General features: G+C 70.8%; 56 protein-coding genes and 3 tRNA genes (2 of these 59 running past the window's edge). 40 read left to right on the top strand and 19 right to left on the bottom strand.

Annotated features, from left to right (window positions below):
• The 4 genes in view from E4K62_RS09730 to rsfS are tightly spaced (at most 9 nt apart) and all read left to right on the top strand, a layout consistent with a single transcriptional unit that may run on beyond the window.
• Positions 1-166, top strand: the 3' portion of a protein-coding gene (locus tag E4K62_RS09730; protein ID WP_135066827.1) for a hypothetical protein. The gene continues 56 nt to the left of window position 1, outside the view; the window shows 166 of its 222 coding nt (coding positions 57-222); the start codon falls outside the window, past its left edge; its stop codon occupies positions 164-166.
• 9 nt (positions 167-175) lie between these two features.
• On the top strand, positions 176-772 hold the full coding sequence (gene nadD / locus E4K62_RS09725) for a nicotinate-nucleotide adenylyltransferase (RefSeq protein ID WP_135066824.1): 597 nt from the start codon (positions 176-178) through the stop codon (positions 770-772).
• Positions 769-1,857, top strand: a complete 1,089-nt coding sequence (locus E4K62_RS09720; RefSeq protein WP_135066821.1) for a hypothetical protein — start codon at positions 769-771, stop codon at positions 1,855-1,857. The genes nadD and E4K62_RS09720 overlap by 4 nt, the downstream gene beginning before the upstream one ends.
• Positions 1,857-2,228, top strand: coding sequence for a ribosome silencing factor (gene rsfS / locus E4K62_RS09715; protein ID WP_135066818.1), 372 nt, complete (start codon positions 1,857-1,859; stop codon positions 2,226-2,228). Before E4K62_RS09720 ends, rsfS begins: the two co-directional genes overlap by 1 nt.
• Positions 2,229-2,241: 13 nt before the next feature.
• Here rsfS and E4K62_RS09710 read toward each other — a convergent pair whose 3' ends face one another.
• Entirely contained in the window at positions 2,242-2,676 is a 435-nt protein-coding gene (locus E4K62_RS09710) for a VOC family protein (protein WP_135066815.1), read from the bottom strand.
• Positions 2,677-2,788: 112 nt separating this feature from the next.
• On the opposite strand from E4K62_RS09710, the gene E4K62_RS09705 reads away from it, so the two are divergent.
• Positions 2,789-2,861 (top strand) — tRNA-Ala (locus E4K62_RS09705).
• 88 nt (positions 2,862-2,949) lie between these two features.
• Here E4K62_RS09705 and E4K62_RS09700 read toward each other — a convergent pair.
• Complete coding sequence (locus E4K62_RS09700; RefSeq protein WP_135066812.1) at positions 2,950-3,480, bottom strand: TetR/AcrR family transcriptional regulator; 531 nt, start codon at positions 3,478-3,480, stop codon at positions 2,950-2,952.
• 78 nt (positions 3,481-3,558) lie between these two features.
• On the opposite strand from E4K62_RS09700, the gene E4K62_RS09695 reads away from it, so the two are divergent.
• From E4K62_RS09695 to E4K62_RS09685, 4 genes are all read left to right on the top strand, one after another.
• The gene (locus E4K62_RS09695) at positions 3,559-4,074 is read left to right on the top strand and encodes a hypothetical protein (RefSeq protein ID WP_135066809.1); all 516 of its coding nucleotides are present in this window, start codon (positions 3,559-3,561) and stop codon (positions 4,072-4,074) included.
• 141 nt (positions 4,075-4,215) lie between these two features.
• Positions 4,216-5,121, top strand: a complete 906-nt coding sequence (locus E4K62_RS09690; protein ID WP_135066806.1) for a DUF5996 family protein — start codon at positions 4,216-4,218, stop codon at positions 5,119-5,121.
• Positions 5,118-5,273 (top strand): hypothetical protein, encoded by a 156-nt coding sequence (locus tag E4K62_RS18685; RefSeq protein ID WP_167747769.1) that lies wholly within the window; start codon positions 5,118-5,120, stop codon positions 5,271-5,273. Before E4K62_RS09690 ends, E4K62_RS18685 begins: the two co-directional genes overlap by 4 nt.
• A 35-nt stretch (positions 5,274-5,308) precedes the next feature.
• Positions 5,309-6,508: a glycoside hydrolase family 3 N-terminal domain-containing protein gene (locus tag E4K62_RS09685; protein WP_240742651.1), complete on the top strand. Its 1,200-nt coding sequence runs from the start codon at positions 5,309-5,311 to the stop codon at positions 6,506-6,508.
• A 632-nt stretch (positions 6,509-7,140) separates the two neighbouring features.
• Here E4K62_RS09685 and E4K62_RS09680 read toward each other — a convergent pair.
• Complete coding sequence (locus tag E4K62_RS09680) at positions 7,141-8,049, bottom strand: 3-methyladenine DNA glycosylase (protein WP_240742650.1); 909 nt, start codon at positions 8,047-8,049, stop codon at positions 7,141-7,143.
• Between the two features lie 174 nt (positions 8,050-8,223).
• Between E4K62_RS09680 and E4K62_RS09675 the strand changes: the two genes are divergently transcribed.
• Entirely contained in the window at positions 8,224-9,654 is a 1,431-nt protein-coding gene (locus tag E4K62_RS09675) for an FAD-dependent monooxygenase (protein ID WP_135066803.1), read from the top strand.
• 3 nt (positions 9,655-9,657) lie between these two features.
• Here E4K62_RS09675 and E4K62_RS09670 read toward each other — a convergent pair whose 3' ends face one another.
• The 4 genes from E4K62_RS09670 to E4K62_RS09655 are packed head-to-tail and all read right to left on the bottom strand — an operon-like array spanning position 9,658 to position 12,930.
• Positions 9,658-10,467 (bottom strand): alpha/beta fold hydrolase, encoded by an 810-nt coding sequence (locus tag E4K62_RS09670; protein ID WP_135066800.1) that lies wholly within the window; start codon positions 10,465-10,467, stop codon positions 9,658-9,660.
• A gap of 9 nt (positions 10,468-10,476) precedes the next feature.
• On the bottom strand, positions 10,477-11,190 hold the full coding sequence (locus tag E4K62_RS09665) for an SOS response-associated peptidase (protein WP_135066797.1): 714 nt from the start codon (positions 11,188-11,190) through the stop codon (positions 10,477-10,479).
• A gap of 28 nt (positions 11,191-11,218) precedes the next feature.
• Positions 11,219-12,262, bottom strand: a complete 1,044-nt coding sequence (locus tag E4K62_RS09660; protein WP_135066794.1) for an App1 family protein — start codon at positions 12,260-12,262, stop codon at positions 11,219-11,221.
• 5 nt (positions 12,263-12,267) lie between these two features.
• The gene (locus tag E4K62_RS09655) at positions 12,268-12,930 is read right to left on the bottom strand and encodes a DedA family protein (protein ID WP_135066791.1); all 663 of its coding nucleotides are present in this window, start codon (positions 12,928-12,930) and stop codon (positions 12,268-12,270) included.
• Positions 12,931-12,972: 42 nt separating this feature from the next.
• Between E4K62_RS09655 and pabB the strand changes: the two genes are divergently transcribed.
• Complete coding sequence (gene pabB / locus E4K62_RS09650; RefSeq protein ID WP_135066788.1) at positions 12,973-14,271, top strand: aminodeoxychorismate synthase component I; 1,299 nt, start codon at positions 12,973-12,975, stop codon at positions 14,269-14,271.
• A 69-nt stretch (positions 14,272-14,340) separates the two neighbouring features.
• Positions 14,341-16,920: a leucine--tRNA ligase gene (gene leuS / locus E4K62_RS09645; RefSeq protein WP_135066785.1), complete on the top strand. Its 2,580-nt coding sequence runs from the start codon at positions 14,341-14,343 to the stop codon at positions 16,918-16,920.
• Positions 16,921-16,955: 35 nt separating this feature from the next.
• On the opposite strand, the gene E4K62_RS09640 is transcribed toward leuS, so the two are convergent.
• A complete protein-coding gene (locus E4K62_RS09640) occupies positions 16,956-17,444 on the bottom strand; it encodes a peptidase M23 (RefSeq protein ID WP_240742649.1) in 489 nt (162 codons plus the stop codon).
• Positions 17,445-17,822: 378 nt separating this feature from the next.
• Between E4K62_RS09640 and E4K62_RS09635 the strand changes: the two genes are divergently transcribed.
• The 3 genes from E4K62_RS09635 to holA are packed head-to-tail and all read left to right on the top strand — an operon-like array spanning position 17,823 to position 21,778.
• Positions 17,823-18,413, top strand: coding sequence for a ComEA family DNA-binding protein (locus E4K62_RS09635; protein WP_240742648.1), 591 nt, complete (start codon positions 17,823-17,825; stop codon positions 18,411-18,413).
• Positions 18,410-20,731: a ComEC/Rec2 family competence protein gene (locus E4K62_RS09630; RefSeq protein WP_240742647.1), complete on the top strand. Its 2,322-nt coding sequence runs from the start codon at positions 18,410-18,412 to the stop codon at positions 20,729-20,731. Before E4K62_RS09635 ends, E4K62_RS09630 begins: the two co-directional genes overlap by 4 nt.
• A 9-nt stretch (positions 20,732-20,740) precedes the next feature.
• On the top strand, positions 20,741-21,778 hold the full coding sequence (gene holA, locus E4K62_RS09625) for a DNA polymerase III subunit delta (RefSeq protein WP_135066782.1): 1,038 nt from the start codon (positions 20,741-20,743) through the stop codon (positions 21,776-21,778).
• Positions 21,779-21,875: 97 nt separating this feature from the next.
• On the opposite strand, the gene rpsT is transcribed toward holA, so the two are convergent.
• The 3 genes from rpsT to E4K62_RS09610 all read right to left on the bottom strand — a co-directional run bounded on the left by rpsT (position 21,876) and on the right by E4K62_RS09610 (position 27,152).
• Entirely contained in the window at positions 21,876-22,136 is a 261-nt protein-coding gene (gene rpsT, locus E4K62_RS09620; protein ID WP_135066779.1) for a 30S ribosomal protein S20, read from the bottom strand.
• 112 nt (positions 22,137-22,248) lie between these two features.
• Positions 22,249-22,968 (bottom strand): alpha/beta fold hydrolase, encoded by a 720-nt coding sequence (locus E4K62_RS09615; RefSeq protein ID WP_135066776.1) that lies wholly within the window; start codon positions 22,966-22,968, stop codon positions 22,249-22,251.
• A 110-nt stretch (positions 22,969-23,078) separates the two neighbouring features.
• Positions 23,079-27,152 carry an ExeM/NucH family extracellular endonuclease gene (locus E4K62_RS09610; RefSeq protein WP_240742646.1) on the bottom strand — a complete coding sequence of 1,358 codons (4,074 nt, stop codon included), beginning with the start codon at positions 27,150-27,152 and terminating at the stop codon, positions 23,079-23,081.
• 293 nt (positions 27,153-27,445) lie between these two features.
• On the opposite strand from E4K62_RS09610, the gene lepA reads away from it, so the two are divergent.
• The gene (gene lepA / locus E4K62_RS09605; protein ID WP_135066770.1) at positions 27,446-29,293 is read left to right on the top strand and encodes a translation elongation factor 4; all 1,848 of its coding nucleotides are present in this window, start codon (positions 27,446-27,448) and stop codon (positions 29,291-29,293) included.
• A gap of 6 nt (positions 29,294-29,299) precedes the next feature.
• Here the strand turns inward: lepA and E4K62_RS09600 are convergent, their stop codons facing one another.
• Positions 29,300-29,977, bottom strand: coding sequence for a winged helix-turn-helix transcriptional regulator (locus tag E4K62_RS09600; RefSeq protein ID WP_135066767.1), 678 nt, complete (start codon positions 29,975-29,977; stop codon positions 29,300-29,302).
• Between the two features lie 69 nt (positions 29,978-30,046).
• Between E4K62_RS09600 and E4K62_RS09595 the strand changes: the two genes are divergently transcribed.
• From E4K62_RS09595 to era, 12 genes are all read left to right on the top strand, one after another.
• The gene (locus tag E4K62_RS09595) at positions 30,047-30,769 is read left to right on the top strand and encodes a DUF899 family protein (RefSeq protein WP_135066764.1); all 723 of its coding nucleotides are present in this window, start codon (positions 30,047-30,049) and stop codon (positions 30,767-30,769) included.
• A 57-nt stretch (positions 30,770-30,826) separates the two neighbouring features.
• On the top strand, positions 30,827-31,477 hold the full coding sequence (locus E4K62_RS09590; protein WP_135066761.1) for a DUF1990 family protein: 651 nt from the start codon (positions 30,827-30,829) through the stop codon (positions 31,475-31,477).
• Positions 31,477-32,694, top strand: a complete 1,218-nt coding sequence (gene hemW, locus E4K62_RS09585) for a radical SAM family heme chaperone HemW (protein ID WP_135066758.1) — start codon at positions 31,477-31,479, stop codon at positions 32,692-32,694. The genes E4K62_RS09590 and hemW overlap by 1 nt, the downstream gene beginning before the upstream one ends.
• A gap of 78 nt (positions 32,695-32,772) precedes the next feature.
• Complete coding sequence (gene hrcA, locus E4K62_RS09580; protein WP_135066755.1) at positions 32,773-33,813, top strand: heat-inducible transcriptional repressor HrcA; 1,041 nt, start codon at positions 32,773-32,775, stop codon at positions 33,811-33,813.
• A gap of 51 nt (positions 33,814-33,864) precedes the next feature.
• Complete coding sequence (gene dnaJ, locus E4K62_RS09575; RefSeq protein ID WP_135066752.1) at positions 33,865-34,989, top strand: molecular chaperone DnaJ; 1,125 nt, start codon at positions 33,865-33,867, stop codon at positions 34,987-34,989.
• Between the two features lie 3 nt (positions 34,990-34,992).
• Complete coding sequence (locus tag E4K62_RS09570) at positions 34,993-35,724, top strand: 16S rRNA (uracil(1498)-N(3))-methyltransferase (RefSeq protein WP_135066749.1); 732 nt, start codon at positions 34,993-34,995, stop codon at positions 35,722-35,724.
• A gap of 79 nt (positions 35,725-35,803) precedes the next feature.
• The gene (locus E4K62_RS09565) at positions 35,804-36,151 is read left to right on the top strand and encodes an HIT domain-containing protein (RefSeq protein WP_135066747.1); all 348 of its coding nucleotides are present in this window, start codon (positions 35,804-35,806) and stop codon (positions 36,149-36,151) included.
• Positions 36,108-37,235 (top strand): PhoH family protein, encoded by a 1,128-nt coding sequence (locus tag E4K62_RS09560; RefSeq protein ID WP_135066745.1) that lies wholly within the window; start codon positions 36,108-36,110, stop codon positions 37,233-37,235. Before E4K62_RS09565 ends, E4K62_RS09560 begins: the two co-directional genes overlap by 44 nt.
• Positions 37,232-37,699 (top strand): rRNA maturation RNase YbeY, encoded by a 468-nt coding sequence (gene ybeY, locus E4K62_RS09555; protein WP_135066743.1) that lies wholly within the window; start codon positions 37,232-37,234, stop codon positions 37,697-37,699. Before E4K62_RS09560 ends, ybeY begins: the two co-directional genes overlap by 4 nt.
• Positions 37,696-39,033 (top strand): hemolysin family protein, encoded by a 1,338-nt coding sequence (locus E4K62_RS09550; RefSeq protein ID WP_135066736.1) that lies wholly within the window; start codon positions 37,696-37,698, stop codon positions 39,031-39,033. Before ybeY ends, E4K62_RS09550 begins: the two co-directional genes overlap by 4 nt.
• A gap of 62 nt (positions 39,034-39,095) precedes the next feature.
• The gene (gene bsh, locus E4K62_RS09545; RefSeq protein WP_135066733.1) at positions 39,096-40,067 is read left to right on the top strand and encodes a choloylglycine hydrolase; all 972 of its coding nucleotides are present in this window, start codon (positions 39,096-39,098) and stop codon (positions 40,065-40,067) included.
• A complete protein-coding gene (era, locus tag E4K62_RS09540; RefSeq protein ID WP_135066731.1) occupies positions 40,067-40,975 on the top strand; it encodes a GTPase Era in 909 nt (302 codons plus the stop codon). Before bsh ends, era begins: the two co-directional genes overlap by 1 nt.
• Here era and E4K62_RS09535 read toward each other — a convergent pair.
• Complete coding sequence (locus tag E4K62_RS09535) at positions 40,972-41,574, bottom strand: hypothetical protein (RefSeq protein ID WP_135066728.1); 603 nt, start codon at positions 41,572-41,574, stop codon at positions 40,972-40,974. The two genes, era and E4K62_RS09535, sit on opposite strands and share 4 nt — an antisense overlap.
• Before the next feature lie 192 nt (positions 41,575-41,766).
• On the opposite strand from E4K62_RS09535, the gene leuA reads away from it, so the two are divergent.
• Complete coding sequence (leuA, locus tag E4K62_RS09530; protein ID WP_135066725.1) at positions 41,767-43,527, top strand: 2-isopropylmalate synthase; 1,761 nt, start codon at positions 41,767-41,769, stop codon at positions 43,525-43,527.
• A gap of 162 nt (positions 43,528-43,689) precedes the next feature.
• Here the strand turns inward: leuA and E4K62_RS09525 are convergent, their stop codons facing one another.
• Positions 43,690-44,388 (bottom strand): trimeric intracellular cation channel family protein, encoded by a 699-nt coding sequence (locus E4K62_RS09525; RefSeq protein ID WP_135066722.1) that lies wholly within the window; start codon positions 44,386-44,388, stop codon positions 43,690-43,692.
• Positions 44,389-44,448: 60 nt separating this feature from the next.
• On the opposite strand from E4K62_RS09525, the gene recO reads away from it, so the two are divergent.
• From recO to E4K62_RS09510, 3 genes are all read left to right on the top strand, one after another.
• Positions 44,449-45,174, top strand: a complete 726-nt coding sequence (gene recO / locus E4K62_RS09520; protein WP_135066719.1) for a DNA repair protein RecO — start codon at positions 44,449-44,451, stop codon at positions 45,172-45,174.
• Positions 45,174-45,980 (top strand): isoprenyl transferase, encoded by an 807-nt coding sequence (locus E4K62_RS09515; RefSeq protein WP_135071185.1) that lies wholly within the window; start codon positions 45,174-45,176, stop codon positions 45,978-45,980. Before recO ends, E4K62_RS09515 begins: the two co-directional genes overlap by 1 nt.
• A 66-nt stretch (positions 45,981-46,046) precedes the next feature.
• Entirely contained in the window at positions 46,047-46,733 is a 687-nt protein-coding gene (locus E4K62_RS09510) for a DsbA family oxidoreductase (protein WP_135066716.1), read from the top strand.
• A 7-nt stretch (positions 46,734-46,740) separates the two neighbouring features.
• Here the strand turns inward: E4K62_RS09510 and E4K62_RS09505 are convergent, their stop codons facing one another.
• Entirely contained in the window at positions 46,741-47,241 is a 501-nt protein-coding gene (locus E4K62_RS09505) for a glutathione peroxidase (RefSeq protein ID WP_135066713.1), read from the bottom strand.
• A gap of 53 nt (positions 47,242-47,294) precedes the next feature.
• Between E4K62_RS09505 and dusB the strand changes: the two genes are divergently transcribed.
• The 6 genes from dusB to E4K62_RS09475 all read left to right on the top strand — a co-directional run bounded on the left by dusB (position 47,295) and on the right by E4K62_RS09475 (position 52,993).
• Positions 47,295-48,467: a tRNA dihydrouridine synthase DusB gene (gene dusB / locus E4K62_RS18885; RefSeq protein WP_135066711.1), complete on the top strand. Its 1,173-nt coding sequence runs from the start codon at positions 47,295-47,297 to the stop codon at positions 48,465-48,467.
• Complete coding sequence (locus E4K62_RS09495; protein ID WP_240742645.1) at positions 48,457-49,794, top strand: deoxyguanosinetriphosphate triphosphohydrolase; 1,338 nt, start codon at positions 48,457-48,459, stop codon at positions 49,792-49,794. The genes dusB and E4K62_RS09495 overlap by 11 nt, the downstream gene beginning before the upstream one ends.
• Positions 49,794-51,659 (top strand): DNA primase, encoded by a 1,866-nt coding sequence (dnaG, locus tag E4K62_RS09490; protein ID WP_135066705.1) that lies wholly within the window; start codon positions 49,794-49,796, stop codon positions 51,657-51,659. Before E4K62_RS09495 ends, dnaG begins: the two co-directional genes overlap by 1 nt.
• 32 nt (positions 51,660-51,691) lie before the next feature.
• Positions 51,692-52,465 carry an ATP-binding cassette domain-containing protein gene (locus E4K62_RS09485; RefSeq protein WP_135066702.1) on the top strand — a complete coding sequence of 258 codons (774 nt, stop codon included), beginning with the start codon at positions 51,692-51,694 and terminating at the stop codon, positions 52,463-52,465.
• Between the two features lie 62 nt (positions 52,466-52,527).
• A tRNA-Asn gene (locus E4K62_RS09480) sits at positions 52,528-52,600 on the top strand.
• Positions 52,601-52,798: 198 nt separating this feature from the next.
• Positions 52,799-52,993, top strand: coding sequence for a hypothetical protein (locus tag E4K62_RS09475; protein ID WP_135066699.1), 195 nt, complete (start codon positions 52,799-52,801; stop codon positions 52,991-52,993).
• Between the two features lie 15 nt (positions 52,994-53,008).
• Here E4K62_RS09475 and E4K62_RS09470 read toward each other — a convergent pair whose 3' ends face one another.
• From E4K62_RS09470 to def, 3 genes are all read right to left on the bottom strand, one after another.
• Positions 53,009-53,272, bottom strand: coding sequence for a hypothetical protein (locus E4K62_RS09470; RefSeq protein WP_135066696.1), 264 nt, complete (start codon positions 53,270-53,272; stop codon positions 53,009-53,011).
• 40 nt (positions 53,273-53,312) lie between these two features.
• Complete coding sequence (locus E4K62_RS09465; protein ID WP_135066693.1) at positions 53,313-53,999, bottom strand: HAD family hydrolase; 687 nt, start codon at positions 53,997-53,999, stop codon at positions 53,313-53,315.
• A 77-nt stretch (positions 54,000-54,076) separates the two neighbouring features.
• Complete coding sequence (def, locus tag E4K62_RS09460) at positions 54,077-54,643, bottom strand: peptide deformylase (protein ID WP_135066690.1); 567 nt, start codon at positions 54,641-54,643, stop codon at positions 54,077-54,079.
• 42 nt (positions 54,644-54,685) lie between these two features.
• Between def and E4K62_RS09455 the strand changes: the two genes are divergently transcribed.
• Positions 54,686-55,678 carry a DMT family transporter gene (locus E4K62_RS09455; RefSeq protein WP_135066687.1) on the top strand — a complete coding sequence of 331 codons (993 nt, stop codon included), beginning with the start codon at positions 54,686-54,688 and terminating at the stop codon, positions 55,676-55,678.
• Positions 55,679-55,721: 43 nt separating this feature from the next.
• Positions 55,722-55,795, top strand: a tRNA-Ile gene (locus E4K62_RS09450).
• Here E4K62_RS09450 and E4K62_RS09445 read toward each other — a convergent pair.
• On the bottom strand, positions 55,793-55,959 hold the 3' portion of the coding sequence (locus tag E4K62_RS09445) for an alpha/beta fold hydrolase (RefSeq protein ID WP_135066684.1). It continues 757 nt past the right edge of the window; 167 of the gene's 924 nt are visible here — the last part of the coding sequence; its start codon lies beyond the right edge, outside the window; the stop codon is at positions 55,793-55,795. The two genes, E4K62_RS09450 and E4K62_RS09445, sit on opposite strands and share 3 nt — an antisense overlap.

Below are 55,959 nucleotides of genomic sequence, written 5' to 3'. Positions count from 1 at the left end.
CGTCGCTCTCGAGACGTTCTGGTACGGAGCGGTGGCGCTGGTCGTGTTCGCCTTCCTCGGGATCGTCACGCTGTCCTACCGCAACGTCGCGAACCGCCACGCGCCGAAGGCGGAGGCCTACGCGCGCACTCATCCCGCGCCCACCCGAGAGGGACACGGCCACTAGGCCCACTGGATGTCGGGGGAGCGCGCGCCGCGGATCGGGGTCATGGGTGGGACGTTCGATCCCATCCACCATGGCCACCTGGTGGCGGCCAGTGAGGTCGCCCAGAGCTTCGACCTCGACGAGGTCGTGTTCGTCCCCACCGGAATGCCGTGGCACAAGGAGCATGTGACCTCCAGCGAGCACCGGTACCTCATGACGGTGGTCGCGACGGCGTCGAACCCGCAGTTCACGGTCAGCCGCGTCGACATCGATCGCGGGGGAGTCACCTACACGATCGACACCCTCCGCGACCTGAAGGCCCAGCGGCCCGACGCCGAGCTGTTCTTCATCTCCGGTGCCGACGCGGTGGCGCAGATTCTCAGTTGGAGGGACCATGATGAGTTGTGGGACCTCGCGCACTTCGTCGCAGTCTCACGACCCGGCCACGTACTGAGCACGGAAGGCTTGCCCACCGAAGACGTCAGCCAACTCGAGATCCCCGCGCTCTCCATCTCGTCGACCGACTGTCGTGATCGGGTGCGTCAAGGACATCCCGTGTGGTACCTCGTCCCCGACGGGGTCGTTCAGTACATCGCAAAGCACCACCTCTATCGGAGCAAGGCATGAGCACACCAGATCAGCCCGAATCCACCCCACTGACCCGTCGCCGTCTGCGCGAGATCCGCGCCACGGGGGCGACCCCGATCATCACGCCGGCCGACGCAGAGGTCGACGCCGACGCCCGCGAGAGCTCCGCCCCGGAGCCAGTGGCGCCCGCCGCCCCGACTCCGCTTCCTCGCGCTGCCGCCCCCGCTCCCGTCCCTCCGGCGCCGCTGCCCGATGCCGCCGTTGATCTGGGTGTATCTCCCCTGACGCGGCGCCAGGCCCGCACGCAGGAGCGCATCCGCACCGCATCCGTTCCCGTCATCCAGGTCGACGCCATCCCCCTGCAGGCGGCGACGGTCGTCCCGCCGGCCACGCAACCGGCGACGGCACCGGATCCGGCCGACGAGGACGACCGGCCCGAAGAGGCCGAGGCCGCAGCTGCGCCCGTGTCGGCGGTGGCGACCGCCGCTGTCACCGACGACGAACCCGCGCAGGACCTCGCTGAGCCCGAGCCGGAGCCGGAGCCTGCGGCAGCGTCCGAGGTTCAGACCGCCGTCGAGAGTGATGATGCCGTCGAGAGCGATGAAGAGGACGCACCCGTCTCCTCTGTGGTCAATCCGGCGCTCGGATCGGGGCTCCTCGCGGGCGACCAGCCGGCGGTCTCCATCCCGCCGTCCTTCGATCAGCTGATCGCCCGCAGTGGCTCGGGATCGGGTTCGACGTCCACGCCCAACGCCCTGATCCTCTCGCAGACCCCCACCGCCACGCCGCTGGCTCCCATCTCGTCCACCGGCGAAGTGCTCATCACCGGTTCGTTCGACCTGCCCGCCGGGCTCGGATCCAACGGCCACGCGCATGGCACCACCGACGGCAAGGATGTCGATGCGACCCTCATCGACGGAGAACTGCCGGCCTCGTCGTCCCCGACGCCCATCGCCGCGAGCGCCGCGATCAGCACAGCCCGCCACTCCGGAGAAGAGATCATCCGGCCGCCGGCGCCGGAGAAGGGCAACAAGCTCATGCTGGCGCTGGTCGTGACCGCCGGCGTGCTCGCCCTCGCCCTCGTGGGCGTGCTCATCCTCGCCGTGACGACCGGAGTATTCTGATGGCCGCCACCGACTCCTCTCGCACCATGCTCGACATCGCCGCGCATGCCGCCGACTCCAAGGGAGCCGAAGACCTCATCGCGCTGGATGTGTCACAGCCGCTCCCGCTCGTCGACATCTTCCTGCTGGCCACGGGGCGCAACGAGCGCAACGTCGCCGCCATCGCGGACGAGGTCGAGGCCAAGCTGCTCGAAGCCGGTCACAAGCGGCTGCGCCGCGAGGGCCGCGCCGAGTCCCGGTGGATCCTCTTGGACTTCGGCGACCTGGTGGTGCACGTGTTCCACGAACAGGAGCGCGTGTACTACGGGCTCGAGCGGCTCTGGAAGGACTGCCCGCTCGTCCCGATCGACCTGCCGACGCCGGCGGAATAGCCCCGGCTCGCATTCACTGCAGGCAGAACTCGTTCCCCTCCGGGTCGCGCATCTGCCAGTAGCGTTCGGGCCACGGACCCCAGTTCTGCTCCACGAGGCGCACGACCTGCGCGCCGAGTCCCACGAGCCGGTCCTTCTCCGCATCCAGCAGCTCCGGCGAGATCTGCAACTGTCCGTCGGGCCGGTCGGCGGTGACGTCGATGTGGATGCGGTTGCGTTCGGTCTTCGGCCCGTCGGCGTGATGGAAGAACAGGCGCGGTCCGCGGCCGGTGGGATCCTCGGCCAGCCCCCGATGGGCGAGGTCGTCTTCGGTCAGACCGCTGGCCAGCAGTGTCTCCCGAAGCTCGCCCTCGAACGTCGAATGCGGATACCCGAAGACGTCGGACCAGAACCGCGCGAGCGCGGGCGGGTCGTCGGCGTAGAAGACGATGTTGCCGAGAGAGGGCATGGGCGTTCCCTTCGTTGAAAGCACGATATCGGGCCGCGCAGACACCCGCCTTGGTTCGAGCGGGGGTCAGGAATGTAGTAACCTTGGGGGGTTGCCACGTGAGGCAACATCCGGGCCTGTGGCGCAGCTGGTAGCGCACCTGCATGGCATGCAGGGGGTCAGGGGTTCGAGTCCCCTCAGGTCCACAACAAGAGCCCCCGCGATCGCGGGGGCTCTTCTCGTCGGGGTGCCGGCGTCACGCATCCGGGCGCGTGGAGAGGCAGCCATCCGGTCTCAGCGGAGCAGTTCGGCGACCACGAGATCGACGGACTCCTCGTCCGGAAGGAAATGCGTCGACAGGCGCACCGACATCGCCACCACTGTGCGGTAGCGTGCCTCGCGCTCGGTGCAGTACTGGCGGAAGAGTGCGTGCAGGAACGCCGCCTGCGCAACCTGGACCCGTTGGACGGCGGCCTGGACGCCCGGATCCCGCCGTGCCCAGTCCCGGATCGCCACCTCGGTCTGCACGCTCAGGATGGAGGGCTCCTCAGACCGCAGCGCCCGGGCCAGCTCCCGTACGCGCTCGCGAGGGTCGCCGTCGACGCCGACGCGGGTCACGATCCCGTCGGTGGCGGCGTGCTCCCACGTCGAGAGCAGCTCGGCGAGGAATCGCGCCCGATCGCCGAAGTAGCCGTAGAAGCCGCCCTTGCTCACCCCCAGGCGACGCGCGAGCGCTTCGGCCCCGACGGCCTCGACGCCCTCGTCGGTGAGGAGGGCGACGGCGGCGTCGATCCATGCGGACCTCGTCGTCTTCAGGTTCACCATGCCGACTCCCGCCCCTTGTCGCCCCCGCCCGTGGCGGATACAGTCTCAACTGTACGCCCGCGAATAGTTGGAGGTGCGATGACCCGCACGACCCCCGCCGCTTCGGGAGGGCACGTCCACGGCGGGATCCTGCGGGTCGCGGACACACCCGATCTCCTGGACATCACCCCGACGTATGCGGATCGATTCACCCTCGTCACCGACGTTCGCGCCGATGCCCGACGGTGGGCGGAGGCGACGTTCGAAAAGGGCATCGACCGGGCCAGCCGCATGCTGATCTTCCACACGGTGCTCGGACTGGAGGTGGGACCCGACGACCGCCCGGATGCGGTGGCCGGATGGCGGATCCACGCGTCACACGCGACGCACGTCCTCCTCGGTGCCGTCGGCCCCGGTTCGGTCGGTCGGCTCCTGATCGAAACATCCGCCGGGTCGGTGAGTCTGACGACCGCCTTCGCGTTCCACTCCCGTCGCCGCCGGTTCGTGTGGGCGCAGGTATCCCGCATCCACCGGCGCCTGGCCGCGCCCACGCTGCGCACCGGCGCGAGGCTCCTGCAGGCCTCCGGTGCAGGCGGGGCGCGGGAAGCCGTCTGACGCAGGCCCAGAAGGAGCGGGATGTGGTTCTGTCGGCCGTTCTCGAGAACCGATGACGAAGTCGCCTCTCGCTATGCGGCGGTGATGCGGTCATCCTGGACGTGAGCGGCGCACCGTGCCGCGAGAGAGGGACGGATGCCCATGCCCAGCACCGAGAACGCGTGGCCCGCACTGCCGGTGCAGGAGTGGGATGGCACCCGGGACACGCTGCATCTGTGGACGCAGATGGCGGGCAAGGTGCGCCTCGCTCTCACACCCCTGGTCAACCACTGGTGGAACGTGCCGCTGTACGTCGACAGCCGCGGGCTGACCACGTCGCTCATGCCGCTGGAAGCCGGAGGGCTGGAGATCCGGTTCGACTTCGTCGACCACCGGCTGCGGATGCTGCACACCGACGGGGGCGAGGGTGACATCGCGCTGCGCCCGGGAACGATCGCGGAGTTCTACGCCGAGTTCACCGGCCTCCTCGCCGAGCTCGGGGCCGACGTCGAGCTGCACTCCGTGCCCGTCGAGCTGCCCGACGTGGTGCCGTTCGATCAGGACACCCGGCCGGCCCCGTACGACCCGGAGGCAGCGCACCGGTTCTGGGTGTCGCTGGTCTCCGCGTCGCGCGTGCTGAACGGGTTCCGCGCGGCCTACCGCGGAAAGGCGAGCCCCGTGCACTTCTTCTGGGGCGCCTTCGACCTCGCCACCTCCCGGTTCTCCGGGCGACCGGCTCCCCAGCATCCGGGCGGCGCGCCCAACTGCCCCGATCGTGTCATGCACGAGGCCTACGACTCCGAGGTCTCCAGCGCCGGATACTGGCCCGGCGGGGCGGCCGAGGGGGCCTTCTACTCGTACGCCTACCCCGAACCGCCCGGATACCGGGACCGGGCCCTGGACGTCGACGGTGCGTACTTCGACGGCGACCTGGGGGAGTTCGTGCTGCCGTACGAGCGGGTGCGCGCGGCCGACGATCCGGACGCCGCGCTGCGCGGATTCCTCGACGCCACCTATCGGCGCGCGTCCGCCTCCGGCACGTGGCCCCGCGAGACCGGTCGCGCATGACCGCCGCAGAGGACCGGCGGCCGGCGGGTGCCCGGAGCGACGCCGAGCCGGGCGGCGCGGAGGAGATCGCGGTCGCCCGCGACGCGCTGCGCACCGGCGCGTGGATGCCGGTCTCGCACTCCGAGCGTGAGGACGGCGGCCCCGCGGACTGAGGAGACCGCCAGGCACGCCGCGTAGGCTCGCGCGTATGATCCGGCTCCCGCGCGCACTGCTCGGGACCGCCGCGGTCCTCCTCTTAGCCGTGGCCGTCCCGCCGTTGCCCGTGCACGCTGACAGCGAGGAAACCACCCCCGAGGTGCGTGTCGTCGCGGCGCCGGAGGGTGCGCAGGAGCGGCTCGCGCGCGCCGCCGAGCTCACCGCCGAGATGTCGCTGGGGGAGAAGGCGGCGAGCGTCGTGATGGGGCACATCCCGACGGTCGACCCAGGCACAGCGTCCGCGTACGTGTCCGGCAACGGGCTGGGAGGGTTCATCCTGATGGGGTCGAACGTCCCCGGCGATGAGGAGTCGCTGCGCGCCTTCACCGATGCCCTCACCGCGAACCCCTCGTTCCCGCCGCTCATCGCGATCGATCAGGAGGGCGGCGATGTCTCCCGCCTCCCGTGGGACGGCTTCCCCGGCGCACGTACTCTGCGCGATGCCGGCGCCGATGCCGCGCGGGACGCGTTCGCCGCTCGCGCGGCGCTGGTGGATCGTGCCGGCCTGAACGTGAACTTCGGCGTCGTGGCCGACGTCACCGGCGATCGGTCGATGTTCATCTTCGGCCGGAGTCTCGGGGCCGACCCCGCAGCAACCGCGGAGCGTGTCACGGCCGCCGTGGCGGGGGAGGGCGTGCAGGCAGCATCCACCCTCAAGCACTTCCCCGGGCATGGTGCGGCGCCCGGCGACTCTCACGCGGGCATCCCGGAGAGCGGGATGACACTCGCGCAGTGGCGATCGACCGATGCGGTGCCCTTCGCCGCGGGCATCGAGGCCGGTGCTCCGTTGCTGATGTTCGGACACCTCCGGTACCCCGCCGTGGACGAGCTGCCGGCGTCCCTGTCGCCGGAGTGGCATCGCATCGCGCGCGAGGAGCTGGGTTTCACGGGGGTCGCAGTGACCGACGATCTCGGGATGCTGCAGGCCTCCGGTGATCCGGCCTACGCCGATCCCGTCGCCAACGCCGTCGCCGCCCTGGCCGCGGGGAGCGACCTCGTGCTCTCGGTCATGTTCAGCACGGCCGACTCCGCTCCCCGCATGGTGGACGGCATCGTCGCTGCCGTCGAGTCGGGTGCGCTGCCCGCCGCCCGGCTCGAGGAGGCCGCCACCCGTGTGGCGGCGCTGCGGCTCGCCCGCGCCGACGCCGGTGCGGGCTTCGTCCCGTGCCCGGAGTGCACCCCCGCGGGCTGAGACACCCCGCCCCGCAAGACGGCGACCGACCCGGGGCGCGGCCGGTGCCCGAGTGGCGCCCGTCCTGCCCCAACTCCGCGCCGGTGCCCGAACTCCTCAAATCCGCCCGCCACAGTGGCGGAGGTCCGCGGGATTCTGGGGTTCGGCTGTGCCGCGTACCGAGAACTTGCGGAGTTCGGGCAGAGCGGGTGGCGGGTAGGTCGGGGCGCCCCCCCCGACGCGGTCGACGCCGCGACGCCGTCGACGCCGCGACGACGCCGCGGGCTCGACGGGCCGCGTGCCCGAACTCCTCAAATCCGGCCGCCGGACGGGCGCGGGGTCGCGGGATTCCGAGGGTGGGCTGCGCTTGGAGCTGGGTTTTTGAGGAGTTGAGGCGGTGCGGGTGGCGGGTAGGTCGGGGCCCCCCGCGCCGACACCGACGCCGACGCCGACGACGGGGCGGACGACGCCGACGCGGGCTTCGCGCGGTGCCCGGGGAGCGGTGCGCCATCGTGCCCGAACTCCTCAAATCCGGCCGCCGGACGGGCGCGGGGCCGCCGGATTCCGGGGTGCGGCTGACCCTCGCCCGGCGCTTTTGCGGAGTTCGGGTACGGGCCGGGTCGGGCGGGGCGCGGCGGGCCTGCGCGGGCCGGTCAGGCCACGAGAGCCAGGAGCCGAGCGCGGAGGACACCCGCACGCTCGGCGAAGCCGCGCTGCTGTCGTACGTACTCGGCCTTGCCGTCGGGGGTCTCGATGGCGACGGGGGCGTAGCCCCACTCGCTGAGGTCGTACGGGGAGGCGCGCATGTCGAGTTCGCGGATGTCGCGGGCCAGCGTGAAGCAGTCCAGCAGCAGCTCGCCGGGCACCAGCGGACCGAGCTTCATGGCCCACCGATACACGTCCATCCCCGCGTGCAGGCACCCGGGCTGCTCGAAGGCGATCTGCCGTTCGCGGGAGAGGGCGTCGCGGTTGCGCGGGACGGCGTCCGGGGTGAAGAAACGGAACGCATCGAAGTGCGTGCACTTCAGGTCGTGCGCCTCCACGACGGCGTCGGTGCCCGCTTGCCCCAGGCGCAGCGGAGCACTGTGACGGGTATCCGGGCTTCGGTACAGCATCGCCCACTCGTGCAGTCCGAAGCATCCGAACACCGCGGTGCGTCCTGCGGTCGCCGACAGCACCCCGCGGATGCTGCGGACCAGGTCGCCGCGTTCGGCACCGTGGCGTTCGACGTCGACCCGGGCGCTGCCGGGCGCGGCGCCCGGACGGTACCACCGCCACGCGATGCGCTCGCCTGCGTCGGCCAGCTCGACCCCGGCCCCGGGGTGCCACCGGCGCAACAGTGCGGGGCGGTAGGAGTAGTACGTGAAGAGGAAGTCCTCGACGGGATGCGTCTGCCCCCGCGCGGCGCGAGCCCGGCGGCCCGCGGTCAGCGCGTCGGCCCGCTCGGCATGGGCCTCGGCCCGTGCTCGCCAGTCCGCGGCATCCAGCACCACGGCATCGCGCACCACGGCGTCCCGCGTCACGGGCTCGGTCAGCACGGGGTCGGAGACGTCGACGGGCATCCTTCGAGGATAGGCGCCGCGCCGGAAAGCCATCCCCGGCCCGGAGACGCGAAAGGCAGGGGATCACCCTGCCAGGTCCAGGATATCGCCCGGACGGGGGCTTGCGGCAAGACCCCGGTGCGGGGGCAGGATGGGCGGTCGCGCCCGGATCCCGGGCGGGGGAGAGGACACGGGATGACTGATGTGATCATCGTCGGCGGGGGGCCGACGGGGATGATGCTGGCCGCCGAGCTGCGGCTGCACGGCGTGGAGGTGCTCGTCCTGGAGCGGGACCTGGAACCGACGCGGCAGGTGCGGGCGCTGGGATTGCACGTGCGGAGCATCGAGCTGATGGATCAGCGCGGACTCTTGGAGGAGTTCCTGGCGCACGGCACCCAGCACCGGATGGCGGGGTTCATCGCGGGCATCGACGCGCCGTGGCCCGATGACCTGGACACGGCGCACGGCTACGTGCTGGGCATTCCGCAGCCCGTCACCGACCGGCTGCTGACGGAGCACGCGCTGAGGCTCGGCGCGCGGGTGCAGCGAGGCGCGGAGGTGGCGGCTCTCGCACCGGATGCGACGGGGGTGGACGTGACGCTCGGGGACGGGTCGGTGCTGCGCGCCCGCTTCGTGGTCGGATGCGACGGCGGGCGCAGCACCGTGCGCCGGCTGCTGGGGATCGCCTTCGACGGTGAGGCGGCCACCGCGGAGTGGCTGCTGGGCGAGATGCGGGTGACCGCCTCGGCGGAGGACATCGCCGCGACCATGGCGGAGGTGCGCCGCGTCCACCACGACTTCGGGCTGGGGTCGTCGGGTGACGGGTTCTACCGGGTGCTCGTCCGCGCCGCCGCCGTCGCCGAGGACCGCGCCGCGCCGCCCACCCTGGCGGAGGTGACGCAGCAGCTGCAGGCCTACGCCGGCACCGATTTCGGGGTGCACGACCCGCGCTCGCTGTCGCGCTTCACGAATGCCACCCGGCTGGCCGACCGGTACCGCGTGGGGCGCGTGCTGCTGGCAGGCGATGCCGCGCACGTGCATCCGCCGCAGGGCGGGCAGGGACTGAACCTCGGCATCCAGGATGCCGTCAACCTGGGCTGGAAGCTCGCCGCCGAGGTGACCGGCCGCGCGTCGGTGGGGCTGCTGGACAGCTATGAGAGCGAACGCCGTCCGGTCGCCGCCGACGTGCTGGCCACCACCCGCGCACTGGGGGAGCTGCAGTCCGCCGACCCCGGTCCCCGGGCCGTGCGAGGGCTGCTCACCGAACTCATGAGCGTCGACGGGGTCAACCGTCATCTCGTGGAGAAGATCACCGGGATCGGCATCCGGTACGACCTCGGGCCCGGACCCGACCTCGTCGGTCGCCGCATGCGCGACGTACCGCTGGGGCGGGGACGCCTGTACGAGCACATGCGCCGCGGGCGCGGCCTGCTGCTGGATCGCACCGGCAGGCTCACCGCCGTCGCGGGGTGGGCCGACCGCGTCGATCACGTGCGGCAGCACAGCGACGGGGTGGATGCGGCCGCCGTGCTGCTGCGGCCGGACGGCTACATCGCGTGGGCCGGCGAGGACGAAGCCGGTCTCACGTCTGCGCTCGAACGGTGGTTCGGCGCTCCGCTCTCCTGATGCTCACGGGCCGTCGAGGAACTCCCGGACGTCCCGGTAGTACCGCCGCCGCAGCGTCGTGCCCAGGTGGCCCGTGCGCGGATACAGCACCAGTTGCGCGTCCGGGATGCCTTCGGCCGTGCGGCGGAACAGCTCCGCGGAGTAGTACCGATCGCGTTCGGCTCCCACGATCAGCGTGCGGGCGGTGATCTCGCCCAACCGGTCGGTGACGTCGAACGTGTCCTCGGCGTCGACGACGGCGAGGAGGTCGGGACCGGAGCGGCCGAAGACGGTGTGCCCCATGAGCCAGCCCACCGCGCCGAACACGGCGGCACCCCACGATCCGGCGGCCATCGCGCCGATGCCGGCGGCGCCCGCCTGCCGCGGCCTGCCGGCGCGCACGGCGGCTCCGAGGCGGCGTTGCACACGGCGCCCCTCATCGCTCAGCCGGCACGCCGAGGCGGCCACGACGAGACGCCGGACCAGCTCGGGATGGTCCACGGCGAGCTGCAGCGCGACGCTGCCGCCGGTGGACAGCCCGATGACGTCCACCGGAGGCGACAGCTGGGCGCGGATCACGTCGGCGCCGTCCTGCGCGATGCGGGCGATCGTGGTGGGAGGGGTGAGGTCCCTGCGCCGGTTCATCCAGATCAGCTCGCGGCCCCGGGTCAGTGGCGCCAGCAGCTGCCGCTGCATCCACATGTCCGCACCTGAGGGGAGGTCAGGCGTTCCGGAGAGCCCGGGGAAGAACACCGTCTGCGCGCCGGCGCCGAGGCGGAAGTACGCCAGTCCCGGCGGCCATTCGCCCCGCGCGGTGAGGGCGGGTCTCGTCACGGGTGCGGGTCACTCCTCGACAGGCTCGATCAGCTCAGGGCCGTTGTTGCGGACGTTTCCCACGGCCTTCGACACGACGTGGTCCTCGAGGGTCTCGGCGATCGCCGGGGCGGCGTCGATGGCGGCGTCCAGCACGTCACGCACGTTCTCGGTGGAGGGGTCGAGCCACGCGTCGGCATGGTCGGGGTCCATGAACAGCGGCATCCGGTCGTGGATCGAACCCAGGCGCCCGATGGAGTCGCGGGTGAGGATCGTGAAGCTCAGCAGCCAGCGGTCCGGGTCGTCGTCCGGGACGGCGGGGTTCTTCCACCACTCGTACAGCCCGGCGAAGAACATGGGGCTGCCCGCGGCGGGGTGGATGAAGTGCGGGACCTTCCCCGAATCGGTCGCCTTCCATTCGTAATAGCCGGTCGCAGGGATCACGGCCCGGCGCTTGTGCAGCGCGCGGCGGAACATCGACTTGTCTTCGAGCTCTTCGCTGCGCGCGTTGAACGCCCGCGCGCCGATCTTGGGATCTTTTGCCCAGCTCGGCACGAGCCCCCACCGTGCCGGCTCCAGGCGACGAGTGGGCGGGTCGGTCTTGGCCGAGTCGAGGACGATCGCCACGGAAGCGGTGGGGGCGATGTTGTACGAGGGCTCGGGCAGATCCTCCGCCGCCGCATCCACGCGCAGCACGCCCACGAGCTCGGAACCGACGTTGGCAACGAAGAATCGACCGCACATGCGTCAACGGTACGCGAGACCGCCGACCTCAGGCGTGCGGGTCGGTGGAGACGATCCCCACGGCCTCCAGCCGCTCCAGCAGACCTGCCCCGTCGGACTCCGTGACCCACGGAACGTTGGCGGCGGAGTGGTCGTCGACCACCGTCCGGCCACCGGCGAGCACCGCCTCCGTCGGCGAGAGCCGGCGGATCGCCACCGCGGCGACGTGGCCGGGATGCTCGATGGCGAACTTCGTGTAGATCTGATCGTCGTGCTGGCCGTCGTCGCCGACCAGGAGCCAGCGGATGCGGGGGAATTCTGCCGCCAGGCGCTGGAGGTTGCTCGCCTTGTGGTCCTGTCCGCTGCGGAACCAGCGGTCGTGCGTGGGCCCCCAGTCGGTGAGCAGGATGGACCCGGGCGGGAAGAGGTGTCGGCGGAGGAAGCGGATGAGGGTGGGCGCGACGTTCCATGCCCCCGTCGAGAGGTACAGGACGGGTGTGCCGGGGTTCTCGCGCGTGAGCCGCTCCAGCAGGACCGCCATTCCCGGCACCGGCTGGCGGGCGTGCTCGTCGACGACGAAGGAGTTCCACGCCGCCAGCAGCGGCCGGGGCAGAGCGGTGACCATGACGGTGTCGTCGACGTCGGAGACGACACCGAAACGCACGTCGGAGGCGACGATGAACACGCGCGTCTCGACGGGCTCGCTGCCCTCCACCGACATGGTCACGGTCTGCCAGCCGGGATCGAGGCGCGCAGGGATCACCGTGTCGATGACGCCGCCGCGATCGGCGACCACGTCGTGAACGGCGCCCTCCACAGCGATCCGCACCTGCGCATACCCGACCGGGACGGCGACGAAGCTGCGCCATCCGCGCACGCTGGCGTACTCCCCGGAGGCGTCCTTGCGCATCGGCGGGGCGATGAGGACCCGCCCGACCACGCGCACCCAGTCCTCCCCGCCGTAGCCCGGGAAGCCGGTCACCTGGGGTCGGAGGCCCCTCGCGCGCGCTCGGCGTTCGCGCCAGGAGTGCACGCGCCGTTCGAGACGGGCGAGCCAGAGGACCTTGGTGCGTTCGGGCGGGGAGGAGGACATCCCCCCTAGCTTTCCACGTCCTCGGACTCCGACGCGTCCAGGTGTCGTCGCTCGAGGCGTTCGATGACCTTCTTCCCGACGTAGACGAGCACGAGGAAGGCCACGAGCACGCCGACGAAGATGTAGCCCGCGGAGTGCAGCGTGTCGGCGAGCTCGCGGTACGTTCCGGCAGCCAGAGCGGCGACGGAGATGTACAGCGACGACCAGATCAGGCATGCCGGGGCGGTCCACGCGAGGAATCGCCGGTAGCTGTAGCCGCTCATCCCCACCGTGAGCGGCACGAGGGAATGCAGCACCGGCAGGAACCGCGACAGGAAGATCGCGGGGCCGCCGCGGCGCCGCAGATAGCGCTCCGACCGCTCCCAATTGCGTTCCCCGATGCGCCTGCCCAGCCGGGAGCTCCGAATGCGGGGACCGAGGAACCGGCCGAGGGCGAAGCCGATGCTCTCGCCGATGAGCGCTCCCACGAGGACGGCCACACCCAGCGCGACGGCCTCGACGACCGACGACACCGCCGTCGCGGCGACGATGACGATCGTGTCGCCGGGGACGACCAGGCCCACCAGGACGCTGGTCTCCAGCAGGATCGCCAGGCCGGCGACGAGCGTGCGCAGGACGGGGTCCACCGATTGCACCACGTCGAGCACGCCGGTGAGGATCTCGTTCACGGGAGAGAGCCTAGAGCTGCTCACCCCCTCTAGCCTGAGAGCGTGCTTCCGCCGACTTCCGCCGCGCCCCTCCCACGGTGGGTCGACCCCGCGGCCGCGTTCGCCGCTCTCGCCGCCGGCCGCTCCCACGTGTTCTGGCTCGATGCCGGTCCGGACGCGCAAGCGGGGTGGAGCTGGGTGGGTGCCGGTGAGCCCGAAGACGATCCGGCCAGGGTGCGAGCGGTGGACGCGACGCAGCATCCGGAGCAGTCGCCGGCCGGCCCGTTCCTCGGCGGCTGGGTCGGCTGGGTGGGATATGAGGCCGGAGCAGGGGCGGCCGGCGCCCCCGTCCGCGGCCGCGGTGACGGGATCCCCGACGAGATGTGGGTTCGGACGGACGAGCTGATCGCGTTCGACCACGCTGCCCGGCAGGTGTGGGTCGTGTCGGAATCGGGCCGCGGGCACGAGGTGGCAGAGCGGCTGCTGGCGGCGCCGCCGGTCGCGGCGCCCGGGGCGGCGGATGAGGCGCGCGCCACCGCGCGGCATGCCCCGGCGGAGTACGCCGCGCTGATCGAGCGCTGCCGCGACGCCATCCGCGAAGGCGACGCCTACCAGCTGTGCCTGACGACGCGTTTCGAGATCGCGGGGGAGTTCGACCCGCTCACCGTCTACGACCGCCTGCGCCGGGCGGCGCCCTCCCACCACGGCGGCCTCCTCCGGTTCGGGGACGTCGCGCTGGTCAGCGCGACCCCGGAGCGGTTCCTGGAACTGGCGGAGGGGACACTGCGCACGCATCCGATCAAGGGGACACGGCGGCGGGGCGCGGATGCATCGGCGGATGCGGCGCTCGTGGACGATCTGCGGAGCGATCCGAAGGAGCGCGCCGAGAACGTCATGATCGTGGACCTGATGCGCAACGACCTCTCGCGCGTGTGCGATGCGGCCAGCGTCACGGTCGAACGGCTGCTGGAGGTGGAGACGTATCCGACGGTGCACCAGCTGGTCAGCACGATCGCCGGAACGCTGGATCCGGGAACGACCGTCGGTGACGTCCTGGCGGCGACGTTCCCGGCGGGCAGCATGACGGGGGCGCCGAAGCTGTCGGCCATGTCGATCCTCCACGAGCTGGAGGGCGGGCCGCGCGGCGTCTTCGCCGGATGCTTCGGGTGGATCGGGAGCGACGGGTCGGGGGACCTCGCGATGGTGATCCGCAGCATCCTCACCCGCCCCGGCGGAGCGTACGTCGGCGCCGGCGGCGGCATCACGTGGCGCTCCCAGGCCGAGGCCGAGGTCGCGGAGGTGGCGCTGAAGGCGCGGGCCCCCCTGGCCGCGCTGGGCGCGGGGCTGCCTCCCGGCTGGTGAGGACGGCGGTCCGGTAACGTTGACAGAGCGCCTTCGGCGTGAAACCCGACGTTCCAGATTGGCTTCTCCGTGTCCCGAACCACGACCCCCCCGACCGCTGCCGAGAGCGGCGGATTCGACCCGCACGCGATCCAGCGGAAGTGGCAGGACCTCTGGGCCGAGCACGACCCGTTCCGTGCCGGCGGCGAGGAGGATTCCCGTCCGCGCAAGTACGTCCTGGCGATGTTCCCCTACCCCTCGGGCGACCTGCACATGGGCCACGCCGAGAACTACCTCTACTCCGACATCGTCGCGCGGTTCTGGCGTCACCGCGGCTACAACGTCCTGAATCCCATCGGGTGGGACTCCTTCGGGCTGCCGGCCGAGAACGCCGCCATCCAGCGCGGCGCCGACCCGGTGAAGTGGACGTACGCGAACATCGCCCAGCAGAAGGCGAGCCTGCACGACTACGGCGTCTCCTTCGACTGGAGCCGCGTGCTGCACACCAGCGACCCCGAGTACTACCGCTGGAACCAGTGGCTGTTCCTGAAGCTGTACGAGCGGGGGCTGGCGTACCGCAAGGAGAGCCCGGTCAACTGGTGCCCGTTCGATCAGACCGTGCTCGCCAACGAGCAGGTCGTCGACGGTCGCTGCGAGCGCTGCGGCAACGAGGTCGTGAAGAAGAAGCTCACACAGTGGTACCTCAAGATCACCGACTACGCCGACCGCCTGCTGGACGACCTGAACCAGCTGGAGGGCTTCTGGCCGCAGAAGGTCATCCAGATGCAGCGCAACTGGATCGGCCGCTCGGTCGGCGCCGACATCGACTTCGAGATCGAAGGCCGCCCGGGCAGCGTGACGGTGTTCTCCACGCGCCCCGACACGCTGTACGGCGCAACGTTCTTCGTCGTCGCCCCCGACTCCGACCTGGCCGCCGAGCTGGTGGCGGACGCCTCGCCGGAGGCCCGCATGCGCTTCCAGGGCTATCTGGACGGCGTGCGCAAGACCACCGACATCGACCGCCAGTCCAGCGACCGGCCCAAGACCGGTGTCTTCCTCGAGCGCTACGCGATCAACCCGGTCAACGGCGCGCGGCTGCCGATCTGGGCGGCGGACTACGTGCTGGCCGACTACGGGCACGGAGCGGTCATGGCCGTTCCGGCGCACGACCAGCGCGACCTGGACTTCGCCCGCGCGTTCGATCTGCCCGTGACCGTCGTGGTCGACACGACGGCGCCGGTGACGGGTGCGATCCCGGTCATCGAGGTGGACGAGGACGGTGTGCCCATCGATCCGCTCGGAGGGCAGCTGGATGAGGTCCACCCCGCCCGCACGGGCGTCGCTCTCACCGGCGAGGGCCGGATGATCAACTCCGGGCCGCTGGACGGGCTCTCCAAGCGCACGGCGATCGCGCGGGTCATCGACATCCTCCAGTCGACGGGCCGCGGCCGCGCCGCCAAGACGTATCGGCTCCGCGACTGGCTGATCTCGCGCCAGCGGTTCTGGGGCACGCCGATCCCGATGATCCACACCGACGACGGCCGCATCATGCCCGTCCCCGAGGACCAGCTTCCCGTGCGCCTGCCCGACGTCGAAGGGCTCGACCTGACGCCCAAGGGCACCTCGCCGCTGGGCGCGGCGACAGGATGGGTCGAAACCGTCGACCCGGAGACCGGCGCACCCGCCCGGCGCGACCCCGACACGATGGACACGTTCGTGGACTCCTCGTGGTACTACATGCGCTTCCTCTCTCCGGGCGATGAGACCCAGCCCTTCTCCAGCCGCGAGGCGGACAAGTGGGGGCCGGTCGACTTCTACATCGGCGGCGTCGAGCACGCGATCCTGCACCTGCTGTACGCGCGGTTCGTGACCAAGGCGATGTTCGACATGGGCATGGTGGAGTTCACCGAGCCGTTCTCGAACCTCATCAACCAGGGCATGGTCATCCTGGGCGGCACGAAGATGTCCAAGAGCAAGGGCAATCTGGTGCTGTTCCAGGAGGAGCTGGACACCCACGGCGCCGACGCGCTGCGCGTCGCGCTGGCCTTCGCGGGGCCGGTGGAGGACGACAAGGACTGGGACGACGTCTCCACGACCGGAGCGGCGAAGTTCCTCGCCCGGGCGATGCGCGTCGCGCACGACGTCGACAGCAGCCCCGACGTGGTGTGGGCGGAGGGTGATGCGGCGCTGCGCCGCGTGACCCACCGTCTGCTCGCCGACGCGCCGGGACTGGTCGAGCAGACCAAGTTCAACGTCGTCGTCGCGCGACTGATGGAGCTGGTCAACGCCACGCGCAAGGCCATCGACTCCGGACCGGGCGCGAGCGATCCGGCCGTGCGGGAGGCGGCGGAGGTGACGGCCATGGTGCTGGATCTGTTCGCACCGCACACCGCAGAGGAGATGTGGGCCGTGCTCGGCTACGAGCCATTCGTCGGTCTCGTGACGTGGCGCTCGCCCGACCCGACACTGCTGGTGGAAGAGACGGTCACGACCGTGGTCCAGGTCGACGGGAAGGTGCGTGCCACTCTCGAGGTGCCCGCCCGCATCGACGCCGACGCGCTGGAGGCGCTGGCCCGCGGCGACGTCAAGGTCCAGCGTGCTCTCGGTGACCGTGAGGTCGCCCGTGTCGTCGTGCGCGCGCCGAAGGTCGTCAGCTTCTCCACGAAGTGATCTGCTCGCGACCCTGAGCGCGGTCGAGGCCGCGCTCAGGGGGCGGCGACACCGGGGATCTGCTCTCCGGAGAGCTCCTCGACGACGCGGACGGCAAGAGACCAGTACTTCGCGTAGTGCTGGGGGTCTCGGTTGATCTGCGTGCGATGGGCGACGAGGGTCGGTTCGGTCTGCTGCCGCTCGGGCTCGGGGACCTTCTCGAGCATGGCGGCATAGAAGAGGGTCGCGGCGGTGTACGGGTCGAGGCGCTGCTCCCGCGTGCCCCAGCCGTCCTGCTGCTGGAACAGGCCGATCGACGTCGTGCGCGATCCATCGGGGTTGGTCACGCCGCTGGTCTCCCAATCGCCGTAGGCGATGTTGCGCAGTGACGACTCGCCCATCGCAGTCATCACGGCGATGGCCTGATCGCGCCGCGACAACCCGAGATCACCGCCCGCAGCCATGATGGTTGCCGCATTGCCGAGCTGGTCGGCGTCGTACGCCGGCGGGGGCGCCACCGGGGGCGGGGGGGGCGGAGAAGCCACCGATCTCGTCTCGGTTCTGCGCCGCGTCCTCGAAGGTCTGGACGGCCGTGCCGATCAGGGCGGCGACGCCGGCGAGCAGCACGACGCCGGCGGCGGTGAGCACCGAGGTCACCGCGATCCGCACGCGGCGGGCACGCCTCGCCCGTGCTGCACGGGTGCCTCGGCGCCGCGTGCGCACGCGTGTACGCCGGCGCGGCGTGCACGTGCCCGTGCGCTTCCGTGCCGCGGCTGAGGAGGTACTACTCGCGCGCGTCACTCCCGGATTCTCGCACGGCTCGCCGAAGGCCTCTCCTCCCCAGTCGCCATCGCAGGCACCACGATCCACGGACGGCTCGACCCGCCGCCCTCCGCGCTCCGCCGCGCCCTAGCGTGACGCGCGTGGAGTCGGGACATGAGCGGGGCCGGGCCCGCCGGCGGCTGGGCGTGGGAGCGGCCATCGTCCTGGTGCTGGCGGTGTTCGCCGTGACCGTCGGCATCGGCATCGTCCGGGGCTCCTCCGGCGCGGCCGAGACCGTGCCGCTGGCCTCCGCGGCGCCGTCCGCGCCGTCGGCCTCGGCGGTCGTGTACGTCCATGTCGCCGGGGCCGTCGCCGCGCCCGGGCTGTACGCGCTGGAGCCGGCCGCGCGGGCCGTTGACGCGATCGCGGCTGCGGGTGGCTTCGCGCCCGACGCCGACCGCGGCGCCGTCAACCTCGCGCGCGCGGTGCAGGACGGCGAGCAGCTCCTCGTCCCCGTCGTGGGTGCGGTGCCGGACCCGGCAGCGGCGTCACCGGGCGATCCGGTCGTCGACCTGAACACCGCGGATGCGGCGGCGTTGGAGGAGCTCCCCGGGATCGGGCCTGCGCTGGCCGACCGCATCCTGACGTGGCGGGAGGAGAACGGGCGGTTCGCGAGCGTCGAGGACCTTCTGGCCGTGCCCGGGATCGGGGAGAAGCTCCTGGCGGGCCTGCGTGAGCAGGTGCGGGTGTGAACGCGCGGCGCGGCGCGCGCGTGGTGCCGGTGGCGGCGACCGCGTGGGCGGCCGCGGCGTTCGCGGTCCTCGCCCCGCCGTGGGCGGGCTGGGCGGCGGTCGCCCTGTGTGCCGGCGCGGCGACGGTGATCAGCGGGATGCTGGTGACCACCCGGCCACGCGCGGGGTGGGGCGTCGTGGCGGTGTGCCTTGCCGTCGGCGGCGCGGTGTGCGCGCACGTCGGGGTCGTGGAGCCTTCGCGTGCGGAGGCGCGTTCAGTCGCGGAACCGGGGCGCGCGGTCGTGGTGGAGGCCGTCGTGACGGGCCGGCTCGATCCGTCCTCGTCCGGAGACGTGTGGTTCGACGCGACCGCCCACACCATCCGCGCCGGCGCCGAGGCCGTCTCCAGCGCGGTCGTGGTCCGCGTGGGGGTGCGGGCGGCCGATGCGGCGTCTCTGGCGGGCGTCGACCTGGGCGCACGAGTCCGGGTGCCCGGCGTCCCGCTTCCGCCCGAGGCGGGGGAGCGGGAGGTGGCCGTCATCCGTGCATCGGCTCCCGTGGAGGTGGTGCACCCGCCCGCGGGGATCTTGGCACCGCTCGCCCAGCTGCGCCGCGGCCTGGCGGATGCGGCTGCACGTCTTCCGCCCCCGGGGGCGGCGCTGATCCCCGGTCTGGCCCTCGGCGACACCGCGGCGGTGGACGCCACGCTGGAGGAGTCGATGCGCAGCGCCGCGCTGACGCATCTGACGGCCGTCTCCGGCGCCAACTGCGCCATCGTGGTCGGGCTGGCATTCGGCATCGCGGCACTGTGCGGGGCTCGCCGGGGGGTGCGCGCGGCCGCGGGCCTCGGCGCGCTCGCCCTGTTCGTCCTGCTCGTGACCCCCGAACCCAGTGTCGTGCGCGCCGGTGCGATGGCCTCGATCGCGATGCTCGCGATGGCGCTGGGTCGCGCGGGGTCGGGCCTGGCGGTCCTGAGCGTCGCCGTGGCCGTGCTGCTGATGCTCGACCCGTGGCTCGCCCTGACGTGGGGTTTCGCCCTCTCGGCGACCGCCACCGCCTCGCTGCTCGTGCTCGCCGGCCCCCTCGCCGCCGTTCTGGGTCGGTGGATGCCGCGGATGCTCGCGCTGGCCATCGCCGTTCCGCTCGCGGCGCAACTGGCGTGCGGGCCGCTCCTGATCGTGCTCGATCCGCACGTGGCGCTCCTGGGTGTGCCGGCCAACATGCTCGCCGGGCCGGCCGCGCCGCTGGCGACGGTCACCGGGCTCCTCGCGTGCCTGGCGGCGCCGCTGCCGGTGGTGCGGGACGGCCTGGTGGCGATCGCGTGGGTTCCCGCGGCGTGGATCGCCGGCATCGCCGAGACGGTCGCCGCGCTCCCCGCGCAGCGGCTGCCCTGGCTGGAGGGGGTTCCCGGGGCCGTGGCGCTGGGCATCGTGTGCGCCGCACTGATCGCGGCGCTCTTGATGCCTGCGGGCATGCGTGGACGCCGGATGCTGCGCGGGGCGAGCATCGCGGTGCTCACGGCGACGGCGGGATGGGGCGCGGCGCAGGCGGCGCTGGTTAGCGTGACCGCGCCGTGGACGGTTCCGGCCGCATGGCAGATCGCGATGTGCGATGTGGGGCAGGGGGATGCCGTGCTGGTGCGCTCGGAGTCGTCCGTGGCGCTGATCGACACCGGGCCCGCCCCCGACCTCCTCCAGCAGTGCCTGGACCGGTTCGGTATCGACCGGCTCGATCTGCTCGTGCTCACGCACTTCGACGCCGACCACGCCGGGGGAGTGGAGGCCGTCATGGGGCGGGTGGCCCGCGTGTGGCATGGCCCGCCCGACACCGACGGCGCCCGCGCATTGGCCCGGCTGGAGGCGGCCGGAGCCGAGCACCACCAGGCACTCGCGGGCGACGCCGTCCCGCTGGGCGCCGCCACCGTGCGTGCGCTGTGGCCGGCCGCATCCGTGCGTGAGGCGGGAAACGACGCGAGCATCGCGATCGATGTGCGGGGAGGCGGTCTGCCGGCGACGGTGCTGCTGGGCGACCTCTCGGCCGAACCGCAGGCGCGCATGCGGGCGAGTGCATCTTCGCAGGACTACGCCGTGGTGAAGGTCGCCCACCACGGCAGCGCCGACCAGGACCCCGCTCTCTACGACGCGATCGACGCCGAGCTCGCCCTCATCCCGGTCGGCCGCGACAACGATTACGGGCATCCGCGGGCCAGCCTCCTGACCCTGCTGCGCACCGGCGGCACGCGGGTGGCGCGCACCGACGTCGATGGGACCGTCGCGGTGTGGCGGCAGGACGATGCGCTGCGGCTGTGGCGGGAAGGCGGCGTCGCACACGGTCATTAGGCTGGTGGCATGGCTTCGACATCCCGGCGCGGCGCGCCTGCGAAAGCGCGCTCGGCGATCCCTCAGGTGTCGTGGCGCGATCCGCAGCCCGCGTCGATCGTGCTGATCTCGGGGCCCGAGGAGATCTGCGCCGAGCGGGCGACGGCCGGCATCCGCGAATATCTGAAGGCGGAGGATCCCAGTCTCGAGGTCACCGACCTGCGCGCAGACGACTACGCGCCCGGAACCCTGCTGGCCGTCACCTCGCCGTCGCTGTTCGGCGAACCGCGGCTGGTGCGCGTCTCCGGCGTGGAGCGGTGCTCCGACGCGTTCCTGGCCGAGGCCGTGGGCTACCTCGCGCAGCCCCAGGAGGGGGCCACCGTCATCCTGCGGCACACGGGGGCGAGCGTGCGGGGCAAGAAGCTCCTCGACGCCATCCGCGCCGGCGAGGGCGGCGGCATCGAGATCGCCTGCCCGGCGATCAAACGCGACTCCGACCGCTACGACTTCGCTGCGGGGGAGTTCTCCGCTGCACGCAAGCGGATCGCCCCCACGGCGCTGCGCGCTCTGGTATCGGCATTCGCCGACGACCTCACCGAACTCGGCTCCGCGTGCCAGCAGCTCATCGCCGACGTCCCCGGCGACATCGACGACCGGATCGTCGAGCGGTACTACGGCGGGCGCGTGGAGACCTCGGCCTTCACCGTCGCCGATTTCGCGATCGCCGGACGGTACGGGGACGCCCTGCTGGCGCTGCGGCACGCGCTGGCGTCGGGCTCGGACCCGGTGCCCCTCGTCGCCGCCGTGGCATCCAAACTCCGCACGATGGCCCGCGTCGCCGGCAGCCGGGAGCCTTCTCGTGCCCTCGCCGCGCGCCTCGGTATGAAGGATTGGCAGGTCGACCGCGCGCGGCGCGACCTCGTCGGGTGGTCGCAGGTGACCCTCGGCATGGCGATCCACGCCACCGCGCGGGCGGATGCGGAGGTCAAAGGCGCCTCGCGCGACCCGGTCTTCGCGCTCGAGCGCATGATCACCGTGATCGCCACGCGCGCTCCGTTCGCGTCCTGATCGCGCGTGTGCCGTTCGCGGCGGGCCTCCGCGGCTCCGCTGCGCCCGGGCACGATGAAGGCCCGTCCCGCGAACGGGACGGGCCTTCATCAGGGTCTTAGAGGGCTGCGACCTGCTTGGCGATGGCCGACTTGCGGTTCGCCGCCTGGTTCTCGTGGATGACGCCCTTGCTCACGGCCTTGTCGAGCTTCTTGGTCGCCGTGACCAGTGCCTTCTGCGCGGCGGCCTTGTCGCCGGCGGCGATGGCCTCGCGCGTACGACGCACTTCGGTCCTCAGCTCGCTCTTGACGGCCTTGTTGCGCGCACGCGCCTTCTCGTTGGTCTTGTTGCGCTTGATCTGCGACTTGATATTCGCCACGTTCGACGGTCTTTCGTTCGGAGTGATCTGGTCAATGCCGCGAGACAAGAGAGGGGTGTCGCACGGCGGTCGTGAGGGTGGGAACCCACACGCAAGCCAATCACCGAGTCTATCAGTCTTGGTCGATGGTCGTGATCGCCAGGTTCAGCACCGCGTTGAAGACCTCGGGACGCATGGCCGAGACCAGGTGGGTGGTGCGCGGCACCACGATGAGCTCGGCGTCGGGAGCGATCTTGCGGAACAGTCGCTCGTTGATCCGGAGCTGGTCGTACTGACCGTTGACGAACCACAGCGGCACGCGGATGCGGCGGAGGGCCGTGAGCAGATCCAGTACCGACAGACTGGCCATCGCCGCATCCTGGGCGTCGAAGGCGTAGCCGCCGGCGCCGAAGTCCTCCCGGGTCTCGGCGGGGAGCGTCCTGCTCAGCATGTACTTCGTGATCCTGATGCCGCGGCCCGGCAGCGCGTCGAAGCCCCGCGCGATCATCCGGTAGGCGGACAGCCCCACGCCCCGTGGGATGGCGGTGCAGGACGCGGCGATCAGGCCCGCGACCGGCGGCGCGTCGGCGGCGCCGGCGTACTCGATGCACAGGAGTCCGCCCATCGAGTGGCCCACCAGCAGGACGGGTCCGCGCTCGGCGGCCGCCCGGACGGCGGTGTCGATGGTGTCGAAGGCGCCCTCCAGGCTGAACGTCCCCCCGAGGCGGGATCCGTGCCCTGGGAGGTCGACGGCCGTCACCGGCGTCCCGCGTTCCTGCAGGTATTCCACCTGTGCGCGCCACATCGTGGCCGACGTCCGGATGCCGTGCACGAGCACCACCTGGACCGTCATGTCCTCCAGCCTAACGACGCCTCCCACGCGCCCCGAAAGTGCATCAAGACGGCGAGAGTGCCCCGAATCCGGTGCACTCTCGCCGAGTCGATGCACTCTCGCTATGAGGGTCAGGCGCGCCGCAGGGCGAACGCCAATCCGCCGGCGACCAGGAGGAACGCGCCGAGGAGGACGAAACCGAGCGGCGGCTGGGAGCCGGTGACCGCCAGCGCCCCGCGCGGCACCACCGACAGACCGACGCTGATCGGATCAAGGCCCGCGGACGTGATCACGAGGCGGTGCGCGCCGAGATCGAAATCGGACGGGATCACGACGGCGAAGGACGTGCGCCCCGCGGCGTCGGCGGCGGGGATGCCCGTGACCGCGATCGGGTCGCTGAACACCGTCGCGGCGACCTGCTGTCCCGGGGTCAGACCCGACATCGCGACGGTGAGGGTGCCGCCCTGCTCGACCCGCCCTCCGTTGCTCAGGACGACGTCGGCCCAGTCGCCGCCGCTCTGCTCGCCCGGCTCCGGCGCGGCGCCACCCGGGTTCACCGGAGCAGGCGGCGTCCCTGTGCCCGGCTCTCCCGGCTCACCCGGCTCACCGGGTTCTCCCGGCTCACCAGGCACGTCCGACGTCGCCACGGCGCGCCCCAGCGGCGACGGGTCGACCAGGTCGAACGCCTCGAAGAAGGCCAGCGTCGCGTCCAGGTCGACCTGACCGGTGTCGGCGCGGTCGGTTCCCTCGGCGAAGGTGAGGAAGCCGTCGCCCCCGTTCGCGAGGAACGAATTCGTGACGACTGTGAAGCTGTCGGTCGGGGCGATCGGCGCACCCTGGTAGGACATCGACACGACGCGTCCTGTGCGCGGGTCGTCCGGGTCCTGGACGTACTCGTAGGCGAAGCCCTCCGACACGCCCAGATGCAGCTTCGGGCGATCGCCCTCCGCCTTCCACTGCTGCTGCAGGATCTCCTCGATCTGCGCGCCGGTGAGCGTCACGGTCACGAGGGTGTTGGCGAACGGCTGGACGAGCGCCGCCTCCTTGTACGTCACGATGCCGTCCTCGCCTCGCAGCAGATCGGCCCGCAGCCCGCCCGGGTTCATGAGGGCGATCTGGGCCGGCGTCCCGGCGAAGGCGGGATTCTCGCTCGTGGCCCACAGGTAGACGTCGGCGACCCAGTTGCCCATCGACGACTCCACGCCGCGGTCGTTGCCCGGAGGCGTCCCGCCGCGGAGGATGTCGCCGCTGATGCGGCCGATGGGCTCGGCGCCGATGACATCCGCCTCGGCGACGTACGCGTCCACGCGGGCTGCGATGTCGGCGTCGGCGGTGTACGCGCCCTTCAGCGGGAACGTCGTCGCGGCGATCGAGACGAGTCGGTCCGCCTGCTCGTCGTAGGCGATCTGCAGCCTGCCCATCGCCTTGCCGTACTCCGACGCCTGGACGACGGGGCGGGTCTGACCTGGGGCGCCGTCGACGGGGACGTCGCACGCGTAGGTCTGGTGCGTGTGCGCCGAGACGATGGCGTCGATGTCGGGCGACACCCCGCCCGCCAGGGCGCCGAAGCCGGCGCGGTCGGCCGCGAGTGCCGCGCAGTCGCCGGATGTGGCGGCGCCCGAGTGGGTCAGCAGGACGATGACATCCGCCGCATCCGCCGCCGTGAGCTCGGCGGCGACGCGGTCGGCGGCCTCCCGCTGGTCGCCGAAGTCGACGTCGGTGACACCGGTGGGATCGACCATGCCCGGGGTGTCCTCGGTCACGGTGCCGATGAAGGCCACCGCCACGCCGTCGACGTCCTGAATGACGTACTCCGCCAGGACGGGGTTCTTCGTGCCCTTCGCATACACGTTGGCGCCGAGGCCGAACGCCGCGCCCGCGGCGCGCTGCGCGGGCGTCACGGCGGCGGGGTCGGTGTTGCCGCCGAAGCGGGGGAGCACGCGGTCGACGAGGTCGTCGAATCCGCGGTCGAACTCGTGGTTGCCCACGGCGCTCACGTCCAGTCCTGCGGCCACCAACGTGTCGATGGTCGGCGCATCCTGCTGGATCAGCGACGTGAAGGTGGATGCTCCGATGTTGTCGCCGGCCGACACGAACAGCGTGTTCGGGTTCGCTGCCTCGTGCGCCCGCACCGCTCCGGCGATGACGGCGGCACCGGCTTCGTCCCCCGACGGGTTGGCCTCGAGGCGGCCGTGGAAGTCGTTGATCGTGAGGACGTCGATCTGCGTGGGCGCTGCGGTTCCGGCAGCCAGGCCCACGGTGATCGGGTCGTGGTCGCTCGAGCGGTAGGGGCCGGGCTGCTCGAACAGCGTCGGGAACGAGTTGTGCCGGCTGTACTCGAGGTACAGGGCCTCGCCGGAGTTGATCCCCCAGATGTCCGCGCCGGTGGCCCGCGCGACGGCGGCCTCGTTGAGGAGAACATGGTCCAGGGAGCCGGAGAGGGAGTCGAAGGAGTAGCTGGACTCGCCGAGGTCGAAGTGCGCCTCCGCGTCGACATAGCCGGCGTCGAAGAGCACCTGCAGCGGGTCCTCCTGACCGTAGGAGTTGAAGTCCCCGACGAGGACCACCGACTCCGTGTCGCCCTGGATCGTGTCGACCCATGCCGTGAGCGCTCCGGCCTGCGCGACGCGCGTGGCGTTGGACGCGCCCTGCCCGTTGCTGTTCTCCTCCTGATCGCCCGGAGCATCGGTGGCAGGGGACCCCTTGGACTTGAAGTGGTTCACCACGACGAGCACGTCCTCGCCGCCCGCTGCCGGGGCGAACACCTGCGCGATCGGCTCGCGCGCCTGCTCGAACGGCTGTCCCGGCGCGGATGCGGTGCCCAGCGCCTGCGCCGTGCCCTGCGGGGTGACGAGGGCGGGCTGGTAGATGATCGCGTTGGTGATGACGTCCTGCAGCGCGATGTCCGGAAGCTGCGCCGAGGATGGGACGGCGGCCCACTTGTCGCGCCCGGCGCCGGCGTTCAGCGCCGCGACGAGACTGGTCGTCGCCTCGTCGGCGGACTCGCCGAGCTTCGCGGAGTTCTCGATCTCCATGAGGCCGACCACAGACGCGTCCAGCGCGTTGATCGCCGCGACGATCTTGCTCTGCTGGCGCTGGAAGTCCTCCTCTCCCCACGCGCCGCGCTGATCGCATCCGTCGCGCACGGTGACCGGATCGCCCGAGCGGTCGGAGAAGGCCCGGCACGTCGACGTCTGGTCGCCGAGGGTCGTGAAGTAGTTCAGGACGTTGAAGGAGGCGACGCTGATATCGCCGCCGACCGGCGCGGGCGCGTCGGTGCGGGTGTTCTCGAAGATGACCCCGTCCTGGCCCGAGCCGTCCCCCACGATGTGCCGGGTGGGCGTCAGACGCCATGCGTCGAAGCGGAAGTCGGCGATCACCGGCTCGCTGAACGTCACGCCCGCGCCGACGATGACCGGCTCGGCGGTGGAGAGGTAGGGCGGCGTGCTCGTGTTCGACGACGTGCCGAAGGTGCCGGACGCGCCGTCGTCCAGGAGCACGAGCCGCGCGGCGTTGTCGGCGGCGACGGCGGCGGCCTCCGCCGAGCCTGGACGCGCGGCATCCGTCGGCTGCCGCAGTGGCTCGCTGCCCGCCGCCAGCGCGACGTCGCCGAACCGGTTGATGCCGTACGTGTCGGTCACCGTGAACGTCTCCGGGGCGGGCAGCACGAGCATCGACTCGATGCTCTCGCGCGGTGCCGGCTCCGATGGCCACGGGGTGGTGATGGGAAGGGGCGGTTCGCCGTCGGCGATGACCTGTGCGCCGCCGGGGGAGACTCGCAACTGGGTGAGGCCCTGGAACTCGCCGGCCTCACCGGTCACGCGGACCGTCTGGCCCGGGGCTACCTCGCCGACGGCGCCCGGGGCGTACACGAAGATCGCGTCCGAGGCCGCGTGGGCCGGAAGATCCAGCGCGCCGCCTGTGCCAGGGGTCTGGATGACGTAGCCGTCGTACCCGCCGGTGGCGTAGTGCGCGGTGACGACGCCCTCGGTGGTGACGGTCCGGCCGGCCCAGGGCGTCGCGTCGACGGTGCCCTGGATGTCGGCGATCGGAACGGCGGTGGGGGCGCCCGCGGCGGACGCGGGGATGCCGAACGCCGCCGTGCCGAGAGTCAGGGCCGCGGCGAGCGCGGCGGACAGCGCCGCACGCCCCCTCCTCCCCGTGCGCGTCGGACGGTGGGCAGGGACGAGGGGATGCGTCGTCACAGGATCTTCTTCCGAGAGGGAGCGCACGCGTTCGTTGCGATGCGCCCGCAGATGGGGAAGGTCGGGGGGACCTGCGTCCGATCCTAGGGACGCCCTCCGACACGCGGTTTCGGCCCTGTGAACAACTCGTGGCGATCGGGCGACGATCCTCCTTCGCGCCTCGAAAGTGCATCACCTCGGCGAAAGTGCACCGAATCCGATGCACTCTCGCCGACTCGATGCACTCTCGGCGGGAGGGCCGGGAAACGACGCTGCCCGTTCCTCAGGCGCCGCCCCCGTAGAATCGACGGGACATGTCACCCCGTGCCCTGAAGCCTCTCGAGCCGTCTGCGACCCCTCCCGAGCTGATCCGCAACTTCTGCATCATCGCCCACATCGACCACGGCAAGTCGACGCTGGCCGATCGGATGCTGCAGATCACCGGTGTCGTCGCCGACCGCGACATGCGCGCCCAGTACCTGGACCGCATGGACATCGAGCGCGAGCGCGGCATCACGATCAAGAGCCAGGCCGTGCGCATGCCGTGGGCGTCCGAGTCCGGCACCTACGCCCTGAACATGATCGACACGCCCGGTCACGTCGACTTCACCTACGAGGTCAGTCGGTCCCTCGCCGCATGCGAGGGGGCGATCCTGCTCGTCGACGCTGCCCAGGGCATCGAGGCCCAGACCCTGGCGAACCTGTACCTGGCGCTGGAGAACGATCTGCACATCATCCCCGTGCTGAACAAGATCGACCTCCCCGCCGCCGATCCGGAGAAGTTCGCCGCCGAGCTGGCCGGCCTCATCGGCGGCGAGCCGGAGGACGTGCTGCGGGTCAGTGGGAAGACCGGCCAGGGCGTGGAAGAGCTGCTGGACCGCATCGTGCAGGAGATCCCCGCGCCGCGCGGCGACGCCGACGCCCCCGCGCGCGCCATGATCTTCGACTCGGTGTACGACGCGTACCGCGGCGTGGTCACGTACGTGCGCATGATCGACGGCGCACTGGAACCGCGCGAGCGCATCCAGATGATGTCGACGAAGGCCACCCACGAGCTGCTCGAGATCGGGGTCTCCAGCCCGGAGCCCGTCCCCACCCGGGGGCTCGGCGTCGGCGAGGTCGGGTATCTCATCACGGGCGTGAAGGACGTGCGCCTGTCCAAGGTCGGAGACACCATCACGACGGCGCGCAAGCCCGCCACCCAGGCCCTGCCGGGCTACACCGACCCCAAGCCGATGGTGTTCTCCGGGATCTACCCGATCGACGGCAGCGACTACGGCGACCTCCGCGAGGCGTTGGACAAGCTGAAGTTGTCGGATGCGTCGCTCCAGTACGAACCGGAGACCTCAGTCGCGCTCGGCTTCGGGTTCCGCTGCGGCTTCCTGGGTCTCCTGCACCTCGAGATCATCACCGAGCGGCTGTCCCGTGAGTTCGATCTCGACCTCATCACCACCGCACCGTCGGTGACGTACGAGGTCACGACCGACACCGGCGAGACGATCTCGGTGACCAACCCCAGCGAGTATCCGGATGGGCGCGTCGCAGAGGTGTCCGAGCCCATCGTCAAGGTCGGCATCCTCCTGCCCAAGGACTACGTGGGCACCGTGATGGAACTGTGCCAGTCGCGCCGCGGCTCGCTGCTCGGCATGGATTACCTCAGCGAGGACCGCGTGGAGCTGCGGTACATCATGCCGCTCGGCGAGATCGTCTTCGATTTCTTCGACCACCTGAAGAGCCGGACGCAGGGGTACGCGAGTCTCGACTACGAACCGGCCGGCCAGCAGACGGCCGACCTCGTGAAGGTCGACATCCTGCTTCAGGGCGAAGCGGTCGACGCGTTCTCCTCGATCGTGCACCGTGAGAAGGCCTACGCGTACGGCACGATGATGACCGAGCGCCTGCGCAAGCTCATTCCACGGCAGCAGTTCGAGGTCCCGATCCAGGCCGCGATCGGCGCGCGCATCATCGCCCGTGAGAACATCCGGGCGATCCGCAAAGACGTTCTGGCCAAGTGCTACGGCGGCGACATCACCCGCAAGCGCAAGCTCCTCGAGAAGCAGAAAGAGGGCAAGAAGCGCATGAAGATGGTCGGTCGCGTCGAGGTGCCGCAGGAGGCGTTCATCGCCGCGCTCTCCGGCGACGTCGAAGGCAAGCAGAAGTAGCGACGCTCACCCGGCCCGGAAGAGGCCGATGAGATCGGCGACCGCGTCGCGGTCGCCCGCTATGACGACCTGCTCGGTGGCCTCGGCGGACGCGAGCGGCGTGCTGCCGAAGAGCAGTTCGCTCCACGCCGTCGCGTCGGCGCGGACGGATGTGGGGGCGCCGGACGCGGGGAGGCCCGGGGTGACGGTGAGACGCCCATCGGCGGAGGTGACGGCGTAGCCGAACGACGGCGAATCGGTGACGCGCTCGTCGTAGAGCACGAGGGCGAGGGGAGCGACGGACGCGGACGTGGCGGGGGCCATCGTCCGCATCGCGAGCACGACGCCGTCCGGGGTCATCCCACCCTCGGTCTGGGGCTCGGGCCCGCTCGTGTACCACCGGCCGAGCGATTCGAGCACCGGTTCCAGGCCGCGTCCCCAGTCGGTGGCCCGGTAGATCCGGGTGCGCCCGAGATCGGGGAGCACGACCTTCTCGATCACGCCCGATCCGGTGAGCGCACGCAGCCGCTCGGTGAGGACGCTCGGGGTGATGCCGCGCACCGAGGCGAGCAGGTCGGCGAACCGCTTGGGGCTGAGCATCACCTCGCGGGCGATGATCAACGACCAGCGGTCGCCCACGATGTCGAGCGCGTTGGCCGCGCGACAGGCGTCGCCGTGCTCGGCGTAGGTGTGCTTGATCGGCACGTCGGCCTGCCCTCCCGAGATGTCGTCGCAATCTTTACACGACTGGACGATAGGTTTATCGTACGTCGCATGGACGCACCCCGCACACCACTGCCCCCCATCGTCGACGGCGAGGAGTGGGACCGCCGTCGCGCCGTCCTGCTCGCACGCGAGAAGGCGCACACTCGCGAGGGCGACGCGATCGCCGCGGAGCGCCGAAGGCTCCCGATGACGGAGATCGACCCGGTGACCCTGAGGGGACCGAGCGGAGAGATTTCGCTCCTGGACATCTTCGACGGCCGCGACGAACTCGTCGTCTACAAGCACATGTGGTTCGACGGACAGCCGTTCGAGGGGCAGTGCGAGGGGTGCACGATCAGCATCTGGGACTTCCGGGATGCGGTCTACCTCCGCGAGGCCGGGGTGTCGTTCGCCGTCTTCACGGAGGGCCCGTACGAAGAGGTCGCACCGTTCCGGGAGTTCATGGGCTACGTGCATCCCTGGTACTCCACGCGCGGCATCAGCGACCCGGCGATCGCCGGCGGGGGAATGATCGCGTGCTACCTGCGGGACGGTGACCGCGTCTTCCTCACGTACGAGACGTACGGGCGCGGTGTCGAGACGATCATGAGCTCGCTGCACCTGCTGGACCTGACCCCCTACGGGCGCCGCGAGGAGTGGGAGGACTCCCCGGAGGGGTGGCCCGTCTCACCGCACTCGTTCTGGCGCAGCGAGGGGCGGCCGACGGCGCAGTGGACGCGGCCGGGAGTCACGCCCGTGCACAGCCACGAGCACGCCCACGTGCATCCCTGACGCCGCGGCCGGAGCGCTCGCAGACATCACGCGGCAACGCGAAGTAGCCTGGAAGGCATGCGCCGCGGGACTTTTCGAGACGAGACGGTGGACTACGCCGCCGTGGGGGGCACGCAGGCCCCCGACCTCCTCCAGTACCCGCCCGAGCGCTCGATCCCGGCCGAGGAGAGCTGGCGGATCGGCAGCGGCGAAGACCGCTTCACCACCGCGAGCGAGGCGCTGCTGTCGTGGGCGGCGCAGCGGGAGGGCGGGCTCACGATCACCGATGTGCGGCCGGCCCCCGGGCCCATGTACACCGGGGTCGGGTACGACGCCGAGGGCAATCCGATCGCGCCCAGCCGCCTGGAATCCGAGCAGCGGTTCGACGCCGAGGGCATGCCGTTCGTGGCACCGGGGACGACCGTCCGCCTGCACGGACGCGTGCGGCGCCTGCGCGCCGACGCGGAGCTGCGGGTGATCTCCGTCGTCGAGGAGCCCCGCCGGGTCGGGTTCATCCTCGGCACCGTGGGGGATTCCGTCGTGAGCGGCGAGGAGTTCTTCCTGGTGGAGTGGCGCGACAACGACGAGGTGTGGTTCACCGTGCGCGCCTTCGATGCACCCGCCGCGCTGATCTACCGTCTTTATCCGCGTCTCGTCCGCCACCGCCGGCGCGAGCTCTTCCAGCGTTACCTGCGGGCGATCTCGCCGCTGTACGCCACGTCGTCCTGATGGGCGCCGCCCTTCCTCTCGGCGACCCGGCGCCCGCCGACGGCGCGCTTCCGGCCGACCTCCACACGGATGCCGGCGCCGACTTCGGCGTCTACCTGCACGTGCCGTTCTGCCGCGTGCGGTGCGGGTACTGCGACTTCAACACCTACACGTCCTCCGAACTGCGCGGTGCTCGGCAGGACCAGTACGCCGACACGCTGCTGCGCGAGGTCGCCCTGTCGGTCGGCGTCATGGCGGCCGCGGGACCGCTGCGCGCCGCATCCACCGTCTTCCTCGGCGGCGGCACACCCACGCTCCTTCCCGCCGGCGACCTCGCGCGCATGCTCGACGGCGTGCGCGGCGCGTTCGGCTTCGTGCCGGGGGCCGAAGTGACGGTGGAGGCCAACCCTGACACCGTGACGGATGCGGTGGCCGCCGAATTGGCCGCGGCCGGGGTGACCCGCATGTCGATCGGCATGCAGTCCACCCGCCCGCACGTGCTGGCGGCGCTGGATCGCACGCACGATCCGGCCAACGTCCGCACGGCCGTCGCCGCCGCCCGCCGCGCAGGACTGGACGTCAGCGTCGACCTCATCTACGGCACGCCGGGGGAGTCGCTGGAGGACTGGCGCGCCTCGCTGGAGGAGGCGATCTCGCTCGAGCCCGACCATCTGTCCGCCTACGCGCTGATCGTGGAGGACGGCACGAAGCTGGCCCGTCAGATCCGCCGCGGGGAGTTGGCCGAGCCCGACGATGACCTCGAGGCCGACATGTACGAGCTGGCCGACGACCTGCTCGGCGCGGCCGGCCTGGAATGGTACGAGGTCTCCAACTGGGCACGTGGGCCCGAGCACCGCTCCCGTCACAACCTCGCGTACTGGCGCGGCGCCGACTGGTGGGGCTACGGTCCGGGCGCGCACAGTCATGTCTCCGGCCTGCGGTGGTGGAACGTGCGTCATCCCGCCGCGTACGCCGCCCGGCTCGCGCAGGGCACGTCGCCGGCGGCGGGGCGGGAACGGCCGGATGCGGCATCCCGGCGCCTGGAAGAGGTCTTGCTGCGCTCGCGCATCCGGGAGGGCTACCCGGTCGCGGAACTGCTCGGCGAGGGGCGGCACGCCGTGGCCGGTCTCGTCGCCGACGGCCTCGTCGAGGGCGCCGACGCGGTGCGCGGTCACGTCGTGCTCACGCGGCGGGGTCGCCTGCTCGCCGATGCCGTGGTGCGCACCCTCACGCAGTGAGCCTCGGCGGCCGTTCGGACTTCTCCGCTAGAATTGGCACTCAGAGTGTAAGAGTGCCAGTCGGTGGAGAGGAGTGCCATGGTCACCGAACGCGGGCTCCAAGTGCTGCGGGCCATCGTGCAGGACTTCGTCGACACGAGGGAACCGGTCGGCAGCAAGGCGATCGTGGAGCGGCACGCGTTCGGCGTGTCGGCGGCCACCATCCGCAACGACATGGCGCTGCTGGAGGACGAGGAGCTCATCATCGCTCCGCACACCTCCTCCGGGCGCGTACCCACCGACAAGGGCTACCGCGTCTTCGTCGATCACCTGGCCGAGTTGCGTCCGCTCTCCGGGGCACAGCGCTCGGCGATCGCCTCCTTCCTCGACGACTCCGGCGACCTCGACGACCTGCTCGGACGCACGGTCCGGGCCCTCACCCGGCTCACGGGCCAGGTCGCCATGGTGCAGTACCCCTCGTTCGCCACGGCGAACGTCACCCACGTCGAGCTCGTGAGCCTCGGCGGTGGCCGCATGCTCGTGGTCGTCGTGACCGACACCGGACGCGTGACGCAGCGGATGGCCTTCTCCCGCGAAGAGCCCACCGACGCCGACCTCGCGCAGCTGCGCAGCCGCATCGGCGGTCTCGTCGTGGGGCATTCCGTGCGGGATGCGTCGGAGCGACTTGCCACGATCCTCAGCGGCGGCGCGACCCCTGCCGGCGGCGTCGATGCGATGGCGCAGCCGATCCTGCGGGTCCTGGCCGAGGAGCTGGAGGAATTCCGGCAGGATCGCCTCGTCATGGCCGGTGCCGCCACGCTCGCGCGCCGCGAATCCGACTTCCGGGGCAGCATCTACCCGCTCCTGGAGGCGATCGAGGAGCAGGTGACGCTGCTGCGCCTGATGAGCGAGATGGTCGCCGACGATCAGGGCCTGTCGGCGAGTATCGGACGTGAGAACGAGCCGTTCGGCCTGACCGAGGCATCCGTCCTCGTGAGCGATTACGACGCACCCGCCAGCGGCGCCCGCGTCGGGCTGCTCGGTCCCACCCGGATGGACTACCCCTCCAACCTCGCGGCGGTCCGTGCCGTCGCGCACTATCTGACCCGGATGCTCGAAGAGGACGAGAACGGCCGCTGAGGCGCATCCGGTCTCCGAACGATCCCGCTGAGAGCGGGCAGGAAGGCGACTGTGGCTGACCATTACGAGGTCCTCGGCGTCGCGCGCGACGCGGCACCCGACGAGATCAAGCGCGCGTATCGGCGACTGGCACGCGAGCTGCACCCCGACGTCAACCCCGGTGAGGATGCGGCGGAGCGCTTCAAGCTCGTCACGCACGCGTACGACGTGCTGAGCGACCCGGATCAGCGCCGCCGGTACGACATGGGCGGCGACTCGAATCCGTTCGCCGGCGCGGGTGGGGCCGCGGGATTCGGTGGCTTCAGCGACATCTTCGAGACCTTCTTCGGCGGTGCCGGCGGCGGCGGACGCGCCGGCCGGCCCCGGTCGCGGCGCGAACGGGGTCAGGATGCGCTCGTGCGGGTCAACCTGGATCTCGGCGACGTCGTCTTCGGCACGCACCGCGACCTGGAGGTCGACACCGCCGTGCTGTGCGAGACGTGTCAGGGTTCGTGCTGCCAGCCCGGCACATCCGAGGTCACGTGCGACATCTGCCACGGCAGCGGGAACGTGCAGCGCACCGTGCGGAGCCTCCTCGGCAACGTCGTCACCTCGCAGCCGTGCACCACGTGCCAGGGCTACGGGACGACCATCCCGTACCCGTGCGCGACCTGCCAGGGTCAGGGGCGTGTGCGGGCGCGCCGCACCGTGTCGGTGGACATCCCCGCCGGCGTGGAGACGGGGCTGCGCCTTCAGCTTCCCGGCTCCGGCGAGGTGGGCCCTGCGGGAGGGCCCAACGGCGACCTGTACCTGGAGATCCATGTCGCCGCCCACGACGTGTTCAGCCGCGAGGGCGACGACCTGCTCGCCACGCTGGAGGTGTCGATGCCCGACGCCATCCTGGGCACCGAGACGACGATCGAGGCGCTGGACGGCGAAGTGCAGCTGGAGCTGCGTCCCGGCGTGCAGTCCGGTGATGTGCTGACCATCAAGGGCCGCGGCATCACCCCGCTGCGCGGGACGCAGCGCGGCGACCTGAGGGTCGGCGTGCACGTCGTGACCCCCACGCGCCTGGACGGCAAGGAGCGTGCCCTCATCGAAGAGTTCGCCCGCCGGACGAAGGCGCCCGGGCCGCGCCTCGCGGAATTCCACCAGGGCCTGTTCGCCAAGCTGCGCGACCGGTTCCGGAACAGCTGACCCGTGGCGCTGCACTTCCTCGCCGACGCCGCCGCCGATGCACAGCCGGGCGATGACGTCGTGCTCACCGGAACCGAGGCGCACCACGCCGCGAACGTCCGGCGTCTGCGTGCGGGGGAGACGGTGACGGTGGGCGACGGCCGCGGTGTGTGGCTGGAGGGCGCGGCGGCGCACGTGTCGGCGCGCGAAGTCGTGGTGCGCGTGGCCACACGCACGACGGTCGACGCCCCCACGCCGCGGCTGATCCTCGTGCAGGCTCTGGCCAAGGGCGACCGGGACGAGCTCGCGGTGCAGGCTGCCACCGAGCTGGGCGTGGACGGCATCATCCCGTGGCAGGCGGAGCGCAGCGTGTCGCGCTGGGACGGCAAGGTCGACAAGGCCCTCGCCCGCTGGCGCACCATCGTGCGGGAGGCGGCCAAGCAGGCTCACCGCGCGTGGCTGCCCGACGTGGAGGGACCTGTCGACACCGCCGGTCTCACGCGGATGCTGCCGGGGGTGCGGATGCTGGTGCTCGAGCCGTCGGCGACGCGGCCGCTCGCAGCCCTGGACCTGGGGGCGGATCCGCGCGACGTCGCCCTCGTGGTCGGGCCCGAGGGTGGTGTATCGCCCGATGAGCTGTCGGCGCTGTCGACGGCGGGGGCGGAGCCGGTGCGCCTGGGAACCACGGTGCTGCGCACCTCGACCGCCGGCGCGGCGGCGCTCTCGGTGGCCAACGTCGCCCTCCGCCGCTGGTGACTCCGCTCCCTCCCCACCGGCCGCTGAGCCGGTTGCGGGTGCTCGCCTCGTGGGGGTGGCCGGTGAATAGACTGGACCAATGAGCGAACCGTCGATCTTCACGCGCATCCTCGAGGGCGAAATCCCCGGCGAGATCATCGCGGAGACCGAGAACGCCTTCGTCATCCGCGACATCGCCCCCAAGGCTCCCGTCCACCTGCTGGTCATCCCCAAGACGGGTGAGTACCGCAACGTCGTCGAGCTGGCCGCCGGCGACCCGAGCCTCCTCGCCGAGCTGGTGGGCCTTGCCAACAGCGTGGCCGCCGAGCACGCCGGCGGCGACTTCCGGCTCGTGTTCAACACCGGGCCCAAGGCCGGACAGACGGTGTTCCACGTCCACGCCCATGTGCTCGGCGGCGACCTCGACGAAGCGAGCCTCGGTGCCTGACGAGTCCGACCTCACCGTGGACCACGTCTACGCCGACGGCGTGGCCATGGTCCAGCTCCTCGGCCCGCAGGACCGGCTGCTGCGGGTCGTGGAGAAGGAGCATCCCGACGTCGACGTGCACGTCCGCGGCAACGAGATCACCCTCACCGGGCCCTCCGACGCGGTCGCCCGCGCACGGTCGCTCGTAGACGAACTGCTGGCGATGACCAAGGCCGGGCACGGGCTCGACCCCGCCGACGTCTCCAGCTCCAGCCGCATCCTGCGCAGCAGCGCCGACGCCGGCGGCGGCCCGCGGCCCTCCGAAGTGCTCGGCGAGGCGATCCTGTCGTCGCGCGGCAAGGTCATCCGGCCCAAGACGCTCGGGCAGAAGGCCTACGTCGACGCCATCGACGAGAGCACCATCGTGTTCGGGATCGGGCCGGCCGGCACGGGCAAGACGTACCTCGCGATGGCCAAGGCCGTGCAGGCGCTCCAGCGTAAAGAGGTCAGCCGCATCATCCTGACCCGTCCCGCCGTCGAGGCCGGCGAGCGGCTCGGATTCCTCCCCGGCACGCTCACCGACAAGATCGACCCCTATCTGCGACCGCTCTACGACGCGCTCAACGAGATGATCGACCCCGAGATCGTGCCCAAGCTCATGGCGACGGGAACGATCGAGGTCGCACCCCTCGCGTACATGCGCGGGCGCACCCTCAACGATTCGTTCGTGGTGCTCGACGAGGCCCAGAACACCACGCCCGAGCAGATGAAGATGTTCCTCACGCGTTTGGGCTTCGGCACGCGGATGGTCGTCACCGGCGACATCACGCAGGTCGACCTGCCCCAGGGCACCTCCGGCCTGCGCCTGGTCACCCGCATCCTCTCCGAGGTCGACGACATTCACTTCGCCTACCTCACGAGCGACGACGTCGTGCGCCACACGCTCGTCGGGCGCATCGTGGATGCGTACAGCGAGTACGACGAGAAGCGGCTGGTCGCCAAGCGCGAGCGGGACGAGGCCGGGGAGTTCGCCAATCGCGCCGAGCGCCGCTCCGGCCGCACCGGTGGGCCGCGCGACCACATGCCGAGGCGAGGCCGATCATGACCATCGAGATCAACAACGAGTCCGGCGTCGAGGTGGACGAGAAGGTGCTGCTGCGCCTCATGGAGTACAACCTCGACGAACTCCACGTCAGCCCCGACGCCGACGTCGCCATCGTCCTGGTCGACGAAGGCGCCATGGAGGCGCTGCACGTGCAGTGGATGGATGAGCCGGGCCCCACCGACGTGCTGAGCTTCCCGATGGACGAACTGCGCCCCGGCACCGAAGACATGCCCACGCCCGCGGGACTCCTGGGCGACATCGTCCTCTGCCCCCAGGTGGCCGAGGCTCAGGCGGCCGCCGCCAAGCACTCGACCCAGGACGAGCTCATCCTCCTCACGACGCACGGCCTGCTCCACCTGCTGGGGTTCGACCACGCCGAGCCGGCCGAGGAGCGGGAGATGTTCGCGCTGCAGAAGGACCTCATCGTGGGCTTCCAGTCGGCTGAACGCCGCCGTCGCGCATGACCGAAGCGCTCCTGCTCGTCGGCGCGCTCCTGCTGGTCGCCTTCGGCGGCCTCATGGTCGCGGTGGAGGCCGCGCTGGGTGTGACCTCACGCTCCGACCTGGCCGACCTCGCCGCCGAGGGCCGGAGCGCCGCGTCGTTGCGGCGGATCGCCGCCGACCCCGACGCACACGCCAACGCGGTCTCCTTCATCCGCGTGTTGGCGGAGACCAGCGCCGCGGTGCTGGTCACGGTCGCCTTCGTGCTGCTGTTCGACAACCTGTGGTGGGCGACGCTGGCCGCCGCCATCATCATGACCGGGATCTCCTTCGTCGCCGTGGGTGCCAGCCCCCGCTCGGTAGGACGCCAGCACGCCCGGGGTCTCCTGCGCGCCACCGCGCCGGTGGTCCGGGGCCTGCGGATCATCCTCGGCCCGCTCGCGTACGGCCTGGTGGCGCTCGGCAACCGCGTCACGCCCGGCGTCTCACCCGGCTCCTCCTTCGCCTCCGAGGAGCAGCTGCTCAGCATCATCGACGAAGCGGCCGAGAATGAACTCATCGAAGAGGACGACCGCGAGCTCATCCACTCCGTCTTCGATTTCACCGACCGTTACGTGCGCGAGGTGATGGTGCCGCGCACCGACATGGTCGCGGTCGACGCCGGTGCCAGCACCCGCGAGGCGCTCACGCTGTTCCTGGAGAAGGGGATCTCGCGCGTCCCGCTGATCGACGACGAAGCCGACGACGTGGTGGGGATGCTGTACCTGAAGGACCTCGTGCAGTTCGGGTTCCGCGACGAGCAGGGGTGGCGGGATGCTCCGATCCGCCGCATCGCCCGTCCGGCGGTGTTCGTCCCCGAGTCGATGCGCGCCGAGACGCTGCTGCAGCAGATGCGTCGCGATGCCGTGCACGTGTGCCTCGTCATCGACGAGTACGGCGGCGTGTCGGGCCTGGTCACCCTGGAGGACCTCATCGAGGAGCTCGTGGGCGACATCTCCGACGAATACGACGCACGCTCGAGCGAGATCACCGAGATCGAGCCCGGAAAGTTCCGCGTCAGCGCCAGGCTGGGCGTGGACGAGGTGGGCGACCTGTTCGGCATCGAGGTGGAGGACGAGGACGTCGACTCGATCGGCGGACTGCTCGGCAAGGCTCTCGGACGCATCCCGCAGCCCGGGGCGACCGCCGAGTACGCCGGGCTGGTGATGACCGGGGGTGCCTCCCGCGGACGCGGCCGGGGGATCTCCACGGTGTTCGTCGAGCGCGCCGAGGAGCCCGCATCCGAGGAGCCACCGACGCGTCCGCGCACCGGTGAGATCCGGGTGGACTCTAGACGGGACACTGACAACCCTGCCTAGGATGAGTGCCCCAGCGCCTTTCTCACCGACGCTCGGTCCTGAAGAAAGTCGGAGGCAGTCAGATGTGCACGGCAACCAATTACACGACCAACGACCACTACTTCGGTCGCAACCTGGACCTTGAGTACTCCTACAACGAGGCGGTCACCGTCACGCCGCGGAACTTCCCCTTCGAATTCCGCAAGGAGCAGACCCTTCCCACGCATCACGCCATCATCGGGATGGCGACGGTCGTGGACGACTATCCGCTGTACTACGACGCGACCAATGAGAAGGGCCTCAGCATGGCGGGGCTGAACTTCCCCGACAACGCCGACTACAAGCCCGAAGCCGAGGGCAAGACCAACGTCACGCCGTTCGAGTTCATCCCGTGGATCCTCGGGCAGTTCGAGACGGTGGCGCAAGCGCGCACGGCGCTCGCATCGCTGAACCTCGTGAAGATCAACTTCAGTGACGCCTACCCGCTCTCGCCGCTGCACTGGATCATCTCCGACCGGAACGAGTCGATTACTGTGGAGAGCGTGAAGGAGGGGCTGAAGGTCTACGACAACCCCACCGGAGTCCTCGCCAACAACCCCACCTTCGACATCCAGAGCTTCAAGCTGAACGACTTCATGCACCTGTCCACCTACCCTCCGGAGAACAGGTTCTCCGAAGAGCTGCCGTTGGACACCTACAGCCGCGGCATGGGAGCGATCGGCCTGCCCGGGGATCTGTCGTCCTCCTCCCGATTCGTCAAGGCCGTGTTCACCAAGATGAACTCGGTCTCGGGCGACTCCGAATCGGAGTCGATCAGCCAGTTCTTCCACATCCTCGGCTCCGTCGCCCAGCAGCGCGGATGCGTGCATGTCGGGGACAAGTTCGAGATCACGATCTACTCGTCCTGCTGCAACACCGATCAGGGCATCTACTACTACACGACCTACGAGAACAGCCAGGTCACCGGCGTCGACATGCACAAGGAAGACCTCGACGGCACCGCCCTGGCCTCGTACCCGCTGATAAAGGGCCAACAGATACACATGCAGAATTGATGGACCACGCCTCCGCACTCGACCGTCGATCCGGCTTCGTCACCTTCGTGGGGCGGCCCAACGTGGGCAAGTCCACGCTGACCAACGCCCTCGTCGGGGAGAAGGTCGCGATCACCAGCGACAAGCCGCAGACGACACGCCGCGCCATCCGCGGCATTGTCAACCGGCCCGGTGGGCAGCTGGTGATCGTGGACACCCCTGGGATCCACCGGCCGCGCACGCTGCTCGGCCAGCGCCTCAACGACCTCGTCGAGCAGGTGCTCGGCGACGTCGACGTCATCGCGTTCTGCGTACCGGCGACCGAGAAGGTCGGGCCCGGCGACCGACGGATCGCGGATTCGCTGTCGGGATACGGGCGTGCGAAGAAGGTCGCCATCGTGACCAAGACCGATGCGGCATCCCGCGAGCAGATCACCGAACGCCTGATCGAGGTCGACGCGCTGCGGGAGGACTGGCACGCGGTCATCCCGCTGTCCGCCCTCACCCACGATCAGCTGGACGTGCTCGCTGACGGGCTGCTCTCGCTGATGCCGGAGGGGCCCGCACTGTACGAGGAAGGCGTCGTCACCGACGAGTCGCTGGAAGACCGCATCGCCGAGATCATCCGCGAAGCGGCGCTGGAGGGCGTGCGCGACGAGCTCCCGCACTCGATCGCCGTCACGATCGACGACATCGCCGCCCGGGAGACCGGATCCATGACCGACATCCACGCGAGCGTCGTCGTCGAACGCGACAGCCAGAAGTCGATCATCATCGGCCACAAGGGCTCCCGGCTGCGGGACGTGGGTGCGCGCGCGAGGGCGCAGATCGAGCCGCTGATCGGCACGCGGGTGTTCCTGAAACTGCACGTGCGCGTGGCCAAAGAATGGCAGCGCGACCCCAAGCAGCTGGGTCGCCTGGGCTTCTAGCCCTCCCGCACCGGGCGCAGCGCCGAGGTCACCACCACCACACCGTCGCCGTACTCGGCGTCGGCCTGGCGCTGCCACGTGCCGTCGTCCCAGACCACGACGACCTCCAGCCGGCCGTCGCGCGAACCGGCGGACAGGAAGGCGTCGCCGTATCGGCCGAGGGCCTCCTCGCCGATCCGGGACAGTTCCGCTTCTTCAGCAGTGCCGGTGCCGGCCGGCCATGGGAAGGGTTCCGGATCGTACAGGGCCAGCGGCGTCGCATCCGTCGTCACCGTGAGCGTCTCGCCGTCGTAGCGGCCCTGCACCGCGTACATGCCCCAGCGCACATCGCCGGACGAGTTCTCGGGCACGGCCTCGTCCCACGACCAGCCGTCCAGCGGGATGCCGCGGCATTGCGGGGGAAAGGACTCGGCCACCGGTCCCAGGCACAGCTCCGCGCCGTCGCCCTGGTCGAGCACCATCCCCGAGCCTTCGACCACTTCCGCCGGCGGCGCCGGCTCCTGCCCTCCGGTGGCCGACGGGCTGGTCGCGCATCCGGAGGCCAGAGCCACCGCCGCGCAGAGAGGGAGAAAGAGGGCCGAACGCAGAATCAGGCGCATACCCGAGAGTGTCTCCACAGCCCAGATCGTCTCACGGCGTTCGACCGCGCGCGCGAGCGGGTGTAGCCTGACAGCGTGCTTTCCGGCGGGCTGCTCCTTCTTAGCTGCCGCGGCGAGGCCTCGTTCTAAGGGCCTTCCTCGTCGCGGAGCTTGTCGTCGGCCCGAATCCTCGACAACCGGAAGCGACCCCTCATGAAGAACACCCAGCAGCCGTCGGGCATGCCGACGCACAAGTACCGTCCGTTCTCCGAGCAGATCCGCGTCGATCTGCCCGATCGCACGTGGCCGGATGCGCGCATCACCGCCGCGCCGCGCTGGTGCGCCGTCGACCTGCGTGACGGCAACCAGGCCCTCATCGACCCGATGACCCCCGAGCGCAAGCGCGTCATGTTCGAGCTGCTCGTGCGGCTGGGATACAAGGAGATCGAGGTCGGGTTCCCCAGCGCCAGCCAGCTGGACTTCGACTTCGTCCGTCAGCTCATCGAAGAAGACCTCATCCCCGACGACGTCACCATCCAGGTGCTGACCCAGGCGCGCGAGCACCTCATCGCCCGCACGTACGAGTCGCTGGCCGGCGCGAAGCGCGCCATCGTGCACCTGTACAACTCCACGAGCATCGTCCAGCGCGAGGTCGTCTTCCGCACCGATAAGCAGGGCATCATCGACATCGCCCTGGAAGGCGCGCGCCTGTGCCGCCAGTACGAGAAGACCGTGCCCGAGGTCGAGGTCTTCTACGAGTACTCCCCGGAGAGCTACACCGGCACCGAGCTCGAGTTCGCCGCCGACATCTGCAACCAGGTGCTCGAGGTGTTCGAACCGACCCCCGAGCGCAAAGTCATCATCAACCTGCCCGCCACGGTGGAGATGGCGACCCCCAACGTGTACGCCGACTCGATCGAGTGGATGTCGCGGCACCTGAACCACCGCGAGAACGTCATCCTGTCGCTGCATCCGCACAACGACCGCGGCACCGCCGTGGCGGCCGCGGAACTGGGCTACATGGCCGGCGCCGATCGCATCGAGGGATGCCTCTTCGGCAACGGGGAGCGTACCGGCAACGTCGACCTCGTCGCGCTGGGCGTGAACCTGCTGACGCAGGGCGTCGACCCGCAGATCGACTTCAGCGACATCGACCAGATCAAGCGCACGGTCGAGTACTGCAACCAGCTGCCCGTGCCCGAACGCAGCCCCTGGGCCGGCGACCTCGTGTTCACCGCGTTCAGCGGGTCGCACCAGGACGCCATCAAGAAGGGCTTCGAGGCGATGGAGGCCCGCGCGCAGGCGGCGGGCGTCACCGTGGACGAGATCGAATGGGCGGTGCCGTACCTGCCGGTCGACCCGAAGGATCTCGGCCGGTCCTACGAGGCCGTCATCCGCGTCAACTCGCAGTCGGGCAAGGGCGGCGTCGCCTACCTGCTGAAGACCGATCACGCCCTCGACCTGCCACGGCGGCTGCAGATCGAGTTCTCCGGTGTCATCCAGGCCAAGACCGACGCCGACGGCGGCGAGGTCACGAGCGCTCAGATCTGGGACGTCTTCACCGACGAGTACCTCCCCACCTCCGTCGCGGACGACCGCTGGGGCCGGTTCGAGCTGGTCGGCACGCGCACCTCCAGCGATCTCACCGGCGACGTCGAATTGAACGTCCGTCTCCGCGACGGCGACGACGTGGAGGATGCCACCGGCCACGGGAACGGCCCGATCGCGGCGTTCCTGGACATCCTGCACACGCGCGGGTTCGACATCTCGCTGTACGACTACGTCGAGCACACCCTGAGCGCCGGCGGCGACGCGCAGGCCGCGGCCTACGTCGAACTGCAGGTCGACGACCAGCGCCTGTGGGGCGTCGGCATCGACGGGGACATCTCGACCGCGTCGCTGAAAGCGGTCGTCTCCGCGGTGAACCGCGCCATCCGGGCTCGCCGCGAGGCGCCCTCGCTCGCGGCGGTCTGACCCTCCGACGCACCCGCCGGGCCCGCCCGCCTCCGCCGACCCGCGCGCTCCGCCGCCGCGAGACTGCACGCCACCGGCGAGACCGCGACATGATGTCGCGGTCTCGTCGGCGGCGTGCGGTCTCGCGGGAAGGGGAGGGCGGGAAGGGAGGGGCGGACCGGGTCAGTCGGCGTCGTGCCGGCGCACGACCGGGATCGCCGAGGTCTCCACGGCGACCTTGCGCCGATGCAGCATGCGCTGCTCGGGCAGCGACACGTCGAAGATCACCGCGAGGATGCGGATCACCGTCGTCACGATGATGCCCGCGACCGCCGCGTACTCCAGCGGCGCGCCGAGGGCGTCGGCGCTGGCCAGGACGGCGCAGCCCGCGCCGGCGGCCACGGCGTACAGCGATCCGACGTGCATGATGGCCACCGGCAGGCCCATCATCATGTCCCGCAGCACTCCGCCGCCCACCGCCGAGCACACGCCGACGAAGACAGCGGGCACCGGCGGGAGGCCGAGGGCGAGCGCCTTGCTCGTCCCGAACGCGCCGAACAGGCCGATCACGAGCGCGTCCAGCGCGATGATGGCGGCGTTCAGCCGCTGGAAGATCCCGGCCAGCAGCATCCCCACCAGGGCGGCGCCGGAGGCGGTGAGCAGATACCAGTTGCTCTGCAGCGTCGCCGGAACCACTCCCAGCAGCAGATCGCGGATGAGGCCGCCGCCCATCCCGATCATGATGCCGATGATCGCCACCCCCAGCAGGTCCAGCCGCTGCTGACCGCGGAAGCCTGAAGCGAACAGCGCCCCCTGCACGCCGCCCAGGCCCACGGCGAGGAGGTCGGCCCACAGCGGGATGATGAGCATCTGCGACGTCATGGACCCATTCTCCTGGCGCGCGCTTCGCGGGGAACCCTCGGGCGGGCGGATAATGGGACGGTGCCCACCTACCGCGACGAGGTCGTGGTCCTGCGGACCCACAAGCTGGGCGAAGCGGACCGCATCGTGACGATGCTCGGCCGCCGGCACGGGAAGATCCGCGCGGTGGCCAAGGGCGTGCGCCGCACGTCGTCCCGGTTCGGATCACGCCTGGAGCCCTTCATGGTGGCCGACGTGATGCTGTACAAGGGCCGCTCACTCGACGTCGTGCAGCAGGCGGAGTCCCTCGGGTCGTACGGCGCCGACATCGCCGTGCACTATGACCGGTACACCTCCGCCAACGCCATGGTGGAGACCGCCGACCGCCTGAACGAGGCCGAGGCCACTCCGCAGCAGTATCTCCTCCTGGTGGGCGGTCTGCGCGCACTCGCCCGCGGAGAGCACGCGTCGCGCAGCGTGCTGGACTCGTACCTCCTGCGGGCCATGGCGCTGTCCGGCTGGGCGCCGGGGCTGGACGAATGCGCCCGGTGCGCCGCCCCCGGCCAGCACGAGTCATTCGTCGCGCAACTGGGGGGGATGGTGTGCGCCGCGTGCGCACCGGTGGGTTCGGCGCGCGTGGCGGCCCCGACGGCGTCGCTGCTGCGCTCGCTCCTGCGCGGCGACTGGCAGCAGGTGGATGAGGCCGCACCGGCGGCGACCAGCGCAGCCTCCGGACTCATCGCGGCGTACGCGCAGTGGCATCTGGAGCGGGGCATCCGCTCGCTGGCCCACGTGGAAGCCGGATGATGGCACCCAAGCCGTACACGCATCGCGACGCGGTGCCCTTCCGGCCCGTGGACTGGACGGGCGAGTACCCGCCGTCGTACCCGCGGGGCACGGTGCCCGGGCATGTGGCGATCGTCATGGACGGCAACGGCCGCTGGGCGAACCGCCGCAGCCTCACCCGCGTCGAGGGTCACCGGGCGGGGGAGGCGGCGCTGCTGGACGTCGTGGCAGGCGCCATCCAGGCGGGTGTGAAGCACCTGTCGGTCTACGCGTTCTCGACCGAGAACTGGAAGCGCTCGCCCGACGAGGTCCGCTTCCTGATGGGGTTCAACCGCGACGTGCTCCACCGCCGGCGCGACCAGCTCAACGAGTGGGGCGTGCGCGTGCGGTGGGCAGGCCGCAAGCCCCGGCTGTGGGGATCGGTCATCAAGGAGCTGCAGTTCGCCGAGCAGCTCACGGCCGGCAACGACGTTCTCACGCTCACGATGTGCGTCAACTACGGCGGGCGCGTCGAGCTCGTCGATGCGATGCGGCGGATGGGGGAGGAGATCGCCGCGGGACGGTTGAAGCCATCCGCCATCACCGAGCGGATGGTCGCGCGTCACCTGTACCAGCCCGACATGCCCGACGTCGATCTGTTCGTGCGCTCCAGCGGTGAGCAGCGCACGTCGAACTTCCTGCTGTGGGAGTCCGCGTACGCGGAGCTCGTCTTCCTGGACACGCTGTGGCCCGACTTCCGGCGCACCCACCTGTGGGAGGCGATCGACCTGTACCTGGACCGCGACCGGCGCTTCGGTTCCGCCGTGGATTCTCCGGGCGGCATCTGACGAAACCTCACTGCGGATCATGCCGCGGCGGGAATACGCAATGGGCGGCGGAGTGTTGCAGGTGTCGTGAGTGAAGCGATCAAGATCGACGTATGGAGTGACATCGCCTGCCCGTGGTGCTACATCGGCAAGCGGAACCTGGAGCGCGGCCTCGCGGAGGTGGCGGCCGACGCCGACGCCCCGCGTGTGGAGGTGGAGTACCACTCGTTCGAGCTGTCTCCGGATACTCCGGTCGACTTCGAGGGAAGCCAGGTCGATTACCTCCCCCGGCACAAGGGAATCTCCCGCGAGCAGGCCGGCCAGATGCTGGAGCGGGTCACCGGTGTCGCCGCCGAAGCCGGGCTCGCGTACCGGTTCGATCTGCTCCAGCACACCAACACAGTGAAGGCCCACGAACTCCTGCACTTCGCCAAGGCGCACGGCCGCCAGCTGGAGATGGTCGAGCGGCTGATGTCCGCGTACTTCATCGAAGGACGCCATCTCGGCCGCACCGACGAGCTGGTGTCGCTCGCAGCCGACGTCGGCCTCCCCGCCGACGAGGCGCGCGCGGCGCTGGAGTCGCAGCGCCACCTCGGCGATGTGCGGGCCGATCAGGAGCAGGCGGTCGCCTATGGCATCAACGGCGTGCCGTTCTTCGTGATCGACGGTCAGTACGGTGTCAGCGGCGCACAGCCCCCCGAGGCTTTCGCCCAGATCACGCGTCAGCTGTGGGCGGAGCGCGCCGGGCAGCCGGCGAACGCTGCGGCGGGGTGACGGCAGGTCAGCGCGGGAGCGCGTCCTCGATGACGGAGACGATCGCCTCGTCATCGGGGGCGACCTGCGAGCGGAACCGGTGCACACCGCCGGAGGGCGTGATCACGAACTTCTCGAAGTTCCACAGGACGGGACCATGCTTGCCGTCCAGGTCGGGCGCGCTCTTGAGCGCCTTGTAGACCGGCGCGGCCGCCGATCCGTTGACGCGGACCTTGTCCATGATCGGGAAGGTCACGCCCCACGTCGTGGAGCAGTACTCCAGGATCTCCTCCACCGAACCCGGCTCCTGGCCCAGGAACTGGTTGCAGGGGAAGCCGAGCACCGTCAGTCCGCGGTCGCCGTAGGTGCGCTGAAGCTGCTCGAGCTTCTCGTACTGGGGAGCCAGCCCGCACTTGGAGGCGACGTTCACGACCATCACGACACCGTCGCCGTAGTCGCCCAGCGTGGCGGTGCTCCCCTCGGCAGTGCGGAAGGGGATGCTGCGCAGATCTGTGGACTCCGTCGTCATCTCCTCAGGTTACGTCCTGTGCGCGGCGGCGGGCTCCGTTCGTCTGGGAGAATATGACGGTGACCACCGCCCTCGCCCCGACGCGCCCCCTGCGCATCGGCCCCCACGTGCTCGACGCGCCCGTCGTGCTCGCGCCGATGGCCGGCATCACCAACACGGCGTTCCGCCGGCTGTGTCGCGAGTACGGCGCAGGTCTCTACGTGAGCGAGATGATCACGACGCGGGCCCTCGTGGAGCGCAACGCGACCACGATGCGCCTCATCCGCCATCACGAGTCCGAGACGCCGCGCTCGATCCAGCTCTACGGCGTCGACCCCGCCACGGTCGAGGCGGCCGTGCGCATCCTGGTGGAAGAGGACCGCGCCGATCACATCGACTTGAACTTCGGATGCCCCGTGCCCAAGGTCACCCGCAAGGGCGGGGGAGCGGCGCTGCCGTGGAAGACGTCGCTGTTCCGCGACATCGTGACGCGTGCCGTGTGTGCCGGCGGGGACGTCCCCGTGACCGTGAAGATGCGCAAGGGGATCGACGACGATCACCTCACGTTCCTGGAGGCCGGCCGCATCGCCGAGGACGCCGGCGTCGCCGCCGTCGCCCTGCACGCCCGAACGGCGTCGCAGTTCTATTCCGGCGTCGCGGATTGGCCGGCGATCGCGGCGCTGAAGGACGCGGTGACGAGCATCCCCGTGCTGGGCAACGGAGACATCTGGTCGGCCGAGGATGCGGTGCGCATGATGGCGGAGACCGGATGCGACGGCGTCGTCGTGGGGCGCGGCTGCCTCGGCCGCCCGTGGCTGTTCGGCGATCTCGCCCGCGCGCTGGGCTCTGCCACCGCTGCGGCCGGTGCGCCGGTGGATGCCACTCTCGGTTTCGTCGCGCGCGCGTTCCGTCGCCACGCCGAGCTGCTCGTGGAATTCCTGGAGGACGAAGCCCGCGGGTGCCGCGACATCCGCAAGCACGTCGCGTGGTACTTCAAGGGCTACCCGGTGGGCGGCGATGTGCGCGCCGCGCTGGCCACGGTGTCGACCCTCGCGGAGATCGACGAGCTGCTGTCCGGCCTCGAACTCGATGCGCCCTACCCCGGTGCGGCCGCCGAGGGCCAGCGCGGTCGCGCCGGCAGCCCCAAGCGCGCCGCGCTCCCGGACGGGTGGCTGCTCTCCCGCGAACTGGGTGACGCCGCCTCCCGTGACCTGGCCGAAGCGGAGCTGGATTCCAGTGGCGGTTGACCTCGTCACCGGCGGGTCTGCCCGCCCCGCCGGTTACGGCGACCCCGACGCCGACCGCTTCCAGCCGGAGGAGCACCGATCCCGTCGCGACGACTTCGCGCGTGATCGCGCCCGGGTGCTGCACTCCGCGGCGCTGCGACGCCTCGCCGCCAAGACGCAGGTGCTCAGCCCCGCCAGCCCCGCCGACTTCGCCCGCAACCGCCTGACGCACTCGCTCGAGGTCGCGCAGGTGGGTCGCGAACTGGCCACGGCGCTGCAGCTTTCGCCCGACGTGGTCGACACGGCATGCCTCAGTCACGACCTCGGCCACCCGCCGTTCGGTCACAACGGCGAGCGAGCGCTCAACGAGTGGGCCGAGGACATCGGCGGCTTCGAGGGGAACGCGCAGACCCTCCGCATCCTGACCCGTCTCGAGCCGAAGGTGATCGACGCCGAGGGACGCAGTCACGGACTGAACCTCACTCGGGCGAGCCTGGATGCGACGTGCAAGTACCCGTGGACGGTGGATCATCCCGTGCCCGATCCGGGCGGCCGGCTGAAGTTCGGGGTGTACCCCGAGGACGAGCCGGTGTTCCGGTGGATGCGGGAGGGTGCGCCGGGCCGGGTGCGCTGCATCGAGGCGGAGGTGATGGACCTCTCCGACGACATCGCCTACTCGGTGCACGATTTCGAAGACGCCATCACGAACCGCTACCTCGATCCGTCCCGCCTGTCCGACACGGCCGAGCACGGCGCCCTGCTCTCGGCGATCCAGACGTGGGTGGGCTACGACTTCGCCCGCGACGAGTTGGAGGACGCCCTGTTTCGGCTTATGCGGCTTCCCGAGTGGATCGACGGCTTCGACGGTACGCGCCCCGCGCTGGCGCGACTGAAGAACCTCACGAGCGATCTGATCGGGCGATTCGCGCGGGCGGCGACGACCGCGACGCGCGAGGCCTATCCGGTCGAGACGCTCACGCGCTACCGTGCCCACGTGGTGGTGCCGCGCGTGATCGAGGCCGAGATGGCCGTGCTCAAGGGCATCATCGGCGCCACCGTCGTCTCGATCGAGGGGCGCCGGGAGCTCTACAAGGAGCAGCGCCGCGTGCTCAAGCGGCTGGCCACCGCGCTGTGGGAGGCGCCGGAGGCGCTGGACCCGCTGCATGCGGCGGACTTCGGTGCGGCGGCGGAGGACGCGCAGCGCAGACGCGTCGTGGTCGACCAGGTCGCCAGCCTCACCGATCAGCTCGCGCTGGCGTGGCACAGCAGGCTCGTGGGCGAGGTGGATGCTGCCTCCATCGGCATCTGGGCTCCGGGGGCGGCCCGCTCGGGCGGGGCCGGACGCTGATGGCCGGCCGCATCCGTCAGAGCGACATCGACGAGGTCAAGGCCCGCACGAACATCGCCGACATCGTGGGGGAGCGGGTCGCGCTGAAGGCCGCGGGCGTCGGGTCGCTCAAGGGACTGTGCCCGTTCCATGACGAGCGCAGCCCGAGCTTCCACGTGCGCCCGCAGGTCGGCTACTACCACTGCTTCGGATGCGGCGAGTCCGGCGACGTGTACTCGTTCCTGCGCGCGATGGACCACGTCTCGTTCACGGAGGCGGTCGAGCGACTGGCGGCACGGGTCGGCTACACACTGCACTACGAGGACGGCGGAGCCGCGCCCGAGACGAGCGGACGGTCGCGCCTGTACGCCGCCAACGCCGCCGCGGCGGAGTTCTACCGTGCGCGGCTGTCCGACCCCGACGCGGAGGCGGGCCGTCGCTTCCTCGGTGAGCGCGGTTTCGATGCCGGTGCCGCCGCGCACTTCGGTGTCGGATACGCGCCGAAGGGATGGTCTGCGCTGACCGATCACCTGCTGGCGCAGAAGTTCACGCGCGAGGAGATCACCCAGGCCGGGCTGGTGTCGCAGGGGCAGCGTGGCGTGTACGACCGGTTCCGTGGGCGCCTGGTGTGGCCGATCCGCGACGTCACCGGTCAGGTCATCGGGTTCGGCGCACGCAAGCTCTACGACGACGATCCCGGCCCGAAATACCTCAACACCCCTGAGACGCCGATCTACCGGAAGGCGCAGGTGCTCTACGGCCTCGACGTCGCCAAGCGGGAGATCTCCCGCGCCCACCGGGTGGTCGTGGTCGAGGGGTACACCGACGTCATGGCCTGTCATCTGGCGGGTGTCACGACCGCGGTGGCCACGTGCGGGACGGCGTTCGGCACCGACCACATCACGGTGCTCCGACGCGTCATGGGCGACGACTCGGCGTCGGGGGAGGTGGTTTTCACGTTCGATCCGGATGCGGCGGGCCAGAAGGCCGCGCTCCGGGCCTTCGGCGAGGAGAAGAGGTTCGCGGCCCAGACGTACGTCGCCGTCGCGCCGGGTGGCCTGGACCCGTGCGACCTGCGGCTCGAGCGCGGGGACGGCGCGGTGCGGGCGCTGCTGGACACGAAGGCCCCGATGTTCGAGTTCGTCATCGACCAGCGCCTGGCCGGTTTCGACCTCGCCACGGTGGAAGGCCGCGCGGGAGCCCTCCGCGCCGCGGCCCCGATCGTGGCGGAGATCCGCGACCCGTCGCTACGGCCGGGGTACACGCGCGTGCTGGCGCGCCGGCTCGGACTGGATCTGCCGGAGGTCGCCTCCGCCGTCGAGCGGGCCGCACGCGCGGCGGCGCGCACGGGGAGCGCCGAGCCCGCGCCCGCGCAGCGCGCGGCCGCTGCCGGGGACGAGCAGCCGGTGCAGGTGCGCGTGTCGATCGCCTCGCTGCCGCGGGACCGCGACACGGCGCTCGAGCGCGATGCCCTGATGTCGTTCCTGCAGTACGGACACCGGGTGGACCCCGTCATGCTGTCGCGCGCTCTGGCGGTGACGTTCCGTTCGCCCGCGCTGGAGGTGGTGCGTGCCGCCATCGCCGCGGGTGCCGATGTGACGCGGCCGGGATGGGCCGCCGACGTCGTGGGGTCTGTGCGGGAGCCGTTCCGCTCTCTCGCGGCTGAGCTCCTCACCGCCGACTTCCCGGCGCGCGACGAGAACCACGCCGTGGCGTCTGCGAACGACCTCGCGCGCCGCTTGGTCGTACGATCTCTCGAACGCGAGAAGACCGACCTCTTGGGTGCCATCCAGCGCGTGCCCGCCGACTCCGAGGAGGGCAGGGGTTTCCGCATCCGGCTGCGCGATCTCGACCGCGAGCGGCAGCGCCTGATCGAAGCCGAGTAGCGCACCGCTCCTCCGCACGGCAGGATGGAGGGGTGCGTCGCCTCACCGAAGCGGATATCGCCGTCCGCGCCGACGATCTGTCCGTCGCTCGTGGTGGCGCACGCGTGGTCGAGGGGGTGTCGATCACTCTGCCCCGCAGAGGCGTACTCGCCGTCATGGGCCCCACCGGTGCCGGCAAGTCGACGCTCGCGGCCTTCCTCGCTGGTCGCACCGAAGACGGCCTGAGCGCCGCGGGCGGCTCAGCCACCGTCGAGGGCATCGACGCGCGCCATCCCGGCCGCGCACGCCGTCAGCTCACGTATGTGGTGGGCTACATGCCGCAGCGCGCCGGCGCCGATCTGCCCTCGCGGCTGACCGTGTCGGAGGTGATCGCCGAGCCGATCACGAGTCGCGACCGACGCGTCAACGGGCGTGCGCTTGCCGTGCGCGTGGCGACGCTCCTGGACGAGATGCAGCTGCCCCTGGGCGCCGCGGCGAAGTACCCGTACGAGTTGAGCGCCGGCATGCGCCAGCGTGTCGCTCTGGCGCGTGCCCTCGTGCTCGAGCCGCGGCTGCTGGTCGCCGACGACCCCTACGCGAACCTCGACATCGAGGTGCGCACGGCGGCGCGGGACGCGATTCTCCGCCGCCGCGACGATCACGGGATGGCCGCGCTGATGGTCACCAACGATGCGGATGCGGCGCGCGAACTGGACGCCGACGTGCTGGTGCTGCGCGGCGGGCACCCCGTCGCGTACGGGCACGGGGCCGACGCGCTCCTGTGGACCCCCGACGGCACCGACGCGCAACGCGCGGCGGTGCGCTGAGTTCGGAACTGGCGCGATGCTTTGCTAGCATGGTGGGGTTGCGCGCACGACGCGGAGCATATTCCTCGGTAGCTCAATTGGCAGAGCAATCGGCTGTTAACCGATAGGTTCTTGGTTCGAGTCCAAGCCGGGGAGCGAGAGTACCGCGTCATCTAACGCGGCTCTCACCTAAGGCCCGGGCTTCCACCCCGGGCCTTTCCCTTTGTCTGCTCCTGCACGCGACGCGAGCGACGACATCGGGAAGCGGTTCTCGCGTGTCCGGCCGCCGCAGTGCACGGGTGCCGGGTAGCCTCGGATCCAGCGGAAGGAGCGGGGCGGATGGGGGAGCGCAGGATGCGGACGAAGGGTCAGCGCGTACCGCGCCACGGACACGCGTTCGTCACGGTCACCGCACGCGACGCGAACGGCTTCCTGCACCACTTCGACGAGATCGAGGCCCCCGTGGGGGCCCTCCACGAAGCCCTCGCCATCCTTCAGCTGAAGTCGACGGCCATGGAAGACGCGCACCGCGAGGCCCACTCGGCCTGACGGTGCGCGCCCGCGTCACGCGGCGCGGCGCAGCGGCGCGTATTCCTCCGGTCGGGCGGCGCTCTCATCGGCGGGGTGCTCCACGAGCGCGATCACCCGGTTCGCCATGAATCGGGCCGTGCGCACCGGTGTACCCGAGCGGGTCACCTCGGAGACCTCCACCAGACCCCGGCCGTGGGTCACGTCCAGCCGACGGCCTGCACGGCTGGCTTCGATGTCATACGTGCGAGCGACACCACCGCCCGCGTCGACCACGATCTCTACTCGATCACCTTTCATACCTTCTCCTCCGCTGGGCACAACACTCCAGGTCAGCGCGTTATTCCGGGGCGCTGCGGAGCGGGCTGGCATCCAGTTCGCGCAGCAGGCCCGCGACGTCGTCGTACACGGCGACCGCGCCGGCCGCGCGGAGCTCGTCCCGCCCGGTCCCACCGCTGAGCACGCCGACGCACGGGACGCCGGCGCGCGCCGCTGCCTGCACATCCCACACCGCGTCACCGACCATGACGGCGCGGTCGGGGCTCACGCCCGCGCGCTCGACGGCGACGGTGAGGATGTCGGGATCGGGCTTCGCGGTCTCGGCATCCTGAGCCGAGGTGACGACGTCCAGCGTGTCGCCCATGTCGAGCACCTCCAGCAGCATCTCGAGCTCCTCCGGCGGGGCGGAGGTCGCCAGGACGATGGTGTGCCCGCGATCGGCGAGGACCTGCAGAAGCTCCCGTGCGCCGGCGAAAACGCGCAGGCGCTCGGACATGCCCGCGTACAACCGCGCGTGCGCCTTCTTCGCGACCGGTCCGGCCGAGTCGGCGGCGTCGCCGAGGAGCTCGTCCAGCAGCTTGCCGGAGTCCATCCCGATGGCGCGGTGGATCCGCCATGTGTCGACAGGGGTGCCCGCCTCGGCGAACGCGCGGGACCACGCATCCACGTGGAGGTAGTTCGAATCCACGAGAGTCCCGTCGATGTCGAACAGCACGGCCAGGGGCGTCGAACGATCGGATGCTTCCATGCCCCCACTCAAGCGCATGGCTTCCGGCGCACGTACGGGGTGGCGAGCTCCGGCGGGATGTGCCAGGTGGCGCGGGGTCAGGCGTCCAGGTCGTCCACGCCCGGGAGCCACGCGTTGCCGGGGCGCCCCCATCCGCGCTTGCGGGCGATCTTCTGCGTCGTCTTCCAGTCGCTGTCATCCAGGCGGTCGATGTAGAGCACGCCGTCGAGGTGATCGAATTCGTGCTGCATGATCCGTGCGCGCCAGCCCGACACCTGGATGCGCACAGCCTCGCCGTCGAGGTCGGTGCCGGTGACCACGACCTCTTCCGAACGGCGGAGGGGGAATCGCTCGCCCGGGAACGACAAGCATCCTTCCGACTCGTCGTCGGGGTCGGGGGCGCCGGGTTCGAGCGGACGCATCCACAGCTCGGGGTTGATGATCACACCGCGCCAGGGTGCGCCCTCGTCGTCGGCGTAGCTGTATACGTACAGCCGCAGTCCCACACCCACCTGCGGCGCGGCGAGGCCCACGCCGGGCGCGGCATCCATCGTCTCGAACATGTCGGCGACGAGCCGGCGGATGTCGTCGGTGATCTCGGTCACAGGGTCGGCGGGAGCGTGCAGGACGGGATCGCCCATGATGCGAATCGGGAGAACGGCCACGCCTTGAGCCTATCGAGCGGCTCGGGCGGATAGTGTCGAGGGGTGATTGGCGTCGACCTCTCGCTGGGGGATGTCACCGACGAACTCGTCGGCATCTTCCGCGACCCCGGGATCCTGCTCGGGATCCCCTTGGCGTTGCTGGGTGCGATCTTCATGTCCTTCGGCGCGCAGTATCAGCACCGCGGCGTGGCGAAGGTGGAGCGGCTCTCCGGCAAGGCCGGCACCTCAGGCCTGAACGGCGGGCAGCTCCTCGGGCTGCTTCGCCGGCCCTCGTGGGTCATGGGCACCGTCATGCTGGGGCTCGCGATCGTGTGCCAGCTGGGCGCGCTGTCGGTGGCGCCGCTGATCCTCGTGCAGCCCCTGGGTGCCGTCGCGCTCGTCGTGACAACCCTGCTGAACGCCCGCCTGTCGGGGCACAAGCCCACGCGTCAGTCGATCATCGCCATCGTCGCGTGCATCGGCGGCATCCTCACCTTCGTCACGATCGCCGCCTTCTTCGCCACCGAGCATCAGGTCGGTTCCCGTGAACTGGTGATCATCCTGGCGATCCTGGCCGTGGTCATCGTGGTCTTCGCGGTGCTGTGGCTGTGGCTGCGCAAGCGGATGCGCGCGCTGTTCTACATCACCGCGGCCGGTGTCATCTACGGCTTCGTCGCCACGCTCGCCAAGGTCGTGATCAGCCGCATCCAGAGCGGCGACTTCGAGTGGCTCACGCTGCTGTGCGTCGTGGCGCTGCTGGCCGCCGTCGCCATCGGCGCGTACTTCGTGCAGACGGCGTACTCGGTCGGGCCGCCCGACCTCGTGATCGCCGGGCTCACCGTCATCGATCCGCTCGTGGCGGTGCTGATCGGACTGCTCGTGCTGGGGGAGGCCTCGACCGCGCCGGTGTGGGCGCTGGTGGGCTTCGCCATCGCCGGCGCCGTGGCGATGTGGGGAGTCATCCAGCTCACGCGGCATCACCCGCAGATCGTGAGCGACTCCCAAGAGCTCCCCATCCCGCGCGGCCGGAGCAGCAAGAAGCCTCGCCGAGACTGATCACCGCCCCCCTCCGTCCGGGCCGGTAGGCTCGGAGGATCAGGGGGCGGTGGCCAAGCTGGTCAAGGCAGCGGGCTCATAACCCGACGATCGTGGGTTCAAGTCCCACCCGCCCTACCGGATCTGTTCGACCCGCATCTGTTCGACCCGCATCTGTTCGACCCGCATTGTGAAGTGCAGGATGGCCGCGGCCAGCGCATCGGGTGCCTCCTGCGCCACGAGGTGTCCGACGCCAGGGATATGGACCGAGGTGACTTCGCCCGCGGTCACCTGGCGGAAGG

Origin of the sequence: Microbacterium wangchenii, assembly GCF_004564355.1 — a bacterium.
Classification (GTDB): Bacteria; Actinomycetota; Actinomycetes; order Actinomycetales; family Microbacteriaceae; genus Microbacterium; species Microbacterium wangchenii.
This window is presented reverse-complemented; position numbering and strand designations above follow the sequence as displayed.

Coding starts and splice junctions, on each gene's coding strand:
- nadD (WP_135066824.1), top strand. CDS start 176: ATGTCGGGGGAGCGCGCGCCGCGGATCGGGGTCATGGGTGGGACGTTC.
- E4K62_RS09720 (WP_135066821.1), top strand. CDS start 769: ATGAGCACACCAGATCAGCCCGAATCCACCCCACTGACCCGTCGCCGT.
- rsfS (WP_135066818.1), top strand. CDS start 1,857: ATGGCCGCCACCGACTCCTCTCGCACCATGCTCGACATCGCCGCGCAT.
- E4K62_RS09710 (WP_135066815.1), bottom strand. CDS start 2,676: ATGCCCTCTCTCGGCAACATCGTCTTCTACGCCGACGACCCGCCCGCG.
- E4K62_RS09700 (WP_135066812.1), bottom strand. CDS start 3,480: ATGGTGAACCTGAAGACGACGAGGTCCGCATGGATCGACGCCGCCGTC.
- E4K62_RS09695 (WP_135066809.1), top strand. CDS start 3,559: ATGACCCGCACGACCCCCGCCGCTTCGGGAGGGCACGTCCACGGCGGG.
- E4K62_RS09690 (WP_135066806.1), top strand. CDS start 4,216: ATGCCCAGCACCGAGAACGCGTGGCCCGCACTGCCGGTGCAGGAGTGG.
- E4K62_RS18685 (WP_167747769.1), top strand. CDS start 5,118: ATGACCGCCGCAGAGGACCGGCGGCCGGCGGGTGCCCGGAGCGACGCC.
- E4K62_RS09685 (WP_240742651.1), top strand. CDS start 5,309: ATGATCCGGCTCCCGCGCGCACTGCTCGGGACCGCCGCGGTCCTCCTC.
- E4K62_RS09680 (WP_240742650.1), bottom strand. CDS start 8,049: ATGCCCGTCGACGTCTCCGACCCCGTGCTGACCGAGCCCGTGACGCGG.
- E4K62_RS09675 (WP_135066803.1), top strand. CDS start 8,224: ATGACTGATGTGATCATCGTCGGCGGGGGGCCGACGGGGATGATGCTG.
- E4K62_RS09665 (WP_135066797.1), bottom strand. CDS start 11,190: ATGTGCGGTCGATTCTTCGTTGCCAACGTCGGTTCCGAGCTCGTGGGC.
- E4K62_RS09660 (WP_135066794.1), bottom strand. CDS start 12,262: ATGTCCTCCTCCCCGCCCGAACGCACCAAGGTCCTCTGGCTCGCCCGT.
- holA (WP_135066782.1), top strand. CDS start 20,741: ATGGCTTCGACATCCCGGCGCGGCGCGCCTGCGAAAGCGCGCTCGGCG.
- E4K62_RS09615 (WP_135066776.1), bottom strand. CDS start 22,968: ATGACGGTCCAGGTGGTGCTCGTGCACGGCATCCGGACGTCGGCCACG.
- lepA (WP_135066770.1), top strand. CDS start 27,446: ATGTCACCCCGTGCCCTGAAGCCTCTCGAGCCGTCTGCGACCCCTCCC.
- E4K62_RS09595 (WP_135066764.1), top strand. CDS start 30,047: ATGGACGCACCCCGCACACCACTGCCCCCCATCGTCGACGGCGAGGAG.
- E4K62_RS09590 (WP_135066761.1), top strand. CDS start 30,827: ATGCGCCGCGGGACTTTTCGAGACGAGACGGTGGACTACGCCGCCGTG.
- hemW (WP_135066758.1), top strand. CDS start 31,477: ATGGGCGCCGCCCTTCCTCTCGGCGACCCGGCGCCCGCCGACGGCGCG.
- hrcA (WP_135066755.1), top strand. CDS start 32,773: ATGGTCACCGAACGCGGGCTCCAAGTGCTGCGGGCCATCGTGCAGGAC.
- E4K62_RS09565 (WP_135066747.1), top strand. CDS start 35,804: ATGAGCGAACCGTCGATCTTCACGCGCATCCTCGAGGGCGAAATCCCC.
- E4K62_RS09560 (WP_135066745.1), top strand. CDS start 36,108: ATGTGCTCGGCGGCGACCTCGACGAAGCGAGCCTCGGTGCCTGACGAG.
- ybeY (WP_135066743.1), top strand. CDS start 37,232: ATGACCATCGAGATCAACAACGAGTCCGGCGTCGAGGTGGACGAGAAG.
- E4K62_RS09550 (WP_135066736.1), top strand. CDS start 37,696: ATGACCGAAGCGCTCCTGCTCGTCGGCGCGCTCCTGCTGGTCGCCTTC.
- bsh (WP_135066733.1), top strand. CDS start 39,096: ATGTGCACGGCAACCAATTACACGACCAACGACCACTACTTCGGTCGC.
- era (WP_135066731.1), top strand. CDS start 40,067: ATGGACCACGCCTCCGCACTCGACCGTCGATCCGGCTTCGTCACCTTC.
- E4K62_RS09535 (WP_135066728.1), bottom strand. CDS start 41,574: ATGCGCCTGATTCTGCGTTCGGCCCTCTTTCTCCCTCTCTGCGCGGCG.
- leuA (WP_135066725.1), top strand. CDS start 41,767: ATGAAGAACACCCAGCAGCCGTCGGGCATGCCGACGCACAAGTACCGT.
- E4K62_RS09525 (WP_135066722.1), bottom strand. CDS start 44,388: ATGACGTCGCAGATGCTCATCATCCCGCTGTGGGCCGACCTCCTCGCC.
- E4K62_RS09515 (WP_135071185.1), top strand. CDS start 45,174: ATGGCACCCAAGCCGTACACGCATCGCGACGCGGTGCCCTTCCGGCCC.
- E4K62_RS09505 (WP_135066713.1), bottom strand. CDS start 47,241: ATGACGACGGAGTCCACAGATCTGCGCAGCATCCCCTTCCGCACTGCC.
- dusB (WP_135066711.1), top strand. CDS start 47,295: ATGACGGTGACCACCGCCCTCGCCCCGACGCGCCCCCTGCGCATCGGC.
- dnaG (WP_135066705.1), top strand. CDS start 49,794: ATGGCCGGCCGCATCCGTCAGAGCGACATCGACGAGGTCAAGGCCCGC.
- E4K62_RS09475 (WP_135066699.1), top strand. CDS start 52,799: ATGCGGACGAAGGGTCAGCGCGTACCGCGCCACGGACACGCGTTCGTC.
- E4K62_RS09470 (WP_135066696.1), bottom strand. CDS start 53,272: ATGAAAGGTGATCGAGTAGAGATCGTGGTCGACGCGGGCGGTGGTGTC.
- E4K62_RS09465 (WP_135066693.1), bottom strand. CDS start 53,999: ATGGAAGCATCCGATCGTTCGACGCCCCTGGCCGTGCTGTTCGACATC.